The organism is Streptomyces sp. SM11, from assembly GCF_002910905.1.
Taxonomy (GTDB): domain Bacteria; phylum Actinomycetota; class Actinomycetes; order Streptomycetales; family Streptomycetaceae; genus Streptomyces.
This window is the reverse complement of sequence record NZ_NEUE01000288.1, coordinates 1-49,117: the sequence shown is the minus strand read 5'-3', so window position 1 is coordinate 49,117 and position 49,117 is coordinate 1. Positions and strand designations below refer to the sequence as shown.

Here is a 49,117-nt window from a genome sequence, read left to right as displayed (position 1 = left end):
GGCCCGATCTGGAGTGCCTCGCGTACTTCGTCGGGGGTGTAGGGCTGGTGTCCGTCGAAGCCGTTGAGGGCGATGACGAAGGGCAGTCCGCTGTTCTCGAAGTAGTCGACGGCGGGGAAGCAGTCGGCGAGACGGCGGGTGTCGACGAGGACGACGGCGCCGATGGCGCCGCGGACCAGGTCGTCCCACATGAACCAGAAGCGGTCCTGGCCCGGCGTACCGAAGAGGTACAGGATCAGGTCCTGGTCCAGGGTGATACGCCCGAAGTCCATGGCCACCGTCGTGGTGGTCTTGTCCCCGGTGTGGGTCAGATCGTCGATGCCCGCCGAGGCGGACGTCATCACGGCTTCGGTGCGCAGCGGATTGATCTCCGAAACGGCACCGACAAACGTGGTCTTACCCACGCCGAAGCCCCCTGCCACCACGATCTTCGCCGAGGTAGTGGAGCGGGCCGCTCCGCCGCTAGAGCTTGCGAAGTCCACTGAGCACCCTTTCGAGCAGTGTCACATCCGGCGCGCCGCCGGCCTCTCCGTTGCCCGGCTGGTGGATGGCCACCATGCCGGCTTCCGCCAGGTCCGCCACCAGGATCCGGGCGACGCCGAGCGGCATCGACAGCAGTGCCGACACCTCCGCCACCGACTTGACCTCACGGCAGAGGTGGCAGATCCGCTGATGCTCGGGGAGCAGGGTCCCCAGGTGCGCCGGGTCTGCCGTTGTGCTGACCAGAGCCTCTATCGCGAGCTGGTAGCGCGGCCGGGTCCGGCCGCCGGTCATGGCGTAGGGACGAACCAGCGGCTGGTCGCCTTCCCCGTCGTACGACGCGTGGTGCAGTGCGCCGTACGGATCGGGTGAGGCGGGTGGCGGGGTCATGAATCCTCCGGGCGTGACAGCAGGTTCTCGGCTTGCCGTCTGCAAGGGGCCGGTGAGGGGACTAAAACGGCCTGACGGGTGAGGGTTGTGGGCATTACCTGGGGGGACCGTGTCGTGAATCCGCTGGATGGCCGCCTAGTGGAGCAGACTGCCTTGGAGCTCGGCGCGGAGGTCGGGCGTGAGGACGGTGCCCGCACGGTCGACCAGGAGGGCCATTTCGTACCCGACCAGACCGATATCGGCGTCCGGATGGGCCAGAACGGCCAGTGACGAACCGTCGGAGATGGACATGAGGAAGAGGAATCCCCGCTCCATCTCCACAACCGTCTGACTGACGGCGCCGCCCTCGAAGATCCGGGACGCACCCGCGGTCAGTGAGGTGAGACCGGAGGCGACAGCGGCGAGCTGGTCGGCGCGGTCGCGCGGGAAACCTTCGGACATCGCCAGCAGCAGGCCATCCGCGGAGACCACCACCGTGTGGGACACCCCTGGGGTGTTGTCCACGAAGTTGGTGATCAGCCAGTTCAGATTCTGCGCGGCCTGACTCATGGGGCTCAACTAACGCTCCTGCTGGTGAGTGGGGCCGAGATGGATACTGCCGGTCTGCGGGCCGTTGTTGGCCTGCCGACCCTGCTGGATGCCCCGGCGGAGATTGGTCAGACGACCGCGCACGTCATCGGGCGCGCGCGAAACCTGAGGTCCGGACTGGTGATTCTGCTGCTGAGCGGTCCCCGGAACCAAATTGGCGCGGGGAACACGGCGGGGCAGCCCGGAAGTGGTGACACCGCCGGCCGCGGGCTTCTTGACCCGCTCGGCCTGGCGTACGAGTTCGTCGTTGGGCGAGGCCCGCCAGGAACTGGTGGCCGAGGTGTCGGACGCACCACGCTGAGGCATGGGCGGGACCGGCACACCGGCGGCCTCGGGAGCGGCCGGCGCCTGCGGTTCGGCGGGCGGCTGCTGGCCGCCCTGGCCCGGACCGTGGAACCAGTTCGTCTCCAGGGTGTCGTACAGCGGCGTACGGCCGTCCCCGGGACCGGCCGGGGGCAGGGCCTCCGGCTGCTGGGGCTGCTGCGGCAGCGCCGGACGCGGCGCACCGAAGTCGCTGCCGTCCAGGCCGCGCTGACGCGGCGCGGGCGGCTGCTGGCCCTGGTCGTACGGGCCCTGGCCCTGCTGGTTCTGGTTCGGCTGCTGCGGGACACCGAAGTCGGGCCGGGCGAACTGCGAGGTGCTCGCCGGGTCCTGGCCCTGCGGAGCCTGCTGCTGGTACGAACGGTCCTGGGGAGCCTCCGGCGCCGAGAAGTCGGGCCGGGCGAACTCGGAGGTCGCGCCGGGACCCTGGCGGTCGTCCGACGGCCGCTGGTCCAGCGGGGCGTTGAACGACGGGTCCTGACCGGGGGCCGCCGGACGGGCGAACTGCCCGGTCGCGTCGTGCTCCTCATGACCGCGCGGGGTGTCGGCGCCCCAGCTGGTGGCCGCGGGCCGCTGCGGCTGCGGGTTGCCCCCGGGCAGCTCGGCACGCGGTCCACCGGTCGGCGGCAGCTGACGGCCGGGGCCGCCGGGCTGCTGGAAACCGCCCTGGGCGGGGCCGCTCTGTTCCTGGCGGCCCTGGGGCTGCTGCGCCCCGGGATCCTGCTGGTTGGACGGGCCCTGCTGGTTCTGCCAGCCGGACGGGCCCTGCTGGTTCGGCGGTGCGAACTGGCCCGGACGGCCGTTCTGCCCGGGGGAGGGCGGAGCGCCGTGCCCGAACAGGTTGGGCTGCCCCGAGTCACCACGTCCGGGCGCATCGCCCTGGGCGCCGTGGGCACCGAGCCGGGCACTGTTGCCGAAGGCGCCGGAGAGACCGCCGCTGCCCTGGCGCTGGGGGGCCTGACCCTGACCCTGGCCCTGTGCCGGGAAGTCCTGGCCCGGGCCGCCGTTGCCCGGCTGGCCGCCGGTCCCCGGGCCCTGCGGACGGCCCGGTGTGCTGTCCCGGGCCGGCAGTGCCGCCCGGGGACCCGCGCCGGCACCGACCTGGCCGCGCTGTGCGCCGGGTCCACCGCCGAGGCTCTTGGCACCCGGTCCGCCGGGACCGCTGCCGAGACCCGAGCGCTGGCCGTTGCCCGCGCCGTTCCCACCGCCCGCGAGCAGACCGCCCGGGGCGCCGGGCTGCTGCTGCCCGGGGCCCTGCTTGGACGGCGGCTGCTTGCCGCCGTGCGCGACGTCGACGGGCAGCATGACCAGCGCGGTCGTACCGCCGGAGTCGGAGGGGCGCAGCTGGATCCGGATGCCGTGACGCAGCGACAGCCGGCCGACCACGAACAGACCCATGCGGCGGGAGACGGAGACGTCCACCGTCGGCGGCTGCGCGAGCCGCTCGTTGATCGCGGCGAGGTCCTCGGGGGAGAGGCCGATGCCGGTGTCGTGGATCTCGACGAGCACCCGCCCGTCGGGCAGCGCGTGACCGGTGACCCGGACCTTCGTCTGCGGCGAGGAGAACGACGTCGCGTTCTCCAGCAGCTCGGCGAGCAGGTGCACGAGGTCGTTGACGACCCGGCCCGCGACCTCGGTGGCGGGCACCGCGGACAGCTCGATGCGCTCGTACTGCTCCACCTCGGAGGCGGCGGCACGGAGTACGTCGACCAGCGGGACGGGCCGGGTCCACCGGCGTCCCGGCTCCTCGCCCGCGAGGACGAGGAGGTTCTCGCCGTTACGGCGCATACGGGTCGCGAGGTGGTCGAGCTTGAAGAGCGAGGACAGCTGGTCCGGGTCGGCCTCGCGGGACTCCAGCTCGGAGATGAGCGAGAGCTGGCGCTGGATGAGGCCCTGGGAGCGGCGCGACAGGTTGGTGAACATCGCGTTGACGTTGCCCCGGAGGAGGGCCTGCTCGGCGGCGAGGCGGACGGCCTCGCGGTGCACGTCGTCGAAGGCCGCGGCCACCTGGCCGATCTCGTCCCGGGAGTGCACGCCGACGGACTCGACGGAGGTGTCGACGTCCTGCGGGTCGGTCTCGGAGAGCTGCTTGACGAGCTCGGGCAGCCGGTCCTGGGCGACCCGGGTGGCGGTGTCCTGGAGGCGCCGCAGCGAACGGATCATGGAGCGGGCCACCACGAAGGCGCCGACGAGCGAGACGCCGAGCACGATGAAGATGACCGCACCGTTGATGATCGCGTCGCGCTGGGAGGCCTGGCGCAGTTCGCGGGCCTTGGCCTCCATGTCGCTGAGGAGGGTGGCCTCGATCGTCTCCATGGCCTTGATCTTGATGGTGCTCTGGTCGTACCAGTCCAGGTACGACCGGACCTGCTTGCCCTCGATCCCGTTCGTGGTGTCCAGGACCCGCTTGGCGTACATGTTCCCGGCGTTGATCTCCGGGTTGCCGTTGTCCAGGGAGGACAGGAGCTCCTCGGCGCTCTCCCCGGTCGTCCCGTAGATCGTCTTGAACGAGGTGAGGGCCCGGGACTCCTTGGCGAGCGCGTTGGAGCCGAACTGCCGGTCGTTCGGGTTGAGGTGCGACTTCTTGACCGAACCGCCGGGCAGCGCCGCGGCGATGATCGCACGCTGGACCGAGGCGTACTCCTTGGCGGAGGAGAACGCCGCCAGGGCCCGGGTCCGCTTGATCATGTCCGGGTTGTTGGTCGCCTGCGCCATGTCCTGCGAGAGGCTCAGCAGCGAGGTGATCAGCTGGTTGTACTGGTCGACCGTGTTGAGACTCGGTGCGTCCGCTGCGTACGCCGTCTTGCGGATCGTACGGATGGTGCCGAGCTGGGAGGCGATCTGCGAGATGCTCGCGTGGATGCTGTCGAGCGCCTCGTCGCCCTCGGAGTCGCCGATCGAGTCGGTCTCGTCGAGGAAGGCGTCCTTGGCCCGGTCGGTCTTGTCCCGGGGCCCGGTGACCTTGTAGTCGGTGGGCTTGGACTTGTTCGACAGCGGACCGGCCGACTGGTCGCGCTCCACCTGGAGCGCCTGGGCGAGCGAGGTCGCCTGCTTGGTCATCTTCGTCAGTAGCTGCATGTGCTCCAGCTGCTGCATGTCGGTCATGGACTCGTTGATCCTCAGACCGCCCAGGCTGGTCGCGGCGACCACGGGGAGGGCGAGGAGAGAGACCAGCCGCGTGCTGATGCGCCAGTTACGGAGCGCTATTCGCGAACCCGTGTCGACCGGGTCGCGCGGCTGTGCGGGCGGGTTCGGCTCCGCGCCGCTGCTCGTCGTGGAGCCCGGGCGCTGCGCGCGGTCGCTGTTGTCGCCGGCGCCGGCCGGCCCGGGGTTCTGGGCGTGCTGGGGCGAGGAACCGCGGTCGGTCCCGCCGTGCGGCTCCTGTTCCGCCGGAGCGCTGCCATCCCTCTTGAAACGTCCCTGCACTAGCGTCGCAACCTCTGGACCAGGCGTCCCGCCCGCGCGTGCGGACAAGAACGGTGTCGGCTTCGTGGGGCGCTGGACGCGCCCCATGGTGGTCGTATGAGTGACCGGCGAACTTCCCCCTCCCGCCGCCACTCGGCGCTGCGTTGCGCCCTGCGCGCCGGCCTTGTTGAAACCCGCGGCGGTGCGTGGAATTCCAGCACAGTGCAGGATCTCCAACAAGGCCCATGTACCGGGCTGTGACCTGAGTGACACGTTGTGATGGATGAGTAACAAGTAGTGGAGAGTGATCGTAAGTAAAGCGGACTATTGGGGAGGAGTCACCTAGGGGTGGGGGGTGTCCCAGTCGCGATGATCAGGAGCGGAATGGTGGATTCAGTGATGCAATGTCTGTTTTATGGACCAGAAGCAAGTGTCCGTATTGAGTTAATTGTCGATTAGTTCGTGAGCAAACTCACATGATGATCGTCGCCTCATCCCGGCTCCGGCGGGGAATCGGATGTTTAGCCTGACGCTTTACAGGGATGGCGAATCCGACAAGTCGGCGCCGCGACGAGCGACGCCCACACCGACAAGGATCCTGACGGCAGATGAAGACGACGACGATGTTTCGCAACATTGCCAACCCCCGGCGCACCACGCTGGCGCACCTCAAGGACGCCGAAGCGCTGCAGACGCCCCTCCAGCCGGAGCACGCCGCCGACCTGCCGACCGTGACGGCCAACCCGCGCCGCACCATCCTGATGGAAGCCCCGGTCGCGGCCGCCCAGTAGCGTCCCCGCGATGCGCGCGGCTGTCCCCCTCATCGGCGTTAGCCTGGAGCGTCAGTCTTCAGTCAGCCAGCAAGTGAGGGGCGACAGCATCCCGTGCGCATCGCCAGGTTCTCCATCGACGGCAATGTCGCCTTCGGCGCCGTCGAGGGACAGGGCACCGTGGAATCCGGTGACCTCGTCCTCGACATCATCAAGGGCATTCCGTACGCCGACTTCGAGCTCTCGGGTACCAAGGTCCCGCTGAACAAGGTGCGGCTGCTGCCCCCCGTGCTCCCCAACAAGGTCGTGGCCATCGGCCGCAACTACGCGGAGCACGTCGCCGAACTCGGCCACGAGGTCCCCGACGCGCCGATCACCTTCTTCAAGCCCACCACCTCGGTGATCGGCTCCGGCGACGCGATCGAGTACCCCTCCTTCTCCGACGAGCTGCACCACGAGGCCGAGCTGGCCGTGGTCATCGGCCGCATGTGCCGCGAGGTCCCCCGCGAGCGCGTCAAGGACGTCATCCTCGGCTACACCTGCGCCAACGACGTCACCGCCCGCGATGTGCAGCAGCGCGAGAAGCAGTGGGCCCGCGCCAAGGGTTTCGACACCTCCTGCCCGCTGGGTCCCTGGGTGGAGACCGACGTGGACCCCCACGACCTCACCATCCAGGCGACGGTCAACGGCGAGCAGCGACAGCTCGGCCGCACGAGCGACATGGTCCGCTCCATCGAGGACCTGATCGTCCACATCACGGAGGCCATGACCCTCCTCCCGGGCGACGTGATCCTCACGGGCACCCCCGCAGGGGTCGGACCCCTGCACGTCGGCGACGAGGTCGCCGTCACCATCGAAGGCATCGGCACTCTCACCAACAAGGTGATCAAGCGTGGCTAACGCACCTTTCCCCAAGCTCTCGGCTCCGCTCGACCAGGCGAGGCCCCACCGCGTCCGCTTCTGTCCCTCCCCGACCGGCAACCCCCATGTGGGCCTGGTCCGGACGGCGCTCTTCAACTGGGCCTTCGCCCGGCACCACCAGGGCACCCTGGTCTTCCGGATCGAGGACACCGACGCGGCGCGCGACTCGGAGGAGTCCTACCAGCAGCTGCTCGACTCGATGCGCTGGCTGGGCCTGGACTGGGACGAGGGCCCCGAGATCGGCGGCCCGCACGCGCCGTACCGCCAGTCGCAGCGGATGGACCTGTACAAGGACGTCGCCGGGAAGCTGCTCGCCGCCGGGTACGCCTACCCCTGCTACTGCACCACCGAGGAGCTGGACACCCGCCGCGACGCCGCCCGCGCCGCGGGGAAGCCGTCCGGCTACGACGGCCACTGCCGCGACCTCACGGACGCGCGGAAGACCGCGTACGAGGCCGAGGGCCGCAGCTCGATCGTGCGCTTCCGGATGCCCGACGAGGCCATTACCTTCACCGACCTGGTCCGCGGCGACATCACCGTCCAGCCGGAGAACGTCCCGGACTACGGCATCGTCCGCGCCAACGGGGCCCCGCTCTACACGCTGGTCAACCCGGTCGACGACGCGCTGATGGAAATCACCCACGTCCTGCGCGGCGAGGACCTGCTCTCCTCCACCCCGCGCCAGATCGCCCTCTACCGGGCGCTCATCGAGCTGGGCATCGCCAAGGACACCCCCGCCTTCGGTCACCTGCCGTACGTCATGGGCGAGGGCAACAAGAAGCTCTCCAAGCGCGACCCGCAGGCCTCCCTCAACCTCTACCGGGAGCGCGGCTTCCTCCCCGAGGGCCTGCTGAACTACCTCTCCCTGCTCGGCTGGTCGATCGCCGAGGACCGCGACATCTTCTCGATGGACGAGCTGGTCGCGGCGTTCGACATCAAGGACGTCAACGCCAACCCGGCCCGCTTCGACCTCAAGAAGTGCGAGCACATCAACGCCGAGCACATCCGCAAGCTGGACGTGAAGGCCTTCACCGAGGCCTGCGGCCCCTGGCTGCGGGCCCCCTTCGCGCCCTGGGCCCCGGAGGCCTTCGACGCGGAGAAGTGGGCGGAGATCGCCCCGTACGCCCAGACCCGGGTCACGGTGCTCTCCGACATCACCGACAACGTCGACTTCCTCTTCCTCGACGAGCCGGTCGAGGACGAGGCGTCGTGGTCCAAGGCGATGAAGGGCGACCCGGCCGCCCTGCTGACCACGGCCCGCGCCAACCTGGAAGCGGCCGACTGGAGCGACCCGGAGTCCCTGAAGAACGCCGTCCTCACCGCCGGCGAGACCCACGGCCTCAAGCTCGGCAAGGCGCAGGCTCCGGTCCGCGTCGCCGTCACCGGCCGCACCGTCGGCCTGCCGCTCTTCGAGTCCCTCCAGATCCTGGGCCGCGACAGGAGTCTGGCCCGCGTGGACGCGGCACTGGTGAAGCTGACCGCGTAGCGAAGCGACCGGACACCCCCGAGGAGGGCCGCAGCCGACCGGCTGCGGCCCTCCTCGGCTTTACGCCCCCACGGCCACCGGCATGCGGCTACCGTGAGATCCATGCCGATCCGCGCCGTGCTCTGGGACATCGACGACACGATCTTCGATTACACGGGCGCCGCCCGCACCGGTATGCGCCGGCACCTGGAGAGCGAGGGCCTGCCCGAGGCGTACGCCTCGGTGGACGTGGCCCTCGACGCCTGGGGGGCGCTGAGCGTCCGGCACTGGGCGCGCATGACCGCCGGTGAGACGGACTTCCCCGGGCAGCGGCGGGACCGGGTGCGGGAGTTCCTGGCGCAGGAGCTGGAGGACGCCGAGGCCGAGGCCTGGTTCGGGCGCCACGCCGTTCACTACGAGGCCGCCTGGGCGCTCTTCCCGGACGTGCTGCCCGTGCTCGACCTGCTGGGCCCCGGCTATCGGCACGGGATCCTCTCCAATGCCAACACCCACCACCAGCACCACAAGCTCACCGCGCTCGGCGTCCGGGACCGGTTCGAGTCGATGGTCTGCGCCGTGGAGCTCGGGATCTCCAAGCCGGAGGCCGGCGCCTTCCACGCGGCCTGCGAGGCGCTCGCGCTGGAGCCGCACGAGGTGGCGTACGTGGGCAACGAACCCGACATCGACGCGAGCGCGGCCGTGGCCGCCGGGCTGACGGGGATCTGGCTCGACCGGCGAGGGAGGGGCGGGAGGCCGGATCTCGTGTCGATCACCGGGCTCGACCAGCTGCCCGGCCTGCTGGCGGGTAATACCCGTTTTGGAGCGCCGGACACCTTCGGGTAATGTTCTTTCTGCGCCGCCCGAGCGGGCCGAAAGATCCGGCCGGGAGCGTAGACAGAAGTGAAGCCCCCACCAGGGGTTGCATTTCAGTGGGCTATGGTGTAATTGGCAACACTACGGTTTCTGGTACCGTCATTCTAGGTTCGAGTCCTGGTAGCCCAGCGCAAGACCAAGCAGTACGAGCATGATCAGCAGGACAAGCCCCCGTTGTGTAGCGGCCTAGCACGCTGCCCTCTCACGGCAGTAGCGCCGGTTCGAATCCGGTCGGGGGTACAGATCCTTCCCGCGAGAACATCTGGGTCGCACCCACGTTCTTGATGCAGGATCGCTAGGGCCCCCGTTGTGTAGCGGCCTAGCACGCTGCCCTCTCACGGCAGTAGCGCCGGTTCGAATCCGGTCGGGGGTACTTGTCTCACCATGGGCTATGGTGTAATTGGCAACACTACGGTTTCTGGTACCGTCATTCTAGGTTCGAGTCCTGGTAGCCCAGCGCAAGACCAAGCAGTACGAGCATGATCAGCAGGACAAGCCCCCGTTGTGTAGCGGCCTAGCACGCTGCCCTCTCACGGCAGTAGCGCCGGTTCGAATCCGGTCGGGGGTACAACAGAGCGGTACGGGAAGGCCCTCCACCGAGGTGGAGGGCCTTCCCGTTTCCGCCCCCCCGTCACAGGCCGTACCGTCGGGCCGACTCCTCGCTCTGCGCGAGCCGCCGCAGGGACATCAGCAACGGTTCGTACAGCACCGCCGACGCCACGGCCTTCTCGACCTGCTCGGCCTCGGAGGCGTACGTCTCCATCTCGTCCAGATCGTGCACCGCCGTCTGCTCCATGATCCGGGCCTGCCGGGTCAAGTAGTCGATGTCACACGGATATCCGAGCCGGACCAGTGTGGCCACCGAGGCGACCAAGGACCGGTAGACGGGAGAGAGCTCGCCGAGCTCCAGCGTGGTCGACCAATCCAACTCCGTGAGCAGCAAGGTGACCTGGGCCCGTGCCGTCGCCGTCTCGGGGGCGTCCTCATCAGGGGTGGGACCGTGCGGCAGTGCCCAAAGGGCCGCTCCCAGGCGGATCGTGCGGCCGAGCGACTCGTCATCCACGTGCGCCAGCACCTCGCGGGCCGTCGCCACCGGCAGCCGTCCGACCTGGATCAGGGCGCGCACCAGCCGCAGCCGTCGCAGGTGGCTCTCGTCGTACTCCGCCTGTGTCGCGCTGATCCGCCGACCGTGCGGCAGCAGCCCCTCACGCAGGTAGTACTTGACCGTCGCCGTCGGGACGCCGCTCTGCTCGCTCAGTTCTGCCAGTCGCAATCTCCGCGCCTTCCCTTGCGCCCACTGTTGGGTGGTGCCACTATCCAATCATTGGATAGTGGCACTCTCCAACAGAATCGGGGGTACACCATGTTCGCGAAGCCGATACCGGGCCGGATGACGGCGGGAGCCGAGGGGGACGTCGTCGTCCTGCTGATCGGGATGCGCATCAACCACTTCCGGGGCATCCACCACTGGCTGCCCGTCCTCGCCGCGATGCCGCGCATGCTGCGGGAGTTGACCAAGGACAAGAGCCGAGGGCTGCTCGGCTACACGCTGCTCACGGGCTCGCCGCGGACGTACTACGTCGTCCAGTACTGGGAGTCGAAGGAGAAGCTGTACGCGTACGCCGCCGCTCCCGACATGTTCCACCGCAAGGCCTGGGCGATCGTCAACCGCAAGGAGAAGAAGTCCCGGCAGCACGTGGGGCTCTGGCACGAGAGCTACATCGTGCCCGAGGGCGGCTACGAGTCGATCTACGCCGACATGCCGGCGTACGGGCTGGCCGCGGCGACCGAGGCGCTGCCGGTCCGGGCGCGGGGCCGCAGGGCGGCGGACCGTCTCGCCCACCGGTCGTCCGGCGGTTGAGCGGACGGGTGAGTGAAGGGGGCCGGGAAGAGAAAAGGGCCGCCACGGCGCTGGGGCGGCCTTCCGGAAGATGGAGAGGAGTCGTGCGGGCCGGTCGTCAGCCGGTGCGGCGCAGGGCCTCGCTCAGCCGCGCTGCCGAGTCGATGACGGCCTGGGCGTGCATCCGGCCCGGGTGACGGGTCAGGCGCTCGATCGGCCCGGAGACCGAGACCGCGGCGACCACCCGGTTCGAGGGGCCGCGCACCGGGGCGGAGACCGAGGCGACGCCCGGTTCCCGCTCGCCGATCGACTGGGCCCAGCCCCGTCGCCGTACGCCGGAGAGTGCCGTCGCCGTGAACCTGGCACCCTGGAGGCCCCGGTGCAGGCGCTCCGGCTCCTCCCAGGCCATCAGGATCTGGGCGGAGGAGCCCGCCTTCATCGTGAGCGTGGAGCCGACCGGCACCGTGTCCCGGAGCCCGGACAGCCGTTCCGCCGCTGCCACACAGATGCGCATGTCGCCCTGCCGACGGTAGAGCTGCGCGCTCTCGCCGGTGATGTCGCGCAGGTGGGTGAGCACCGGTCCGGCCGTGGCCAGCAGGCGGTCCTCGCCCGCCGCGGCTGCCAGTTCCGACAGTCGGGGGCCGAGAATGAACCGACCCTGCATGTCCCTCGCCACCATCCGGTGGTGTTCCAGTGCCACGGCCAGTCGATGGGCCGTGGGCCGTGCGAGCCCTGTCGCCGCGACCAGCCCGGCGAGGGTGGCCGGGCCGGACTCCAGGGCGCTCAATACCAGAGCTGCCTTGTCGAGAACGCCGACGCCGCTAGAGTTGTCCATACGACGATACTCCCGTCTCACTCTGTGAAACGCAAGTTCAATTTTCGGCGGAAGTTGCGAACCTGTGGAGGCGGCCGCACAACGGCTCGTAGCCACCGCCCCGCACGGAGGTCCGGACGGAGGCGCACCGAATCTCTAGTTGGGCCGGCGAAGACGCCGGCCGGAGGGACAGCGATGGGTAGGACACTCGCGGAGAAGGTCTGGGACGACCATGTCGTCCGACGCGCGGAGGGCGAGCCCGACCTCCTCTTCATCGATCTGCACCTGCTGCACGAGGTGACCAGCCCGCAGGCCTTCGACGGTCTGCGCCGGGCCGGGCGTCCGGTGCGACGGCTCGACCTCACCATCGCGACCGAGGACCACAACACCCCGACCCTCGACATCGACAAGCCGATCGCGGACCCGGTCTCGCGCGTCCAGCTGGAGACCCTGCGCAAGAACTGCGCGGACTTCGGCGTACGGCTGCACCCGCTGGGCGATGTCGAGCAGGGCGTCGTCCACGTGGTCGGCCCGCAGCTGGGGCTGACCCAGCCGGGCACCACCGTGGTCTGCGGCGACTCCCACACCTCCACGCACGGCGCGTTCGGCGCGCTGGCGTTCGGCATCGGCACCAGCCAGGTGGAGCACGTCCTGGCCACCCAGACGCTGCCGCTGGCCCGCCCGAAGACCATGGCCATCACGGTCGACGGTGAACTGCCCGACGAGGTCACCGCGAAGGACCTGATCCTGGCGATCATCACCCGGATCGGCACCGGCGGTGGCCAGGGCTACATCCTCGAATACCGCGGCTCCGCCATCGAGAAGCTCTCGATGGAGGCCCGGATGACCATCTGCAACATGTCGATCGAGGCGGGCGCCCGCGCGGGCATGATCGCCCCGGACGCCACCACCTTCGACTACCTCAAGGGCCGTGACCACGCCCCCGAGGGCGAGGACTGGGACGCCGCGGTCGCGTACTGGAAGACGCTGCGCTCCGACGACGACGCGGTGTTCGACGCCGAGGTCGTCATCGACGCCACCGAGCTGGCCCCGTTCGTCACCTGGGGCACCAACCCCGGTCAGGGCGCGCCCCTGTCGGCCAACGTCCCCGACCCTGCTTCGTACGAGGACGCCTCGGAGCGCTTCGCCGCCGAAAAGGCCCTGGAGTACATGGGGTTGACCGCCGGGCAGCCGCTGCGTGACATCAACGTCGACACCGTCTTCGTAGGTTCGTGCACCAACGGCCGCATCGAGGACCTGCGCAACGCGGCCTCGATCCTGGACGGCCGCAGAATCGCGGAAGGCGTACGGATGCTGGTCGTCCCCGGCTCCGTCCGGGTCGCCCTCCAGGCGGTCTCCGAGGGCCTGGACAAGGTCTTCACCGGGGCCGGCGCCGAATGGCGGCACGCGGGCTGCTCGATGTGCCTCGGTATGAACCCCGACCAGCTGGCCCCCGGCGAGCGCTCCGCCTCCACCTCGAACCGCAACTTCGAGGGCCGGCAGGGCAAGGGCGGCCGCACCCACCTGGTCTCGCCTCAGGTCGCCGCCGCCACCGCCGTGCTGGGCCATCTGGCCTCGCCCGCCGACCTGTCCGACGCCCGTACCCCCGCCGGAGTCCGATAGCCATGGAAGCATTCACCACCCACACCGGCCGGGCCGTCCCGCTGCGCCGCAGCAACGTCGACACCGACCAGATCATCCCCGCCCACTGGCTGAAGAAGGTCACCCGCGACGGGTTCGAGGACGGCCTCTTCGAAGCCTGGCGCAAGGACGAGAACTTCGTCCTCAACCGCCCCGAGCGCCAGGGCGCCTCGGTCCTGGTCGCCGGTCCCGACTTCGGTACGGGCTCTTCCCGCGAACACGCGGTCTGGGCCCTGCAGAACTTCGGTTTCAAGGCCGTCGTCTCCTCCCGCTTCGCCGACATCTTCCGGGGTAACTCGCTGAAGAACGGCCTGCTCACGGTGGTCCTGGAGCAGCAGGTCGTCGACGCCCTCTGGGAGCTCACCGAGGCCGACCCGACCGCCGAGGTGACCGTAGACCTGGAGGCGCGCCAGGTCCGCGCCGAGGGCATCATCGCCGACTTCGAACTCGACGAGAACGCCCGCTGGCGCCTGCTGAACGGCCTCGACGACATCAGCCTCACCCTTCAGAACGAAGCGGACATCGCCGCGTACGAGGCGGCGAGGCCGGCCTTCAAGCCGCGTACCATTGCCGCCTGAGCAGCACTTTCCCAGGACTGCGCCCCCTGCCTCCCGGCAGGGGGCGCAGTCGCTTGTTGAGACCCCGTCGGGCGACAACTCGCCCCAGATGGCACAATCGGTGCATGGAACGCGACAGCCAACTCAAGCTCTATGGCCAAGTCGCCGACCAATTGAAGGAAGCGCACGCGAAGGTGCGTGCACTGCAAGTCCCGGAGGGCGTACGGATGGCGCTGACCCGGAAGCTGCTGGTCGTCACGGCCGCGGCGAAGCACGATCTCCCGGACGCGGCAAGGCGTCTGGACCGGATGATGAAGGACCTCGATGAGGGCCGATTCCCCGAAGGTGACTGACACGTGGAACTGCGCATCGGTCGACTTCGTTGCGGCACTAGGGTGATTAGCCCGTTTCGTGTTTGATTTGCGGTATATATCTGCCTAACGTGCGAAAAAGCTTGAACACTTTCGTTCTGGCAATGTCTCCGAAGGGGAAGACGTGAACAAGGCGCAGCTCGTAGAAGCGATTGCCGACAAGGTCGGCGGCCGTCAGCAGGCCGCAGACGCTGTCGACGCGGTACTCGACGCGATCGTCCGTGCCGTTGTCGCCGGGGACCGTGTCTCGGTCACCGGCTTCGGCTCGTTCGAGAAGGTCGACCGCCCCGCCCGGTACGCCCGCAACCCGCAGACGGGTGAGCGCGTCCGGGTCAAGAAGACCTCGGTGCCCCGCTTCCGCGCGGGCCAGGGCTTCAAGGACCTGGTGAGCGGCTCGAAGAAGCTCCCCAAGAACGACGTGGCCGTCAAGAAGGCCCCCAAGGGCAGCCTCTCGGGCGGATCTTCCGCCGCCCGTACGACGGTGAAGGCCGCGGCCGCCAAGAAGTCGGCCGCCAAGAAGGCCACCGCGAAGAAGACCACCGCCAAGAAGACCACCGCCAAGAAGGCGACTCCGGCGAAGAAGACCACCGCCGCAGCCAAGAAGGTCACCGCGAAGAAGACCACCGCGACGGCCAAGAAGGCCTCCGCGGCCGCGAAGAAGGCGACCCCGGCGAAGAAGGCCGCGACGACCGCCAAGAAGGCCTCTCCCAGCAAGACCGCGCCCGCCAAGAAGACCACGGCGAAGAAGGCGCCCGCGAAGAAGACCACGGCACGCACCACCACGGCCAAGAAGGCCACCGCACGCAAGAAGTGAGACCGGGCACCCGCTCGCTCCTCACAACGCGCCGGGCCGGGCTCCCCTCCGGGGGAGCCCGGCCCGCGGGCTGTCCGGGCCCCGTTCGGCCCAGCGAACACGTACCGGAACATCGGGAGTCGCGTCAGGCCATCGACGAAGGCGGGTCAGAACGTCTGCAGCGTCACCAGCGTGATCCGCAGGGCCGCCCCCGTGCCCTCACCCTCGATCCGCACCCGCTGCCCCGGACGCAGCAGCAGCAGGCCGCCCGCGTCGAAGGCCGGGGCGTCGAACTCCACCGGGGTGCCGTCGTCCAGCAGCACGCTGCCGCACCGGGTCTCGGGGTCGTACGTGTACGAGGTCGCCTGCATGGGCGGCAGCCTATCGGTCGGGCACCGGGGCGGGCACGGCCGCGATCCGCGCCGTGTGCGGCCCCACCCCCAGGGCCAGCGCGACCCGCAGATCCTCGGCCGTATCCACGTCCCGGCGCACCGAGTCGACACCGGACAGCGCTATTTCCACCGCCCCCGATGCCAGGTGACGCGACCCGGACGGGCCACCGAAAGACGGACGGAATTCCGCACCGCTCACCGCGGCCAGAAATGTCGTCCCGATTCCCGTCGCGTCCCGGAGAAATGCGCTGGGAAAACCGGAAGCAAAATCGAGCACCCGCGCCAATTCGCCGGTGCGCAGCGCGGGCAGATCCGCGTTGAGCGCGGCCACGGCGGCGGGCCGCACCGCCCGCACGGAGCGGGCGCCGTGTGCGAGCGCCGCGTTGAGACCGGCCCCGGGGGCGTCCGGCACGATCCGCGCCCCGAGCGCGGAAAGAGCCGCCGCGGCCACGGCGTCGTCCGTGACGACCACCACATCCCGCACCCGGGCACAGGCCAGCGCCGCGGCCACCGTGTCCTGGGCGAACGCCAGGGCCAGTCGGGGCCGCGCAGCCTCGCCGGCCGCCTGCCCCAGGCGGCTCTTGGCCCGTGCGAGCGGCTTCAGCGGAACGACCAGGGACCAGGGCCCGGCCGGATCGGTGTTCGTGGCGATCTCCCCCTCCGTACGTATCAGCGCTTATTCTCGCCTGCCGGTACGACAACCCGGGGGACCGCTACGCAACGTGAGGCGTACGGTGTTCTCGACAGAGCAGGGTCCTGGGGCGAGACTTGACCGCCGGTAGCCAGGCCGCAGGTCGAAGTCCTTAAGGAAGGTGTCCGAGTGTCCCGCCGCAGAATCGGCTTTTGGTACCGCCTGGCGGCGGTCATCGCCAAACCGCCATTGGTGGTTCTGTTCAAGCGCGACTGGCGGGGGACGGAACACATTCCGGCCGACGGTGGATTCATCACCGCTGTCAACCACAACTCCTATCTGGATCCGCTCTCCTACGGCCACTTCCAGTACAACACCGGGCGGGTGCCGCGATTCCTGGCGAAGGCCGGGCTCTTCCGCACCCCGTTCATCGGGATGATGCTGCGCGGCACCGGACAGATCCCCGTCTACCGCGAGACCACCAACGCCCTGGACGCCTTCCGGGCCGCCGTGGAGGCCATCGAGCGCGGCGAGTGCGTCGCCTTCTATCCCGAGGGCACCCTCACCCGGGACCCCGACATGTGGCCGATGGCCGGCAAGACCGGGGCCGCCCGGGTCGCCCTGATGACCAAGGTGCCCGTCATCCCCGTCGCCCAGTGGGGCGCCAACCTCGCGATGCCGCCCTACGCCAAGGAGAACAAGTTCCGGCTTTTCCCCCGAAAGACGCTCCGGGCACAGGCCGGACCGCCCGTCGACCTCAGCCGCTTCTACGGTCTGGAGCCGACCCCCGAGGTGCTGCGCGAGGCGACCGAGGTCATCATGGCGGCGGTCACCCGCGAGCTGGAGGACCTGCGCGGCGAGAAAGCGCCCGCCGAACTCTACGATCACCGTAAAGCCCGTGCTGAACAGCGGCGCAGGGCCCAGGGAAAGGGACCCACGTGACGCACCCCGTAAAAGCGGCCGTCTTCGGAACCGGCTCATGGGGTACGGCCTTCGCCGTGATCCTCGCCGACGCGGGCTGCGAGGTCACCCTGTGGGGCCGCCGTGCCGAGGTCGCCGAGACCATCAACACCACCCGCACCAACCCGGACTACCTCCCGGGCATCGCGCTCCCCGACTCCATCCGCGCCACCACCGACGCCGCCGAGGCCCTGCGCGGCGCGGAGTTCGCCTTCCTCGTCGTGCCCTCACAGACGCTGCGTGCCAACCTCGCCGACTGGGCTCCGCACCTGGAGCCGGACACCGTCCTGGTCTCCCTCATGAAGGGCGTCGAGCTGGGCACCGCCGAGCTGATGAGCGAGGTGATCGCGGACGTCACCAAGGTCTCCGCCGACCGCATCGCCGTCGTCTCCGGACCCAACCTGGCCAAGGAGATCGCCGAGCGCCGCCCCGCCGCGGCCGTCGTCGCCTGCGCCGACGAGTCCGTCGCCCAGCGCCTGCAGGCCGCCTGCCACACCTCGTACTTCCGGCCGTACACCAACACCGACGTGGTCGGCTGCGAGCTCGGCGGCGCCGTGAAGAACGTCATCGGCCTCGCCGTCGGCATCGCGGACGGCATGGGCCTCGGCGACAACACCAAGGGCTCCCTCATCACCCGGGGCCTCGCCGAGACCACCCGTCTGGGTCTGGCCATGGGCGCGGACCCGTTGACGTTCTCCGGACTCGCGGGCCTGGGCGACCTGGTGGCGACCTGCTCCTCGCCGCTCTCGCGCAACCACACCTTCGGCACCAACCTCGGCCGCGGCATGACGCTCCAGGAGACGATCGCCGTCACCAAGCAGACCGCCGAGGGCGTCAAGTCCTGCGAATCGGTCCTCGACCTGGCGCGCAGGCACGGCGTCGACATGCCCATCACCGAGACCGTCGTCTCCATCGTCCACGAGGGCAAGTCACCGGTCGTCGCGGTCAAGGAGCTGATGTCGCGGAGCGCCAAGGCCGAGCGACGCTGACGTCTCCCTTACCAGCAGGTACGCTCATCGCGATATGAGCAGCGAGAACCTCCCCCAGAGCCCTGAGCGCCGCGAGAGCCCTGAGCAGCAGCGTCGCAAGCCCCGTGTGGCTGTCGTGTTCGGCGGCCGCAGCTCCGAACACGGCATCTCGGTCGTCACGGCCGGCGCCGTCATGAAGGCCATCGACCGGACCGCGTACGACGTCCTGCCGATCGGCATCACGACGGACGGCCGCTGGGCGCTCACCGCGGACGAGCCCGAACGCATGGCCATCACCGACCGCAAGGTCCCCGAGGTGGACGCCCTCGCCGAGTCCGCCGAGGGCAGCGTCACGCTCTCCGTGGACCCCGGCAGCCGCGAGGTCCTCTACAGCGAACCCGGCTCGGTGCCCAAGGCGCTGGGCGAGGTCGATGTCGTCTTCCCCGTACTGCACGGCCCGTACGGGGAAGACGGCACCCTCCAGGGACTCCTCGAACTCTCCGGTGTGCCCTACGTCGGCGCGGGTGTCCTGGCCTCCGCCGTCGGCCAGGACAAGGAGTACATGAAGCGGGTCTTCACCTCCTTCGGGTTGCCGGTCGGACCGTACGAGGTCGTCCGCCCCCGCGAGTGGGACAACGACCCCGCCGCCGCCCGCAAGCGGATCGTGGACTTCGCCGGCGAGCACGGCTGGCCGCTGTTCATCAAGCCCGCCCGCGGCGGCTCCTCGATGGGCATCACCAAGGTCGACGGCATCGAAGGGCTCGACGCGGCGATCGAGGAGGCCCGCCGCCACGACCCGAAGTTCCTCGTAGAGTCGCTGCTGCGCGGCCGGGAGATCGAGTGCGGGGTGCTGGAGTTCGAGGACGGCCCGCGCGCCAGCGTGCCCGCCGAGATCCCGCCGGTCACCGCGCACGACTTCTACGACTTCGAGGCCAAGTACATCGACTCGGCCGCAGGTCTGGTGCCCGCACCGCTCACCGCGGAGCAGACCGCCGAGGTGCAGCGGCTCGCCGTCGCCGCCTTCGACGCCGTCTCCTGCGAGGGCCTGGTGCGCGCCGACTTCTTCCTCACCGAGGACGGCGGCTTCGTCATCAACGAGATCAACACCCTGCCGGGCTTCACCCCGATCTCCATGTACCCGCGCATGTGGCAGGAGAGCGGCGTCGACTACCCGGAGCTGGTCGACCGGCTGATCCAGGCTGCGCTGAACCGCCCCACCGGACTGCGCTGACGGAAAAGCTCCGGCAGGTCCCGCGACCGAGTCAGAACCGGCTCGGGACCGTCTTCGAGACCGGACCGGCGAACGAGGCCAGCGGCGTGATGTCGTGGGCGTACGCCGAGGAGAGCGTGACCTCGACGTACGCCTTGCGGTACGTGGTGGTGAACCGCGGACCGGAGTCCTCGTGCTCCTCCAGCATCCACTGCACACCGTCCGCCTCGACACCCTGCGACTGGGGGTCGTCCATCTTCGCGGGCCGGGGGACCCCGCAGCGCAGTACGATCGCCCCGTCCCCCCAGCCGGCGGTCAGCTCCGAATCCGGTGAGGGGTCGCTGCGTTCCAGTTCGAGGACGGCCTTCGGCAGTTCCTCGTGCAGGGCCGCGCAGTACGCGGCGGCCTCCGAGGACGGCGCGGGAACCGTGATCGAGGGCTGTGCGTCGCTGAGGGAACAGCCCGCCGCGGCCAGCACGAGCACGGCAGCGGACGGACCGAGGAATATCGAGCGGGGGGAACGGCGGGCGGATGACGTCACCGACCCAGCCTAGACGGGGGTCAGAGGTGGACGACCGGGCAGGTCAGGGTCCGAGTGATGCCGTCCACCTGCTGCACCTTGGCGACCACCATGCGGCCGAGTTCATCGACCGTGTCTGCCTGGGCCCGCACGATCACGTCGTACGGACCGGTGACGTCCTCTGCCTGGATGACTCCCGGAATCTTGGAAATGGTCTCGGCGACGATCGACGCCTTGCCCACCTCGGTCTGGATGAGGATGTACGCCTGTACCACGGAACCTCCAGGGCGGCCACGAGGATCATGTGGGGGAAAGGGACGCCACGTTATCGCGTTGCCGCGGGCCACGGGGAGACCTATGGGCCGGATGACGTCCACAGCGTGGCGTGCAGAGCGCAGAAGTTGACGTATCTCTTGACGGTACCGACAGCACAGACGGCTCGCGACCGGGGGCCCGGACGGGTGTCCGGGGCGATAAAGGAGAGGTGAGACTCGGTGAAGGGAACCGTGGGCGAGTTGGGGGAGTTCGGGCTCATCAGAGAGCTCACGTCCCGGCTCACCACCACTCCGGCGGTACGGCTGGGACCCGGCGACGACGCCGCGGTCGTGGCAGCCCCCGACCGCAGGGTCGTGGCCAGTACGGACATCCTGCTGGAAGGACGGCATTTCCGCCGCGACTGGTCGACGGCGTACGACGTCGGCCGCAAGGCCGCCGCCCAGAACCTCGCCGACATCGCGGCGATGGGCGCCGTGCCCACCGCACTGCTCCTCGGCCTCGTCGTCCCCGCCGACCTCCCCGTCACCTGGGCCGCCGAGCTGATGGACGGGCTGCGTGACGAGTGCCAGGTGGCGGGCGCGGCCGTGGTCGGCGGTGATGTGGTCGGCGGCGACACGATCACCGTCGCGATCACCGCGCTCGGTGATCTGCGCAACCACGAGCCGGTCACCCGGGGCGGTGCCCGCCCCGGTGACGTCGTCGCGGTCACCGGCTGGCTCGGCTGGTCCGCCGCCGGATTCGCCGTGCTCTCCCGCGGCTTCCGCTCGCCCCGCGCCTTCGTCGAGGCCCACCGCCGCCCCGAACCCCCGTACCACGCGGGTCCCGCGGCCGCCGGACTCGGCGCCACCGCGATGACCGACGTCAGCGACGGCCTCGTCGCGGATCTCGGGCACATCGCGGAGTCCAGCAAGGTCCGCATCGACCTGCGCTCCGGCCTCATCGACATCCCCTCGCAGATGTCCGACATCGGCCAGGCCGTCGGCGTCGACCCGCTCCAGTGGGTGCTGACCGGGGGAGAGGACCACGCGATCGTGGCGACCTTCCCATCGGACGTGAAACTGCCCGCCCGCTGGAAGGTGATCGGAGAGGTCCTCAACCCCTCCGCCCTGCCCCAGGTCACCGTCGACGGCGCGCCCTGGACAAGCAAGGGCGGCTGGGACCACTTCGGCTCCATCGAGGACACCCAGCCGCGCGCGTGAGCGTTAGATTGCTGCGTATGCCCATACGTACCGCTGTCCCGCCCCGTGTGCTCACCGTCGCCGGATCCGACTCCGGCGGCGGTGCGGGGATCCAGGCCGACCTGAAGACGATGCTCGCTCTCGGCGTGCACGGCATGAGCGTGCTCACCGCCGTCACCGCACAGAACTCCCTCGGCGTCCAGGGCGCGTGGGAGCTTCCGGTGGACGCCGTACGCGCCCAGTACCGCAGCGTCGTCGACGACATCGGCGTCCAGGCCGTGAAGACCGGGATGCTCGCCTCGGCCGCCCTCGTGGAGACCGTCGCCGAACTCCTCACCGGAACCGACGCCCCCGTCGTCGTCGACCCCGTCGGCGTCTCCAAGCACGGCGACGCGCTGCTCGCCGCCGAGGCCCTCGATTCCGTACGGACGAAGCTGCTGCCCGTCGCCACCGTCGCCACCCCGAACCTCGACGAAGTGGCCCAGCTCACCGGCGTCCGGGTCACCGACGAGAGCGGCATGCGCCGGGCCGCCGAGGAGATCCTCGCCTTCGGGCCGCGCTGGGTCGTGATCAAGGGCGGCCACCTGCCCGGTGAGGCGGTGGACCTGCTCACCGACGGGAGCGCGGAACACTGGCTGCGCGCCCCCCGGCACGACAACCGCCACACCCACGGCACCGGCTGCACCCTGGCCTCCGCCATCGCCTCCGGGCTCGCGCTCGGGAGGGACGTGCCCACGGCGGTGCGCGACGCGAAGACGTACGTCACCGGCGCCATCGAGGCCGGCTTCCCGCTCGGCGGCGGCATCGGCCCGGTCGACCACGGCTGGCTGACCCGGGCAGCCGTCTGAGCACGGCAAAAAGCCGGTCCACCGAGGTGGACCGGCTTCTTGGGCAACCGGAAGGCTGCGCTACGACGGGGACGTCAGCGCGCGACCTTGCCGGCCTTGATGCACGAGGTGCAGACGTTGAGCCGCTTCGGCGTCCGACCGACCACGGCACGCACGCGCTGGATGTTGGGATTCCAGCGACGGGACGTACGGCGGTGCGAGTGCGAAATGCTGTTGCCGAAGCTCGGCCCCTTGCCGCAAACGTCGCAGTTGGCAGCCACGGGTCACTCCAAAGACTTCAGATGCACTTACAGTGAATTCCGGCGCGCCGGATTCATTTGACTGAAGTGGCGGTACCGGAGGAATGGGCCCGACTCTCATCGGGCAACCGGAGCAGCATACAACGCCTGCTTCGGAGATACGAAACTACCACGGGTTGGCCGCCCGCCCTCCCGCCCCCTGTCCGGGCCGGGACCCCGGCAACCGGGCCAACGGCCTCCCCCGCGACAGGGAGCGGGCTCCCGACGCCCTGGGACTCCACTTGCGGCGTTGTCGTCGGTCAACGACGCTCCGCGTCGCTTCCCTCCTCCGCCTTGCAATCGAAGCCCCATGACGCCGCTCGCTGATCCACTCCCTATCGTGGGGGAGGCCGTACCCTGCGGTGCAGCCCGTTGCCACGGCCGATCGAGGAGGACCATCGGTGCCGCAGCTCCCCGACGATCTGGACGCCGTCGCGGTGCGCACGTGGTGCTCACTGGCCCTGGAGGCGCTGGGCCGGGAGCGCGCGGAGATCGACGCGATCAACGTCTACCCCATCGCCGACGGGGACACCGGCACCAACCTCTACCTGACCGTCGAGTCCGCCGCGGCGGCCGTCGAGGCGGTGTTCGCCGCGCACGAGACCGCCGCCACCGCGCCCGCCACCGCCGACGCCGTACGCGCCATGGCGCACGGCGCCCTGATCGGCGCCCGCGGCAACTCCGGCACGATCCTGGCCCAGCTGCTGCGCGGCATGGCCGGGGTACTCGCCGACGGCGGCGACGCGGCCCATCTGCGCCTCGCCCTCACGAGCGCCGCCGACGCCGCCCGGCAGGCCGTCGCCCACCCCGTCGAGGGCACCGTGCTCACCGTCGCCGCCGAGGCCGCCGAGGCCGCCCGGGGGGAGGACCCCGATCTGCGGGCCGTCGTGAACGCCGCGTACGAGGGGGCCCTCGCGGCCCTCGCCAGTACCCCGGAGCAGCTCGCCGTCCTCGGCCGGGCGGGCGTGGTCGACGCCGGGGGCCGGGGACTGGTGGCGGTCCTGGGCGCGCTGGTGGAGACCGTGACCGGGCAGGCTCCGGTACGGGGTCCCCGCACCGGCCCCGGAAAGGCGCCCGCGCCCGTGGACGGCGGATCGGTGGTGGGACCGCCGGTGGGCGGCACGCCGGTCGAGGGCGGTCCGGAGGGAGGCTTCCCGGCGGGCGGCGTCGACGTGGGAGGTGTTCCGGTGGGCGGCGGGCCCGCCGCCCAGGGCCCGCTCGACTGCCCCGAGGACGGCGGCGCCGGGCCCTCGTTCGAGGTGATCTACCTCCTGGAGGCCCGCGACGAGCAGGTGGCCCGGCTGCGCACCCGGCTCGACGCCCTCGGCGACTCCCTGGTCGTGGTCGGCGGCGACGGGCTCTGGCACGTCCACGTGCACGTCGACGACGCCGGGGCCGCCGTGGAGGCGGGCGTCGAGGCCGGGCGGCCGTACCGGATCCGGATCACCCACTTCGCCACCGAGAGCGGCCACGACCGCCGCGTCCAGGCCGAACCCGCCCAGCGCGCCGTCGTCGTCGTGGTCCCCGGCGACGGACTGGCCGGGCTCTGCACCGAGGCCGGCGCCACCACCGTGATCGCCCGCCCCGGCGAACCGCCCGCCAGCGGCGAACTGGTCGACGCCATCCGCCGCGCCCACGCCCGCGAGGTGGTGCTGCTGCCCAACGACGCCGCCCTGCGCCACACCGCGGCCGCCGCCGCCGAACAGGCCAGGACCGAGGGGGTCCGGGTCGCCCTCGTCCCCACCCGGGCCGCCGTCCAGGGCATCGCGGCCCTCGCCGTCCACGAGCCCGACCGGGGCTTCGACGAGGACGTGGTCGCCATGACCGCCGCCGCCGGCGCCACCCGCTACGCCGAACTGGCCGTCGCGGAACGCCAGTCCTGGACCATGGCCGGGATCTGCCAGGCCGGGGACATCCTCGGCCTGATCGACGGCGATGTGGCCGTGATCGGCGCCGACGTCCCGGCCACCGCGCGCACCGTGCTCGACCGGATGCTGGCCGCCGGCGGCGAACTGGTCACCCTCGTCCTCGGCGAGGACGTCCCCGACTCGCTGGCCGACGAGCTGGAGGCGCACGTGCGCGAGGGGCACCTCGCCGTGGACACCGTGGTCTACCGGGGCGGGCACCAGCGTGCACCCCTGCTGATCGGCGTCGAGTAACCGCGTCGCGGCCGCGCCCGGCGGACAGCTGTCAGTGTCGTGGTGTGCAATGGATCGCGTGTCCTCGTTCGATGAACCTCTCAAGAAGCTGCTCGGCGGAGCCACCGCGAAGGTGATGGCCGAACACCTCGACCTGCACACGGTCGGTGATCTGCTGCATCACTACCCGCGGCGGTACGAGGAGCGCGGCAAGCTGACCGCGCTGGCCGACCTCCCGCTGGACGAGCACGTCACGGTCGTCGCCCAGGTCGCCGATGCCCGGATCCTGATGTTCAACAACGGCCGGGGCAAGCGCCTTGAGGTCACCCTGACCGACGGCCGAGGCCGCCTCCAGCTCGTCTTCTTCGGCCACGGCGTCCACAAACCGCACAAGGAGCTGCTCCCGGGCCGCCAGGCGATGTTCGCGGGCAAGGTCTCCGTCTTCAACCGCAAGATGCAGCTGGCCCACCCCACGTACCAACTGCTCGACGCCTCCGACGCCGACGAGGCCACCGAGGCCGTGGACGCCTTCGCCGGACGGCTGCTGCCGATCTACCCCGCCTGCAAGCAGCTCGACTCCTGGCGGATCGCCAAGGCCGTCGACGCCGTCCTGCCCAGCGCGCGGGACGGCGTCGACCCGCTGCCCGCCTCCCTGCGCGAGGGCCGGGGCTTCACCCCGCTGCCCGAGGCCCTGCTGAAGGTGCACCGCCCGCAGACGAAGGCGGACGTCGAGGACGCCAGGGCCCGGCTCAAGTGGGACGAGGCGTTCGTCCTCCAGGTCGCCCTGGCCCGTCGCCGGTACGCCGACGCCCAGCTCCCCGCCGTCGCCCGTCGCCCCGTCGCGGACGGCCTGCTGGACGCCTTCGACGCCAAACTGCCCTTCACCCTCACCGAGGGCCAGGAGAAGGTCAGCAGGGAGATCTTCGACGACCTGGCCACCGAGCACCCCATGCACCGCCTCCTCCAGGGAGAGGTCGGGTCGGGCAAGACAATGGTGGCGCTGCGCGCCATGCTCACCGTGGTCGACGCGGGCGGCCAGGCCGCGATGCTCGCCCCCACCGAGGTTCTCGCCCAGCAGCACCACCGTTCCATCACCGAGATGATGGGCGAGCTGGCCGAGGGCGGCATGCTCGGGGGTTCGGACCGGGGCACCAAGGTCGTCCTGCTCACCGGCTCCATGGGGGTGGCGGCCCGCCGCCAGGCCCTGCTCGACCTGGTCGCCGGCGAGGCAGGCATCGTCATCGGCACCCACGCCCTCATCGAGGACAAGGTGCGGTTCCACGACCTGGGCCTGGTCGTCGTGGACGAGCAGCACCGCTTCGGCGTGGAACAGCGCGACGCGCTGCGCTCGAAGGGCAGGCAACCGCCCCACCTCCTCGTCATGACCGCCACCCCCATCCCCCGTACGGTCGCGATGACGGTCTTCGGCGACCTGGAGACCTCCGTCCTGGACCAGCTCCCGGCCGGCCGCTCCCCGATCGCCAGCCATGTCGTCCCCGCCAAGGACAAACCGCACTTCCTCGCCCGCGCCTGGGAGCGCGTCCGCGAGGAAGTGGAAAGCGGCCACCAGGCGTACGTGGTCTGCCCCCGCATCGGCGACGACGCGGAGGAGACGGAGGGGAAAGGCACGAAGAAGGGGAAGGCCGGGAAAGCGGCGTCCGAGGAGGACGGGGACAAGCGTCCGCCGCTGGCCGTCCTGGAGATCGCCGACGAGCTGCGCGAGGGCGCGCTGGCCGGAACGAGCGTCGAGGTGCTGCACGGGCGGATGCACCCCGACGAGAAGGACGACGTCATGCGCCGGTTCGCCGCCGGGGACGTGGACGTCCTGGTCGCCACCACCGTCATCGAGGTCGGGGTCAACGTCCCCAACGCCACCGCCATGGTGATCATGGACGCCGACCGCTTCGGCGTCTCCCAGCTCCACCAGCTGCGCGGCCGCGTCGGCCGTGGCTCCGCCCCCGGGCTCTGCCTGCTGGTCAGCGAGGCCCACGAGGCGAGCCCCGCCCGCGCCCGGCTCTCCGCCGTCGCCGCCACCCTCGACGGCTTCGAGCTCTCCCGCATCGACCTCGATCAGCGCCGCGAGGGCGATGTGCTCGGCCAGGCCCAGTCCGGGGTGCGCTCCTCGCTGCGGATGCTCACCGTCATCGACGACGAGGAAGTGATCGTCGCCGCCCGCGAGGAGGCCGTCGCGGTCGTCTCCGCCGACCCGGAGCTGGAGCACCTGCCCGAGCTGCGCACGGTGCTGGCCGCACTCCTGGACAAGGACCGGGAGGAGTATCTCGACAAGGGGTGAGAGCGCAGAGGCGTCCAGGGGGTGTCCGCCGGCCGCACGCCATATCGTGGACGCACGGCACGCGCACAGCGCGCGTACCGACCGCCGACGGCCCCGTGCGCCGTACGTCCACGACCCCGAGGACCCCACACCCATGACCCGCGTGATCGCCGGCTCGGCCGGCGGACGCCGCCTGGCCGTCCCGCCCGGCACCGGCACCCGCCCCACCTCCGACCGTGCGCGTGAGGGCCTCTTCTCCACCTGGGAAGCGCTGCTCGGCACTCTGGAAGGGACCAGGGTCGCCGATCTGTACGCCGGATCCGGCGCAGTCGGCCTCGAAGCGCTCTCCCGCGGCGCGGTCCACGCCCTGCTCGTCGAGGCCGACCCGAAGGCGGTCCGCACCGTCCGCGACAACGTCCGCACCCTCGGCCTCCCCGGCGCCGAAGTCCGAACCGGCAAAGCCGAGCAGATCGTGACAGGACCGGCGCCCTCGGATCCGTACGACATCGTCTTCCTGGACCCGCCGTACGCGGTCACCGACGACGATCTTCGCGAGATCCTGCTCACACTCCGTGCTCAGGGGTGGCTCTCGGCCGATGCGCTCGTCACGGTGGAACGCAGCACCCGGGGCGGAGAATTCGGCTGGCCCGCCGGATTCGAGCCACTGCGGGCCCGTCGCTACGGCGAGGGAACGCTTTGGTACGGTCGCGCCGCCGCTACGTGCGAAGACGCACGATGACCGGACCGGAGAGCGAGGGAATCACAGTGCGCCGCGCCGTCTGTCCGGGGTCGTTCGACCCCATCACCAACGGACATCTCGACATCATTGGCCGAGCCTCGAAGCTGTACGACGTGGTGCACGTGGCGGTGATGATCAACCAGTCCAAGAAGGGGCTGTTCACCGTGGACGAGCGGATCGAGCTGATCCGCGAGGTCACCGCCGACTTCGGCAACGTCGAGGTGGAGTCCTTCCACGGACTGCTGGTCGACTTCTGCAAGCAGCGGGAGATCCCGGCGATCGTGAAGGGCCTGCGGGCCGTCAGCGACTTCGACTACGAGCTGCAGATGGCCCAGATGAACAACGGCCTCTCGGGTGTCGAGACGCTCTTCGTGCCGACCAACCCGACGTACAGCTTCCTGTCGTCCTCGCTGGTCAAGGAGGTGGCGACCTGGGGCGGCGACGTCTCCCACCTGCTGCCGCCGACCGTCCACGCGGTACTCGTGGAGCGCCTCGGTCAACGCTGAGGCGCTGACGGGCCGTCACCAGGTGTCGAGCGGCGGCCGACTGGCCTTACAGTCGTCCCGTCCGTCTCCAACAGAGCAGCAGAGAGTGGCGAGCACACGGTGGACGTGCAGAAGAAGCTCGACGAGATCGTCGAAGCGGTCGGGAGCGCCCGATCCATGCCCATGTCGGCCTCGTGCGTGGTCAACCGCGCCGAGCTGCTCGCCATGCTCGAAGAGGTGCGCCAGGCCCTGCCCGGCTCGCTCGCCCAGGCCCAGGAGCTGATCGGCGGCCATGAGCAGCTCGCCGAGCAGGCCCGGCAGGAGGCCGAGCGGATCATCGAGTCCGCCCACGCCCAGCGCGGCTCGCTGATCTCCGAGACGGAGATCGCCCGGCGGTCGCAGAGCGAGGCCGACCGGATCCTGTCCGAGGCCCGCCGCGAGGCCGAGGAGGTCCGGGCCGAGGCCGACGACTACGTCGACAGCAAGCTCGCGAACTTCGAGGTCGTCCTCACCAAGACCATCGGCTCCGTGGACCGGGGCCGCGAGAAGCTCCTCGGCCGCGGCCAGGGCCTGGACGAGCAGGGCTATCAGGACCCCGAATTCGCCGAGGCCCCCGAGCGCAGCGCCGACCCGGAGGCCCTGCGGCAGCGGGCCGACGCCTATGTCGACGCCAAGTTCGGCGCCTTCGAGGCCGTTCTCGCGGGGACCCTGGAGGCGGTCGGCCGGGGCCGGCAGAAGCTGCACGGCCGGGTTGCCAGCGACGACCTCGGCGCGCACATGGCCGCCCAGGACGCCGCGGGCGGCCAGGGGCACACCAGTGACGCCGACTACCTGGCCGGCCTCGCGGAGCTCGCCCCGGAACCGCAGCAGGCGCCCCAGCAGTCCCAGTACCCGGCCCAGCCGCAGGCCGAGCCGAGCTACGCGCAGGCGACGTACGGCTACCAGGAGCAGCCGCTCCAGCAGGGCGTCCAGGACGCGTACGGCTACCAGCAGCAGTCCGACCCGTACGCGGCGTACCAGCAGCAGGGCAACTACGACCCGAACGGGTACCCGTCCCAGCCGGAGACCCAGCCGGAGACCCAGCCGGACTACGGCTGGCAGCAGGCTCAGGCGCCCGACCAGCAGGGCGGCGGCGCGCTGGACGAGACCAGCCTCTTCGACACCGGCATGATCGACCTGGAGCAGCTGCGCCGGTACGAACAGGGCCGCTGACCCCGGGACGGGCCGCCCCGATTGGGTGCTGGGCGGTCCGTCCAGTATCCTGAATCCTCGGTCGCACATAGGTCCGCGATCTCGGCTGCCCGTTTCGTCCGCGGACCGCAGACGGCCCTCCTTCGGCAGTACGACATCCATGATTCGAAAGCAGGAAAAGCCCTGAACGGCCACCTCGACCACCGAAACCCTCTCGTGTTCGATACGCACGAGCTGGGTCGGCGTCCCGGTGCCCTGAAGCGGCTGACCCGCTCGGTGGACGCACCCGGTTCACCGATCCTGGGCATCGACGGCGTCATCGGCGTGCCGGAAGGCGCACCCGTGGAGCTGGACCTCCGCCTCGAATCGGTCATGGAAGGGGTGCTTGTCACAGGCACCGCCCGTGCAACCGCCGAGGGGGAGTGCGTAAGGTGTCTGGAGCCGCTGACCGTTGAGGTCGACGCGGACTTCCAGGAAATGTTCTCGTACCCTGACGCCGATGACCGGGGCCGCAGCAGTGCTGCGGAACCGGCCGACGACGCCGAGGACGACGAGGACAGGTTCTTCCTTGAGGACGGCTTGTTCGACCTCGAGTCAATGCTGCGTGACGCGGTAGTGCTCGCACTGCCCATGCAGCCGGTGTGCAAGGAGACCTGCGCCGGTCTGTGTTCCGAATGCGGAATCAGGCTGGACGAGAATCCGGACCACCACCACGATGCCCTCGACATTCGTTGGGCGGCACTGCAAGGACTCGCCGATACCGTTCAGGACGGCGAGAAGGACAACATGGGCGGCGCCGAACCGGGCGTCGACGAGAAGCAGGAGAAGTAGCCGTGGCTGTTCCGAAGCGGAAGATGTCGCGCAGCAACACGCGCCACCGCCGGTCGCAGTGGAAGGCTGCGGTCCCCACCCTGGTTTCGTGCGAGCGTTGCCAGGAGCCCAAGCTCCAGCACATTGCGTGCCCGAGCTGCGGCACCTACAACAAGCGCCAGGTCCTCGAGGTCTGAGCGGCTGGTGAGAGGCCCGATGTCTGAGTTGTCCAGCGCCAAGAAGCAGGCAGACAACGTCAACACAGCCTCGTCCCACACGCTTCTGGAAGGGCGGCTCGGGTATCACCTCGAGTCCGCCCTTCTGGTGCGTGCGCTGACCCACCGTTCGTACGCATACGAGAACGGCGGTCTGCCCACCAACGAGCGGCTCGAATTCCTCGGGGATTCGGTGCTCGGCCTGGTGGTCACGGATACGCTGTACCGCACCCACCCCGACCTGCCCGAAGGCCAGCTGGCCAAGTTGCGGGCCGCGGTGGTCAACTCACGTGCACTTGCGGAAGTGGGCCGCGGCCTCGAACTCGGCTCCTTCATCCGGCTCGGCCGCGGTGAAGAGGGCACGGGTGGCCGGGACAAGGCTTCCATCCTCGCCGACACACTGGAAGCAGTGATCGGCGCGGTCTATCTCGACCAGGGCCTCAGCGCGGCCTCGGAGCTGGTCCACCGGCTCTTCGACCCGCTGATCGACAGGTCCTCGAACCTCGGTGCCGGCCTGGACTGGAAGACCAGCCTCCAGGAGCTCACCGCGAGCGAGAGCCTCGGGGTCCCCGAGTACCTCGTCACGGAGACCGGCCCGGATCACGAGAAGACCTTCACTGCTGCCGCTCGCGTCGGTGGTGTCTCGTACGGCACCGGCACCGGCCGTAGCAAGAAGGAAGCGGAGCAGCAGGCGGCCGAGTCCGCCTGGCGTGAGATCAGCGCCGCCGCAGAGGCACGGCAGGCCGCGGAGAAGTCCGCGGCCGACGGAGGGGCCGCCGACACCCCTGCCGTTCCGTCGCCGAACACGGACGCCGCTCCGGCCTGAAGCGAAACGGGAACCCCTCGGTGCCATGCGCACCGGGGGGTTTTCCCTGTCCCCGGGGAGCGGTTTCCGGAAGGACCCGCTCCCGTACCACCGTCGTCGTGTCTGGAGTAGTGCAACGTGCCTGAGCTGCCCGAGGTCGAAGTCGTACGCCGGGGCCTCGAACGCTGGGTCAGCGGCCGCACCGTCACCGAGGTCGAGGTCCTGCACCCGCGCTCGGTCCGGCGGCACCTCGCGGGTGGCGCCGACTTCGCCGCCCGGCTGCGCGGAGTCCGCTTCGGTACGGCGATGCGCCGCGGCAAGTACCTCTGGGTGCCGATCGACGAGGCCGCCGCCTCGCTGCTGGGCCACCTCGGCATGAGCGGACAGCTGCTGGTGCAGCCCGCGGACGCGCCCGACGAGAAGCACCTGCGGGTCCGGATGCGGTTCGACGACGCGCTCGGCACCGAGCTGCGCTTCGTCGACCAGCGCACCTTCGGCGGGCTCTCGCTGCACGACAACACCCCCGACGGCCTGCCGGACACCATCGCGCACATCGCCCGGGACCCCCTCGACCCGCTCTTCGACGACGCCGCGTTCCACTCCGCGTTGCGCCTGCGCCGTACGACGGTCAAGCGCGCCCTGCTCGACCAGTCGCTGATCAGCGGCGTCGGCAACATCTACGCGGACGAGGCGCTCTGGCGCGCCAGGCTGCACTACGACCGGCCGACCGCGACCCTGACCCGCCCCAGGTCCGCCGAGCTGCTCGGCCACGCCCGCGACGTCATGAACGCGGCGCTCGCCCAGGGCGGCACCAGCTTCGACAGCCTGTACGTCAACGTGAACGGGGAGTCCGGTTACTTCAGCAGAGAACTGAACGTGTATGGGCGCTCTGACCAGGCATGTAACCGGTGTGGAACGAGGATCAGAAGAGCCCCGTTCATGAACCGCTCCTCCTACTTCTGCCCGAAGTGTCAGCCCATTCCGAAGCGCAGCAGAGGGCGTTCTCCCAGGTGAGAAGCGGTTCTACTTCGCTGGTGGCGTGGGGTCGACGTCGGCGGAGTTCAATGTAGAGGTTGTGCCTGCACTGTCGCGGTGAGTCGGCCAGTTGGGAGGCCGGAGCGGGCTGTCGGCTCTGGTTAGCGAGGACGACGTCTGCGGCAAGCACCTCTGACGGACTGGGTCTGCGCACTAACCGCCGTTGCTGACAGCGCGAGCTCTACGGCACATATCAGACGTATGGGACCCCTGCGGTCGGCCTATGTCCCGGTCGATCCGATTCTCGCGCACGACGTATCGGCCGGGTGAGCTGGCCCGGTGCGACCTGTGGATTCCGAAGGCGGACAGTCGGCAGCTGGGAGGTGAGGTTGGGGTGTCAGGTCTCCCGGTGCCTGCTCAGAACAGTGCCAGGCCCTCGCCGCTGGTGTCCGTGATGACGGACCGGGGTTGGGCGGGGAGGCCGTCCAAGCAATCCGGACCGGCCGCGGCGGCCACGTCGGGGGCGGTCCCGGCCAGCCAGGTGCCGAACCGCTCGGCGGCTTCGCGGTAGGAGACTTGCGCCAGGATGCGGTGCTCGCCGGAGGGGCAGAAGTCGACGGTGACGGTGAGCAGGCAGGAGCGGGGCGCCTGCTGGCTGCCCGTCCAGGACACGCGCAGGACGCCGCAGGGCTTGCGTCCGCGGGGGACTTGGTGGGTCGGGCGCAGTGATCGGCAGGCTGTGTGGGCGGTCCATGCGGCGAGGTGTGGCAGGGGCAGGGTGGTGCGTGCGCGGCAGCCGGGGCAGCGGTGCCAGTGACGGAGCCAGTCGTCGGTGTCGGTGTGGAAGAGGCGTGTGTAGCGGTTCGCCACGCGGATGTCGTTGCTGTACAGGTGGTCGGGGCGTTCTTGTGTGTTGCAGGACTGGCAGACGGGGGCGCGGACGTAGCCGTGTTCGTGGCAGTGATCGAGCACGGTGGCGGGCGTGGTGCGGCAGACGGCGCACGCCCACCCGGTCACCTTGCGGGATGTGCCGGGCTTCTTGCTGAGTACCGAGTACAGCTGGCCTTCCAGTTCATTGTTGTACGGGCGCGGTGAGGCGGGGCGACCTTGGGGGCTTGTCGCCTCTCGGGTTTCGGCATCTCGGGGCCGCCGGGGGTGGGAGGGCGGCTCGGGGGCGGCCGCGCCGCCCTGGCGCCTTCGCGCGGCGCGCACCCACTGCGTTTCGGCGTGCTCGGCCGCATCCAGCAGTTTGACCACAGCGCGCGGCAGCCACCACGTTCGCCGCGTCCCGTCGCGGGTCTGCTCCACGAGTGTCTGTCGCCAGTCGATGCCCGCCAGATGGTGGGGCCGGCCGACGTCATGTCGTGCTGCCCGCTTGGGGCCGTCCGGTTCCTGCAGCAGTTCCTCCGTGATGCGCTGGCGCCAGCGCAGCGGCGTTTCCTCGTTGGGCTCCTGCCTCGGTGCCGTACGGAACGGGCCGATGCGGATCAGGTCGTGGCGGTCCATCTCAACCGTGTTCAGTTCCGCGGCTGCCTGGCGCACCGCAGTCTCCGGAACACTCCACTGACCGCCGCTTGGCTGCACCGTCGTCGCCAGATAGCCGCCGAGCAGGACGTAGCCCGCCCGGGCGTGGGCAGGGGGGCGGGTGAATGCATCAGGAGCCGTCGGCACAGCGCTGTCGGCCGTCAGATCAACCCACAGGGCGTCCGCGGTACCCAGGGTGATCAGGCCGTCCGCGCGACCGGGCATGACACGCTCTGACATGCCGACAGGTTAACGGCCCGCACTGCGGCAACTGGCCCTCCAGCACCTCGGTCAGCCGTGGACACGGCCCAACTCCGCTAGGCGCGCGGGGCTGCCGCTGGCCGCTCTCAGGGGAGGCTGCGCCGACGCGGTCTTCATGGTGCATCTGTTGGGCTTCGCGGGACTGAACGAGGGCGTCGGCCTCGTCGACGACGAAGACCATGGCCGAGTTGACGCGGGCCGACTCGGTGGTTCCCGCGTGCCGTCCGAGGCCTTTGTGGCGAGTGTGAGGCATCTCTGTCCCGATGTGATGCATGCGCTGTTTGGGGAGGTTGGCCAAGAGTCACCCAGTCGCCGTTTGGCGCCCCGTTCATGATCATTCGTTGAGTGCGGTCTGCCTAAACGTGCTGATAGTCATAGACCGAGGTGGGAACTGGTACCAGAATGTCCGTTTCGCGGGTCTGGACCGTGGGTTCCCCTCGTGTTTGAGTCGAGCGTTCGTTTCTTTGACAGGTATTCATGCTGTGGGTGGGGTGTGACGGATGGGGACGCGTATGCGTATGCGTATGCGTGGCGTCGGGGGAGCTTGTGCTTTGGCGTTGAGTGCCGTGCTGATGGCGGGACTACTGCCCTGGGCCGGTGTCGCTTCGGCCGCGGCCGGTTGCTCGGGCGCGGAGTCTGATTACAACGGCGATGGCGTGCGGGATACGGCGATTGCAGATCCGGAAGCGACCGTGGGCGGTAGGGCGGACGCGGGAAGCGTAACCGTGGTGTACGGCGGTGGCGCGGGCACGGTTCAGGTGCACCAGGACCGTGCCTGGGTGTCGGGTACGGCGGAGGCGGGCGACCGGTTCGGCCACGCGCTGGCTCAGGCAGACCTCAATGGTGACGGTTGCAGTGACTTGATCGTAGGAGCGCCGTACGAGGCCGTGGGCGAGGTGCGGGACGCGGGGGCGGTGTATGTCGTCCACGGCTCGCCTGAGGGGCTTGGAGGAGGCGCTGCTCCGACTAACTACAACCAGGGTCAGAGTCGCGTCGCGGGCTCGGCGGAGGCGGGCGATCTCTTCGGGTACGCCGTGGCCGCAGGCCGTACGAGTTCCGGTACGCCGTATTTCGCCATGGGGGTGCCGGGCGAGGACCTCGGCACCGTACGTGACGCCGGAGGGTTCTTCTACGTTCGGGGCAGCTCGGTCGCCTGGGTCGATCAGGCCTCGCCCGGTGTGCCCGGGGTGGCTGAGCAGGACGACCGCTATGGCGCGTCGCTCGCCGCGACACCGGTCCACCTTGCCGTGGGTTCCCCGGGCGAGGCCATCGGTGCGAACACCTTCGCGGGAGGCGCTGCGGTCTTCAGCCACACCACGGACACCTCGGGCAGACCGACGCCGTTGACAGGCCTGGACCAGGCGGCCCCGAAGGTGGGTGCGGCGGAGTCGGGCGACCGGTTCGGCACGTCACTGGCGATGGCCCCCATTCCGGACACGTCGGGAACTTACAAGGACGGCTCGTATCTGGTGATCGGCGCTCCTGGGGAAGACCTGGGCACGGCGGCGGACGCGGGCAGTGCCTCGGTCTACCGGGTCACCGCGTCGGGAACTGTGGCGGTGCTGGTCGCCGGTCTGAACCAGAGCGCGCCGGGCACCCAGGAAGACGCCCAGCCGGGCGATTTCTTCGGCCAGGAGCTGGCTGCCACGGTGCAGGGCGGCACGCTGAAGGTGGCCGTGGGTGTGCCGGGTGAGGAGTCGTCGGACGAGCACCTGGACAAGGGCGGGGTGCAGATCTTCGAGATCGCCGCTGACGGAACCCTCACGGACGCGTGGCTGGACCCCGGCTGGGGGATTCCGGGCATGCCTCAGCAGCAGATGTTCGTGGGAACCAGCCTCGCGGCGACGCCGGACACGCTTCTGGTGGGAGTGGCGTACGGGCCCGGTGAGGTGCCAGGTGCGGTCCATGGCTACGAGTGGACGGTGGAGAGCGGCGGTGCGCCATCGCTGACTCATAGGCCTGGCGAGGGTGGTCTTCCGGCGGGCGGCAAGGCGTTCGGGGCTGAAGTCCGGTGAGCCAGCGACTGCGTACGAGGTGGAGACCAGGAGTGGGGATGACAGCGGCAGGCGTGGTCGGACGGGTATGGCGTCCCGCCGTGGTGGTCAGTGCGTTGACGGCGTTGCTGGCGACCAGCACGGCCGCACTGCCGGGGACGGCTGAGAATGCCGCTGCTGCGGGGTTTGACGCGGCGGTGGCGAAGGCCCAGGAGAGCGGCGAAGCGCCGACGGAGGCTCTGGCCCGCGCAGCTGCAGCCAAGGCCGACCAGCCGGTCGAGGTCACCAGGTTGCGGGAGGAGCGCCGGGAGGTGTTCGCCAACCCGGACGGTTCGTTCACCGCGCAGGAGTACACGCAGCCGGTGCGGACGCGGCGTGGTGATAGGTGGGTCGCGGTCGATGACACGCTCGCCCCGCGTGAGGGCGGCGGCTTGTCGCCCAGGGCTGCGGTGGTGGAGCTGGAGTTCTCCGGCGGCGGGGACGGCCCGTTCGCACGCATGCGCAAGGCCGGCCGCGAGTACGCGCTGACCTGGCCGGCGGGCAAGCTGCCGAAGCCACAGGTCGAGGGGAACACCGCGCGCTATGCGGAGGTCCTGCCGGATGTGGATCTCGCCGTGCGCGCCGAGGTCGAGGGCTTCAGTCACTATCTGATCGTCAAGAGCGCCGAGGGCGCGGCCGGCGCGGAGCTGCAGGAGATCGAGTTCGGTCTGTCGACCAAGGGACTGGTGGTCGAGCGAACCGCGCAAGGGGTACTGCGGGCTGCGGACACGGCGGCGGGCGGCACGGTGTTCGAGTCGTCGCAGCCGGCGATGTGGGATTCCTCCGGAACGGACGGAGCGGAGCCGGCGACCGGGTCTCGGACGGGGGCATCGGCACCAGGACCGCAGGCGGTTTCAGCGGCCGGAGAGGTTCCGCTGGACGCCTCGGACGGTGGCCGGGTAACGCCGGTGGGGTTGTCCGTGACCAACGAAAAGATCACCTTGAGACCGGACATGGAGCTGCTGCGGGCCGACGACGCGGCGTATCCGGTGGTGATCGACCCGACACCGAAGACGACGTCACGTACGGCGTGGTCCTCGGTGATGTCGGGTATGCCGACGCACAAGGAGTGGAAGTACTCGGGTCACGCAGGGGTGGGCAAGTGCCCGTCGAACTACAACCCCACGCAGTGCGCGAACATCGGCGTACGACGGCTGCTGTTCACCTTCCCGATGGCGTTCTACCAGGGAAAGCAGATCCTGGGCACGCAGTTCTCCGCGAGGGTGGGCAGTGTGTACTGGGCGGACGCGAGTGCCGAGCCCATTGACCTGTACCGGATCGGTGGCAAGAACTACAAGGTCACGTCGTCCAGCAACTGGTCGAACACCAAGGACGACTGGTCGGACTACCTGGCGACGGTGGATAGGAAGATCTCACCCACGTCCTGTTCCAGCCAGGCGAATCTGCACTTCAGCAACGGCGAGTTGCTGGACGAGGCGAAGGCGGCGGCATCCGGGAACTGGTCGAGCATGTCGCTCGGCCTGAAGGCCAAGAACGAGAGCACGTACGCGGGTTGGAAACGCATCTGCGGTAATTCCTACCTGAAGATCACCTACAACTCTCCGCCCAAGCAGGTCGACTACCGGCTCATGTCCTCCAACCCGGGCGGCAAGTGCACGTGGGGCAGTGGGCGGCCCTACACCGATGTGCTGCCGCAGCTGCGGGCCGAGGCGCGCGATCCGGATCACAATTCCTCGGGCACGGACCGGGTGAAGATGCAGTTCAAGGTGGATTGGACAGACAAGAACGGTGTAGCGCGGTCGTACACCGCCGATACGGGCTACAAGTCTCCGAATCCGGGCACGTCGTTCGTTCATGCGGTGAAGCAGCGCCCCGCGGGAGAGCCGCAGATTCCGCAGAGCACGGTGATCTACTGGTCCTCCAGGGCGTACGACGGTGACGCCTGGGGACCGTGGAGCTACGACGGCAGCCCACAGCGGTGCGAGTTCATGTGGGACAGCACACGCCCGAAGGCGCCGGCGGTCGGCTCCACGCAATACCCCGCCGACGAGGCCTGGCATCACGGGGTTGGCACGGCCGGTGACTTCACCTTCACCGCGTCCGACAAGGATGTGCAGGAGTTCCGGTACGCCTTCGACGGCCAGCCGCTGAAGACCCTTCCAGCAGGCAGCGGAGGATCGGCAACCGTGACGTGGACGCCGCAGGCGGCGGGGCGCCACTGGGTCACGGTCGAGGCGTATGACAACGCGAACAACGCCAGTGTTCCGGCGCAGTACGAGTTCCTGGTGACGGACGGCAAGCAGGCCGCGGGCCAGTGGAATCTGGCCGATGAGGTCGGCAGTGAGCTGGCGCACGACGAGACCGGACGGCATCCGGGAAGGCCCGGTACCGGGGTGCTCTTCGGGGTTCCGGGGCCCGGTGGTGCGGCGGACAGCGCGGCCCGCTTCGACGGCAGTGCGAATGCGTATCTGGACGCGTGGGGCACGGTGATGGACACCGGTGAGAGCTTCACGGTCAGCGCGTGGGTGCGGCCCACGGCGCTGGACCGGGACATGGCGGTGGTGAGCCAGGACAGCACGGGCGAGCCGGGCTTCGTCCTGGGCTATGACGCCACCGAGAGGGCCTGGGCGTTCTCAGCCCCGGACATGGACGTGGACGCCATGGTCCGCTGGCAGGCCACGGCCTCGGGCGTTCCGGTGGTCAAGGACAAGTGGACGCAGCTGACCGGGGTCTTCGACGCCCATGCGGCCTCCGGGCCTGAGCTGCGGATCTACGTCAACGGCAACCAGGCGGGCAAGGCGGCCCGCCACACGGTGTGGTCGTCGCTGCGCAGCTTCCAGATCGGCCAGGTGCTGGCCAAGTCCGGCTACCGCGATCACTTCGAGGGCGACCTGGCGGAGGTGCGCGCCTTCGACCGGGTGCTGCCCGCCGCGCAGGTGGCCGGGCTCCTTGACATCAAGCCGCAGCGCAAGGGCTACTGGCCGCTGGATGTGGTGACGGACGGCGCCTCGGCGAACGTCCAGTCGGGTGGACAGCCGCTGACCCTTCAGGGCGGCGCGGCGGTCTACCAGCCTCAGGACCCGTTCTTCGATGAGGCGGCGCTGGTGGGCGACGGCCATCTGGTCCTGGACGGCGCGGGTGACTGGGCGGCGACCACGGACCCGGCGGTGAGTGCGGCCGACAGCTACACCGTCGCCGTGCGCGCGCAGTTGACCGCGCTGGATTCCACCGAGTCGCAGACCGTGCTGTCGCTTCCGGGGCAGAACGCGGACCGGGTGGCGGTGCGCTACCAGGCCGCCACCGGCCAGTGGGAGTTGGCGGTGACCGCCGCCGACAGCGCCACGGCGGAGGTGACCACGGTCGCCAATGATCAGCTGCTGCCGAGCAATGAGGGCTCGGGACAGCATCTGGCCGTGGCGTTCGACTCCTTCACCCACGAGGTGCGGTTGTACGTCGACGGGCAGCTGACCGCGACGGCCGTGGGCTCTGACCACAGCACCTGGCCTTCCAGCGGTGGCCTGCAGGTCGGCCGCTCCGCACAAGGCGGTGGCAGCGAGTACTTCGCCGGGGCCCTGGACGAGGTCCGGGTCTACGCCGGTGTGGTTGATCCGACCGGGGTCAGCCGGATGAACCAACTGACCGGCGACACGGACCTGTAGCCCCACTTCTCACCGGGTGACCGGGAGCGCCCCGCACGGGGCGCTCCCGGCCCCGCTCCCTGGTGCTCTACCCCTGACCTGAGCTCATTCGAACTTCTGTCTTCACGGAGCTGTCTCTGATGCCCTTCCGTGGCCGTTTGCTCGCCTCTCGCATGCCCCGGTACGCGGTGGGAGCCACCGTGCTCGGCGTACTGCTGTCGCTGTCCGCGGGTACTGTCCAGGCGCTGCCCGCCAAGCCCGAGCCGGCTAAACCACCGGGGGTGCAGGACAGCCCGGACCCGGCACGTGGAAAGAACGCCAAGCCCGAACCCAGACCGGTCGATGAGGCGGCGAAGGCCGCGGTCAAGAAGCTGGATGCGGCTGTGCTGCCCGAACGCGGCGTCGCCGAGATGGCGGTCGCGGCGAAGGGCGCGAAGCCGGTGAGGGTCGGCGGGCTGCCTGTCACGGTCACCGAACCGGCCAAGGCCGCCACGGAGAAGGCGACCGAGGCGAAGGCGACCACGGCGAAGGCAGCCAAGGACGACAAGCCTCAGGCGCGCTCGGCCGCCACCCCGGAGAAGGTCCGGGTCGAGGTGCTGGATCAGAAGCGCGCCGACAAGGCGGGCGCTGGCGCGCTGCTGCGGGTCCGGCCCGCCGACGGGGCCAAGAGCGCCGGCAAGGTCCGTATCTCTGTGGACTACTCGGCGTTCGAGGAGGCCTACGGCGGAAGCTACGGTGCACGGCTGCGGCTGGTGGAACTGCCTGCCTGCGCGGCCATCCGCGACCTGGGCAGCAAGAACTGCTCCGGCAGGCCGAAGGTTCTCGCCTCCGTCAACGACACCGACGCCGAGACCGTGACCGCCGATGTCACCCTCGCCGCCCCGGCCACCGCCGAGCCGGTCAAGACGCAGGCGACAGCCTCCGCCGCGCGTCAGTCGGAGGCCAGTACCGCGGGCTCCACGGTGCTGGCCCTGCAGGCCGGGGACTCCTCGGACAAGGGCGACTACAAGGCCACCCCGCTGGCTCCGTCGGCCAGTTGGAACGTGTCGAACTCCTCCGGTGGGTTCTCCTGGGACTATCCGCTGCGCACGGTGCCCACACCGGGCGGCCTGACGCCGTCGATCGGCCTGGGCTACTCCTCGCAGTCCGCGGACGGCCGCACCTCGGCCACCAACAACCAGGGCTCCTGGCTGGGTGACGGCTTCGGCTACGAGCCTGGCTATGTCGAGCGGTCCTACAAGTCGTGCGCGGAGGACGGGCACAAGACCTCCGCCGAGCAGTGCTGGGCGTTCGACAACGCCACGATCATGCTGAACGGCAGCGCCGCCCAGCTCATCAAGGACGACAAGAGCGGCAAGTGGCACTTCGCCTCCGAGTCCGGTGCCAGGGTCGAGCAGCTCACCGGGGCGAGCAACGGCGACAACAACGGAGAGCACTGGAAGGTCACCACCACCGAGGGCACCGAGTACTACTTCGGCCTGAACCGGCTGCCCGGCTGGACCTCCGGCAAGGAGACCACCGGCTCCGCCTGGACCACCCCGGTCTTCGGCGACGACGCCGGTGAGCCCTGCTACAACTCCACGTTCAGCGCGGCGCACTGCAAGCAGGCCTGGCGGTGGAACCTCGACTACGTCAAGGACACCCACGGCAATGTCATGTCGTACTACTACGGGGCGGAGACCAACCACTACGCCCTGAACGGCAAGACCGACGTCAACGGCACCGCCTACCACCGTGGCGGCTACCTCAAGCGCATCGACTACGGCCAGCGCGACGGCGCGGTGTACGACGCCAAAGCCCCGGCCCGCGTCATCTTCCGGACCGCCGAGCGCTGTCTGCCCACCGCCGGCTTCGACTGCGCCCCGTCGAAGATGACCAAGGCCAACGCCGCGCACTGGCCGGACACCCCGGTGGACCGTCACTGCAAGACGGGCACCAAGTGCGACGCGAGCCAGTCCTCCGCGACGTTCTGGACCACCAAGCGGCTGACCGGCATCACCACCCGGATGCGCACCGGTGCCGACACCTACGCGGACGTCGACGCCTGGACCCTCACCCACCAGTTCACCGACAACGGCGACGACACCAAGACCCTGTGGCTGAACAAGATCGACCACGAGGGCAAGGTGGGCGGCAGCAGCAAGCTGCCCTCCCTGGAACTGCAGGGCGCGCACCTCGTCAACCGTGTCGACAGCGACGACGACAACATCGACGCCTTCCACCGGCTGCGCCTCGTCACCGTCCTGAGCGAGACCGGCGCCCAACTCGATGTCACCTACGCACCCACCGAGTGCACCGCCACCGCGCTGCCCAAGCCGGGTGAGTCGACCAAGCGCTGCTACCCGGTCGTATGGTCGCCGCCGGGCAGCATCGAGCCGAAGACCGACTGGTTCCACAAGTACGTCGTCCAGGAGATCCGGGAAAGCGACCGCACCGGCGGCGGCGACGACCTGGTCACCCGCTACGACCACCAGGGCAACGCCGGCTGGCGGCACGCGGAGCCGGACGGCATCACCGACGCCAAGTACCTGACCTGGGGCCAGTGGCAGGGCTACGGCAGGACCACCGTCACCAGCGGCAACGGCGAAGAGACCGCGACCCGGGTCGACTACACGTATCTGCAGGGCCTCAACGGCGACAAGCTACCCGGCGGCGGCACCCGCACCGAGACCGTCAAGGACTCCACCGGCACCTCCTACACCGGACACAAGGAGTACACCGGCTTCGAGATCGAGTCCAAGACCTACGACCAGCCCACCGGCGGCAAGGTCATCGCCAAGACCATCTCCGAGCCGTGGAAGCACGACACGGCCACCCAGACCAAGTCCTGGGCCACCTCGAAGGCGACCGTCGTCCAGGAGAAGACCTCCCGCGGCTACGAACTTCTCTCCGACGGCACCTGGCGCGAGACGAATTCCGTCTCGCACTACGACACCGACAGCCCCAACGTCCGGCTGGCACGCACCGAGGACTTCGGCGACGTCGCCACCGCCGAGGACGACAGCTGCACCCGCCTGTGGTACGCGGACAACCCGTCCAAGAACATCTACGAACTGCCCTCCCGCAGCGAAGCCGTAGCGGTCGGCTGCAGCGCGACTCCCGACCGCAAGACCCAGGTCATCGCGGACGAACGCACCTCCTACGACGGCGGCGCCTTTGACGCCGCGCCCACCAAGGGCGACGCGACCAGAACCGAGCGCCTGACCAAGCACGACGGCACCAACGCCACCTACCAGACCACCGGCACCACCACCTACGACAAGTTCGCCCGCCCCACCGCACAGACCGACGCGGACGGCGCGAAGACCACCACCGCCTACACCGACGACAACGGCCTGATCTCTCAGACCAAGAGCACCAACGCGCTCGGCCACGTCACCACCACCGACTACGCACCCGCCTGGGGCCAGTCATCGGGCCAGAGCGACCCCAACGGCAAGCGCACCGACTTCGCCCACGACCCGCTCGGCCGCCTGACCAAGGTCTGGCTGCCCGACCGCGCCAAGACCACCAACCCGAGCATCAAGTACACCTACGACGTCCGCCGCGACAAGCCCGTCGCCGTCAAGACCGAGAAGATCGAGAACGGCGCCACGACCTACGGCACCGAGTACCAGCTCTACGACGCCCTGCTGCGCCCGCGCCAGAAGCAGACCGAGGGCCCCGACGGCACCCGCATGGTCGCCGACGTCTTCTACGACGGCACCGGCAAACCGAAGAAGACCAACGCCACCTACAACGCGACCGGAGCCCCCTCCAACGAGCTCCTCCTGGTCGCCAACGGCGAAGTCGGCGCCCAGACCGTCTCCGAGTACGACGGCCTGGGACGCCCCACCGCCTCGATCTTCCAGGTCGCGGGAGTCGAGCAGTGGCGCACCACGACCACGTACGACGGTGAGCGCACCCATGTGAACCCGCCCGATGGCGGCACACCGACCACCGCTTTCACTGACGCCCACGGCAACACCACCGAGCTGCGCCACTACAACGGCCCGGACACGGGCCCGTCCACGGGCTACGACAGCACCAAGTACACCTACGACGCCGTCGGCCGGATGCAGGCCGTCACGGACAGCAAGGGCAACTCCTGGGGCTTCGAGTACGACCAGCTCGGCCGCCGGACGAAGACCGTCGACCCGGATGCGGGCGCCACAACCACCACCTACGACGGCCTGGACCGCCCGGTGGTCGTGACCGACGCCCGCGGTGAGAAGACCTCCACGGTCTACGACAAGCTCAGCCGCCCGCTGACCACCTGGAAGGGCGAGCCGGACACCGGCACCAAGCTCACCGAGACCCGCTACGACAAGGCCGGCTGGCTCGGCCACGCGTACATGTCGCTGCGCTACACCAACGGCGCCGAGTTCTTCGGCTCGGTCGTTCAGTCCATGGACGCCTTCTACCAGCCGCTCAAGACGGCGTACGCGGTACCCAAGTCCGAGGGCGCACTCGCAGGCCTCTACACCTTCACCACCACCTACAACACCGACGGCAGCGTCAACGGCATCGGTATGCCCGCGGCCGGGGGCCTGACCTCCGAGTCGATCGCCTTCGGTTACGACGAACTGCAGCGCCCTACGTCGATGACCGGGAAGACCTCCTACGTCACCGGCGCCGTCTACTCCTCCACGAGCCAGCTCAAGCAGCTGCAACTGTCCACCGGAACAGGCAGGAAGACCTGGCAGACCTTCTCCCACGAGAAGGGCACCGACCGGCTGACCCGCTCCACCACCGATGTCGAGGGGGAAGTGGGCCAGCGCGCGGCTGTCAAGCGCAGCCACTACTCCTACGACCAGGCCGGGAACATCCAGTCCCTGTCCGACACCGCGGGCGCCGCCCCGGATGTGCAGTGCTTCGACTACGACGGTCGCCAGCGCCTCACCGAGGCCTGGACCCCAGCGGCCACCGAAGCTCAGGCCACCGGCTCCGGCACGGTCGGCAGCACACTGAACGGCTCCGAGCCCCAGGCATGTTCCACGGCTCCGGGCAGCGCCCCGCTGGGCGGACCCGCCGCGTACTGGACCTCGCACACGGTCGACGCGATCGGCAACCGCACCAAGGAAGTCGTTCACGACACCGGCCTGGACGCGTCCAAGGACACCACTCGCACCTACATCTACGGCGAGGGCGACGCCGGCCCGCACGCGGTCACCAAGGTCACCGAGAGGACCCCCACCGGCGACCGTCAGTCCACCTACGCCTACGACGCCACCGGCAACACCACCCAGCGGGTCCTGAGCGGCGACACCCAGACCCTGGACTGGAACGCCGAGGGCAAACTCACCAAGACCACCGAGGCGGACGGCAAGGAGACCACCTACGTCTACGACGCCGGCGGCAACCGTGTCATCCGCCGCGACGCCACCGCCACCACGGTCTACCTGCCCGGCATGGAACTGAGCCTGGCCAAGGGCTCCAGCACCGTGAAGGCCACCCGCTACTACTCCTTCGCCGGCGAGACCATCGCCGTCCGCCAGAACAACGGCGATATGGCCTTCCTGGCCTCCGACCACCAGGGCACCAGCAGCCTCGCCATCAACGCCGTCACCGGAGCCGTCGCGCAGCGCCGCTTCGACCCCTACGGCGGCCCCCGCGGCACGCCGAGCGGCACCTGGCCCGGCGAGAAGGGTTTCGTCGGCGGAACACTCGACAAGCAGAGCGGCCTCACCCACATCGGCGCCCGCCAATACGACCCGGGCCTGGGGAAGTTCCTCTCCCTCGACCCGCTCATCGACTACACCAGCCCACAGCAGATGAACGGCTACGGGTACGCCGACAACAGCCCCGTCACCCTGTCCGACCCCAGCGGCCTGGCCATCCCCGAATGCATGCAAGGCCTGATCGCCTGCCAGGGCGGCATCCCGATCTCCAGCAAGAAGGCACAGAACGAACACGAGGCGAAGCAGGCCAAACACGCGGAAGAGCAAGCCCACGGGAAGGTCGCGGCCGCCAAGTCGAACCTCAATACGTCAAAGCAGCAGGTCAAGCGGTCCGTCAAGGCCCTTATCAAGATCATCAAGCGTGAGATCGGCGTCGACGCGGCACTCGACTGCTTCTCCAGCGGCGACATCGGAGCCTGTGGCGAAACCCTCCTCAACGTCGCAGGCAGCTTCGCCGGCGGCCTCGCCGGAAAATTCCTCGCCAAGTACGCGAACCCCTTCAAGTGGAAGAAGGGCTACGATCTCGCCAAACGCGTCACGGGTCTGGTCGGAGACCTCATCGGCGGCATCAAGGGCTGGTTCAAGAACTCCAAGGCGCTCGGAAAGGCCAGAGACAAGCTCGACGAAGCACGAGCGAAAACCAAGGCAGCCGTCGCCAAGGCCAAGAAGAGCGAGTGCCACAGCTTCCAACCAGGCACCAGAGTCCTCCTGGACGACGGCACGACCAAGCCGATCGAGGACGTAGCGCTCGGCGACAAGGTCACCGTCACCGACCCTGAAACCGGCAAAACCACCACCCGCGAGGTCGTCGGCACCATCGTCACCGAGGATGACAAGCACTTCGTCGACCTCACCATCAAGACACAGAACGCCGACGCCTCCGCACTGATCTCCACCACCACCCACCCCTTCTGGGTGGAGTCCGAGAACAAGTGGATCAACGCCGGCGACCTCAAGCCCGGCATGACCCTCCACACCCCGGTCGGCACCACCGCCACGGTCGAACACGTCCGCCACTTCGACCAGCGCCAACGCACCCACGACCTCACGATCAACGACACCCACACGTACTATGTGCTGGCGGGGGCTACGCCGGTCCTGGTTCACAATTGCGGCGGCGGCGCTCTCGATCTTGACAACCTGCAAGACCGAGCAGACACCCTGCACGCGCTCATCCCGGCGGGGAAGGCGAACGACAGGGCGACCACTGGAGTCATGCACGCGGTAGGCGGTGGACCGGAATCTCTCGACGTTGTGGCCGTTGGAGCACGGAAGAATATCTCTCAGATTCAACGTGCACAGCTCCTCCCTCACGAGCTCGGGATATCGCGCACTGGCGTGGACGCATCAGGTAACTTCCCGCATGCAGAGGTCAAGCTCTGGGAGACAGCAGTCCATCTTGACCTAACGCCGACAGGCCTGGCAGTGAATAGACCGTTCTGCCCAGCATGTCGGGGTTTCCTGCAGGGCAAGGGTGCGACCCTGGTCAGCGATACACAGGCGATTTGGACTCCGTGAGGTGAATTGAGATGGGATTTCTCGAAGACGTCGAAGTCGTCCGTGTGGAGTGCGCACGGCTGACCCCACGCAAACGGCTGGCCGTCACGGCTCTGTGTGCGACGAAGGTGCGATCGATATCCATGGCGTTCCTTCATGATTCAGGAGAGGGAGACTCCTTTTACCGGATCAACAACGGACTGGATGCGGTGTGGCTGGACCTGCGCGGTATCCAGCAGGCCTCGGCGTCGGATCTCACGCGGGTCCGAGAGGAGGCAGAGTGCTGGATCACTCGCCTTGAGGATGTCGGCGGAGAAGCCGCCGGCTTCGCAGCGGATGCCATCTCCGTATCGGTGTCCGCGATGTCAAGCTTCCTTGAGACAGATCCAGAGTCCGCAGTGAACTCGGCGATCTCGATCGCCGAAATCCGCTCGGAGATCGCCGAATTCCTGGCGGAATATCAGAGTGCCGAAGGGGAGTACTTCCTGAAGGGTGGCGAGGCCGGGGAAGCATCCCTAGCCGAAACCAAGGGCGATGTGGATTTCCTTGGGGAGTTTCCCGCTGACGAGTTTCCCGCGACTCGGTTTATGCGTCGGGCTGGGGCTGCGAACCTTGCTCTCGCAGAGCAGATGAAGTTGGTGCTGAAGGTGGATCGGTTGCGTCTGCCCTGAGAGGTTCCGCCGGACTGCCCCTTGATGCCTACTGGCGGTGCGGCAACTGCCGCCGGGGTGCTGCGTCGGTTGGAGGGCGAGGTGCAACCTCGCCATCCGGGGCGACGCAAACCATGTTGGGTAGCAGTCGCAAATCTGAAGCCCCGCCAGGTATGTCCGACGCTGTTGGCTAATCCGGGGCCTGCCTACTTCGCCCCGTCGATCGTTTGGTCGGCGGGGCGAAGTGCTGCGAAGTGGCTGGTGCGGGTGCGGGCTCGTGGTTGGCCGGTGAGGTGGGCGTCGATGCGGGCGAGGTTGATCGCTGCGCCGGTGAGCTGGTGCTGGAGGCTGGTCTTCGCGAGGCCTCGGTAGCGGGATCTGCGCAGACCGCAGCGTCCGACGGCCTGGGAGATGGTGCCCTCGACACCGGCACGGATCTTGTACCGCTCCTTCCAAGCCTCGGTTCGCTGCTCGGCTCGGGCCGTGCGGACGGTTTCGTGTTCGTCGCGGCCCTGCCGGAGGTTGAGCTCGCGGCGTCGCGGCGAGGGTGAGTTGACGCAGTCGCGCAGGTGAGGGCAGGGGCGGCAGTCGGCCGGGCTGAAGCGGACCCGGATGACGGGCAGGCTCTGCTGGGAACGCCGCTCGGCCCACTGCGTACTGACGACACCGTTCGGGCAGGTCACCTGTTCGCGGTCCCAGTCGATGGTGAAGGCGTCCTGCCCGAAGGGCCCGTCGGCCGACGCGTCGGTGCTGGCAGCCATCGGACCATGCAGGACGACGCCGTGGTCCCTGCGGGCGGTGACGACCTGGCCGGCGGTGGGGTATCCGGCGTCGACCCAGTGCTCACCGGGCAGGCAGTCCCGCCCGGCCAGCGCATCATGGATCTCGGGGATGGTCACGCTGTCGTGGACGGTGGCGAGGGTGGTGGCCACGTTCGTGATCAGGTTCGGCGTCTGCGGCTCGCAGGTCTCGGTGAGGTGGACCTTGTATCCGTCCCATAGAGTGTCCCGCTTGACGCTGCCACGGGCTTCGGTGTCATAGAGGGTGACCAGGCGCAACGCGCCCGGCGTCCGGTCTTTTGGGTCCCGCCGCCTCACCTCGCCCTCCACCCGGTGGAAGTGCTGGACCCACATCTGCCGCAAGGTCTCCACCTCCGCCAGGACACCGAGACCGGCCGGTGCGTCCGCTGCGAAGACCGCTTCCAGCAGACGCGTCCCGTCACGGCCGATCCGCGCTCCCACCTCGTCGCGTCTGGTCCGGGCCTTGGGGAACCGGGAGTCCTCCGCGCGGGTGGCGTAGTGCTTGAACCAGTCCGGCTCCGCGATGTCCGACAGCCAGCCCGGGGCGGCCTGGGCGAGCGCGTTGAGCGCCGAGCGCAGGGTTTCGGCGACCATCTCCAGCCAGGACAGCTCACGGGCGGCCGACAGCACGTGCGTGGCGTCGGTGCGGGCCCGGCCCGCCGTCTTGAGCAGGCCCTTCTCCCGGGCCGCGATCAAGATGCCGTCCAGCACCCGCCGCCCGGCATCCGCCTCCACCAGCCGGTCCCTGAACTCCGACAGCACCGAGAAGTCGAATCCCGGGTCATCCAGTGCAAGGCCGAGGGCGTATTTGAAGTCGATCCTGGCCCGCACCGCCTATGCGGCCTGCCGGTCGGTCAGCCCCTCCACGAACTGGAGCACCAATACCAGCGCCAGCCCGGCCGGGGACCAGGCAGGCCGGCCCCGGACAGGGAAGAGGTCCGCGAACTCCTCGTCCGTGAACAGCGGCCCCAGC

General features: G+C 69.4%; 39 protein-coding genes, 5 tRNA genes and 1 pseudogene. 32 read left to right on the top strand and 13 right to left on the bottom strand.

Translation table 11 applies throughout. From position 1 onward, the window contains the following. The 4 genes from B9S58_RS31765 to B9S58_RS31750 all read right to left on the bottom strand — a co-directional run. The coding region (locus tag B9S58_RS31765; protein WP_098899855.1) for an ATP/GTP-binding protein at nucleotides 1-482 on the bottom strand (482 nt) is incomplete at its 3' end. Further along, entirely contained in the window at nucleotides 463-870 is a 408-nt protein-coding gene (locus B9S58_RS31760) for a DUF742 domain-containing protein (RefSeq protein ID WP_003966010.1), read from the bottom strand. The genes B9S58_RS31765 and B9S58_RS31760, both read right to left, overlap by 20 nt. A 135-nt stretch (nucleotides 871-1,005) precedes the next feature. Continuing rightward, entirely contained in the window at nucleotides 1,006-1,419 is a 414-nt protein-coding gene (locus tag B9S58_RS31755) for a roadblock/LC7 domain-containing protein (RefSeq protein WP_006127850.1), read from the bottom strand. A gap of 9 nt (nucleotides 1,420-1,428) precedes the next feature. Beyond that, nucleotides 1,429-5,205: a nitrate- and nitrite sensing domain-containing protein gene (locus tag B9S58_RS31750; RefSeq protein WP_103535369.1), complete on the bottom strand. Its 3,777-nt coding sequence runs from the start codon at nucleotides 5,203-5,205 to the stop codon at nucleotides 1,429-1,431. Between the two features lie 587 nt (nucleotides 5,206-5,792). On the opposite strand from B9S58_RS31750, the gene B9S58_RS31745 reads away from it, so the two are divergent. From B9S58_RS31745 to B9S58_RS31705, 9 genes are all read left to right on the top strand, one after another. Continuing rightward, the gene (locus B9S58_RS31745; protein WP_103535368.1) at nucleotides 5,793-5,975 is read left to right on the top strand and encodes a hypothetical protein; all 183 of its coding nucleotides are present in this window, start codon (nucleotides 5,793-5,795) and stop codon (nucleotides 5,973-5,975) included. A gap of 93 nt (nucleotides 5,976-6,068) precedes the next feature. After that, entirely contained in the window at nucleotides 6,069-6,854 is a 786-nt protein-coding gene (locus B9S58_RS31740; RefSeq protein ID WP_103535367.1) for a fumarylacetoacetate hydrolase family protein, read from the top strand. Continuing rightward, complete coding sequence (gene gltX / locus B9S58_RS31735) at nucleotides 6,847-8,361, top strand: glutamate--tRNA ligase (RefSeq protein WP_103535366.1); 1,515 nt, start codon at nucleotides 6,847-6,849, stop codon at nucleotides 8,359-8,361. Before B9S58_RS31740 ends, gltX begins: the two co-directional genes overlap by 8 nt. Nucleotides 8,362-8,463: 102 nt before the next feature. Further along, the gene (locus B9S58_RS31730; protein WP_103535365.1) at nucleotides 8,464-9,183 is read left to right on the top strand and encodes an HAD family hydrolase; all 720 of its coding nucleotides are present in this window, start codon (nucleotides 8,464-8,466) and stop codon (nucleotides 9,181-9,183) included. An 87-nt stretch (nucleotides 9,184-9,270) separates the two neighbouring features. Next, nucleotides 9,271-9,342 (top strand) — tRNA-Gln (locus tag B9S58_RS31725). Nucleotides 9,343-9,380: 38 nt separating this feature from the next. Continuing rightward, a tRNA-Glu gene (locus tag B9S58_RS31720) sits at nucleotides 9,381-9,453 on the top strand. A 60-nt stretch (nucleotides 9,454-9,513) separates the two neighbouring features. Further along, nucleotides 9,514-9,586, top strand: a tRNA-Glu gene (locus tag B9S58_RS31715). Between the two features lie 12 nt (nucleotides 9,587-9,598). Next, nucleotides 9,599-9,670, top strand: a tRNA-Gln gene (locus B9S58_RS31710). A 38-nt stretch (nucleotides 9,671-9,708) separates the two neighbouring features. Then, nucleotides 9,709-9,781: transfer RNA gene (locus B9S58_RS31705), tRNA-Glu, on the top strand. A gap of 63 nt (nucleotides 9,782-9,844) precedes the next feature. On the opposite strand, the gene B9S58_RS31700 is transcribed toward B9S58_RS31705, so the two are convergent. Beyond that, nucleotides 9,845-10,486 carry a MerR family transcriptional regulator gene (locus tag B9S58_RS31700; RefSeq protein WP_103535364.1) on the bottom strand — a complete coding sequence of 214 codons (642 nt, stop codon included), beginning with the start codon at nucleotides 10,484-10,486 and terminating at the stop codon, nucleotides 9,845-9,847. 90 nt (nucleotides 10,487-10,576) lie between these two features. Between B9S58_RS31700 and B9S58_RS31695 the strand changes: the two genes are divergently transcribed. Then, a complete protein-coding gene (locus B9S58_RS31695) occupies nucleotides 10,577-11,074 on the top strand; it encodes a DUF4188 domain-containing protein (RefSeq protein WP_103535363.1) in 498 nt (165 codons plus the stop codon). A 97-nt stretch (nucleotides 11,075-11,171) separates the two neighbouring features. On the opposite strand, the gene ndgR is transcribed toward B9S58_RS31695, so the two are convergent. Next, complete coding sequence (gene ndgR, locus B9S58_RS31690; RefSeq protein ID WP_003966003.1) at nucleotides 11,172-11,888, bottom strand: IclR family transcriptional regulator NdgR; 717 nt, start codon at nucleotides 11,886-11,888, stop codon at nucleotides 11,172-11,174. 174 nt (nucleotides 11,889-12,062) lie between these two features. Here ndgR and leuC point away from each other — a divergent pair, with 174 nt between their 5' ends. The 4 genes from leuC (at nucleotide 12,063) to B9S58_RS31670 (ending at nucleotide 15,250) form a co-directional block, all read left to right on the top strand. Next, nucleotides 12,063-13,490 carry a 3-isopropylmalate dehydratase large subunit gene (leuC, locus tag B9S58_RS31685; RefSeq protein WP_103535362.1) on the top strand — a complete coding sequence of 476 codons (1,428 nt, stop codon included), beginning with the start codon at nucleotides 12,063-12,065 and terminating at the stop codon, nucleotides 13,488-13,490. 2 nt (nucleotides 13,491-13,492) lie between these two features. Beyond that, nucleotides 13,493-14,086, top strand: a complete 594-nt coding sequence (leuD, locus tag B9S58_RS31680) for a 3-isopropylmalate dehydratase small subunit (RefSeq protein WP_103535361.1) — start codon at nucleotides 13,493-13,495, stop codon at nucleotides 14,084-14,086. A gap of 104 nt (nucleotides 14,087-14,190) precedes the next feature. Beyond that, entirely contained in the window at nucleotides 14,191-14,418 is a 228-nt protein-coding gene (locus B9S58_RS31675) for a hypothetical protein (protein WP_069740131.1), read from the top strand. A 142-nt stretch (nucleotides 14,419-14,560) separates the two neighbouring features. Continuing rightward, nucleotides 14,561-15,250: an HU family DNA-binding protein gene (locus B9S58_RS31670; RefSeq protein ID WP_103535360.1), complete on the top strand. Its 690-nt coding sequence runs from the start codon at nucleotides 14,561-14,563 to the stop codon at nucleotides 15,248-15,250. Nucleotides 15,251-15,396: 146 nt separating this feature from the next. Here B9S58_RS31670 and B9S58_RS31665 read toward each other — a convergent pair whose 3' ends face one another. Further along, complete coding sequence (locus tag B9S58_RS31665) at nucleotides 15,397-15,600, bottom strand: hypothetical protein (protein ID WP_103535359.1); 204 nt, start codon at nucleotides 15,598-15,600, stop codon at nucleotides 15,397-15,399. 10 nt (nucleotides 15,601-15,610) lie between these two features. Next, nucleotides 15,611-16,291, bottom strand: coding sequence for a 2-phospho-L-lactate guanylyltransferase (gene cofC, locus B9S58_RS31660; protein WP_103535358.1), 681 nt, complete (start codon nucleotides 16,289-16,291; stop codon nucleotides 15,611-15,613). A 150-nt stretch (nucleotides 16,292-16,441) separates the two neighbouring features. Here cofC and B9S58_RS31655 point away from each other — a divergent pair, with 150 nt between their 5' ends. The 3 genes from B9S58_RS31655 to B9S58_RS31645 are packed head-to-tail and all read left to right on the top strand — an operon-like array spanning nucleotide 16,442 to nucleotide 19,411. Then, on the top strand, nucleotides 16,442-17,194 hold the full coding sequence (locus B9S58_RS31655; protein WP_103535357.1) for a 1-acyl-sn-glycerol-3-phosphate acyltransferase: 753 nt from the start codon (nucleotides 16,442-16,444) through the stop codon (nucleotides 17,192-17,194). Next, on the top strand, nucleotides 17,191-18,201 hold the full coding sequence (locus tag B9S58_RS31650; protein WP_097867896.1) for an NAD(P)H-dependent glycerol-3-phosphate dehydrogenase: 1,011 nt from the start codon (nucleotides 17,191-17,193) through the stop codon (nucleotides 18,199-18,201). Before B9S58_RS31655 ends, B9S58_RS31650 begins: the two co-directional genes overlap by 4 nt. Before the next feature lie 34 nt (nucleotides 18,202-18,235). After that, complete coding sequence (locus tag B9S58_RS31645; protein WP_103535356.1) at nucleotides 18,236-19,411, top strand: D-alanine--D-alanine ligase family protein; 1,176 nt, start codon at nucleotides 18,236-18,238, stop codon at nucleotides 19,409-19,411. Between the two features lie 31 nt (nucleotides 19,412-19,442). On the opposite strand, the gene B9S58_RS31640 is transcribed toward B9S58_RS31645, so the two are convergent. Continuing rightward, on the bottom strand, nucleotides 19,443-19,931 hold the full coding sequence (locus B9S58_RS31640; protein WP_103535355.1) for a DUF3515 domain-containing protein: 489 nt from the start codon (nucleotides 19,929-19,931) through the stop codon (nucleotides 19,443-19,445). 20 nt (nucleotides 19,932-19,951) lie between these two features. Beyond that, nucleotides 19,952-20,185, bottom strand: a complete 234-nt coding sequence (locus B9S58_RS31635) for an Lrp/AsnC family transcriptional regulator (RefSeq protein WP_006127869.1) — start codon at nucleotides 20,183-20,185, stop codon at nucleotides 19,952-19,954. 219 nt (nucleotides 20,186-20,404) lie between these two features. Here B9S58_RS31635 and B9S58_RS31630 point away from each other — a divergent pair, with 219 nt between their 5' ends. Beyond that, a complete protein-coding gene (locus B9S58_RS31630; protein WP_103535354.1) occupies nucleotides 20,405-21,385 on the top strand; it encodes a thiamine-phosphate kinase in 981 nt (326 codons plus the stop codon). 17 nt (nucleotides 21,386-21,402) lie between these two features. Beyond that, nucleotides 21,403-22,212, top strand: coding sequence for a bifunctional hydroxymethylpyrimidine kinase/phosphomethylpyrimidine kinase (thiD, locus tag B9S58_RS31625; protein WP_103535353.1), 810 nt, complete (start codon nucleotides 21,403-21,405; stop codon nucleotides 22,210-22,212). 74 nt (nucleotides 22,213-22,286) lie between these two features. Here the strand turns inward: thiD and rpmB are convergent, their stop codons facing one another. Then, nucleotides 22,287-22,472: a 50S ribosomal protein L28 gene (rpmB, locus tag B9S58_RS31620; protein WP_003965989.1), complete on the bottom strand. Its 186-nt coding sequence runs from the start codon at nucleotides 22,470-22,472 to the stop codon at nucleotides 22,287-22,289. Nucleotides 22,473-22,891: 419 nt separating this feature from the next. Between rpmB and B9S58_RS31615 the strand changes: the two genes are divergently transcribed. From B9S58_RS31615 to mutM, 9 genes are all read left to right on the top strand, one after another. Continuing rightward, a complete protein-coding gene (locus tag B9S58_RS31615) occupies nucleotides 22,892-24,649 on the top strand; it encodes a DAK2 domain-containing protein (RefSeq protein WP_103535352.1) in 1,758 nt (585 codons plus the stop codon). Nucleotides 24,650-24,698: 49 nt separating this feature from the next. Then, the gene (recG, locus tag B9S58_RS31610; protein ID WP_181009525.1) at nucleotides 24,699-26,921 is read left to right on the top strand and encodes an ATP-dependent DNA helicase RecG; all 2,223 of its coding nucleotides are present in this window, start codon (nucleotides 24,699-24,701) and stop codon (nucleotides 26,919-26,921) included. Nucleotides 26,922-27,054: 133 nt separating this feature from the next. Continuing rightward, the gene (rsmD, locus tag B9S58_RS31605) at nucleotides 27,055-27,639 is read left to right on the top strand and encodes a 16S rRNA (guanine(966)-N(2))-methyltransferase RsmD (protein WP_103535350.1); all 585 of its coding nucleotides are present in this window, start codon (nucleotides 27,055-27,057) and stop codon (nucleotides 27,637-27,639) included. Nucleotides 27,640-27,665: 26 nt separating this feature from the next. Continuing rightward, a complete protein-coding gene (gene coaD, locus B9S58_RS31600) occupies nucleotides 27,666-28,145 on the top strand; it encodes a pantetheine-phosphate adenylyltransferase (protein WP_181009526.1) in 480 nt (159 codons plus the stop codon). A 99-nt stretch (nucleotides 28,146-28,244) separates the two neighbouring features. Continuing rightward, on the top strand, nucleotides 28,245-29,336 hold the full coding sequence (locus B9S58_RS31595; protein WP_103535348.1) for a cell division initiation protein: 1,092 nt from the start codon (nucleotides 28,245-28,247) through the stop codon (nucleotides 29,334-29,336). A 195-nt stretch (nucleotides 29,337-29,531) separates the two neighbouring features. Then, the gene (locus B9S58_RS31590; protein ID WP_103535347.1) at nucleotides 29,532-30,146 is read left to right on the top strand and encodes a DUF177 domain-containing protein; all 615 of its coding nucleotides are present in this window, start codon (nucleotides 29,532-29,534) and stop codon (nucleotides 30,144-30,146) included. A gap of 2 nt (nucleotides 30,147-30,148) precedes the next feature. Then, nucleotides 30,149-30,322: a 50S ribosomal protein L32 gene (gene rpmF / locus B9S58_RS31585; protein ID WP_003965982.1), complete on the top strand. Its 174-nt coding sequence runs from the start codon at nucleotides 30,149-30,151 to the stop codon at nucleotides 30,320-30,322. Nucleotides 30,323-30,341: 19 nt separating this feature from the next. Continuing rightward, nucleotides 30,342-31,166, top strand: coding sequence for a ribonuclease III (gene rnc, locus B9S58_RS31580; RefSeq protein ID WP_103535346.1), 825 nt, complete (start codon nucleotides 30,342-30,344; stop codon nucleotides 31,164-31,166). Between the two features lie 117 nt (nucleotides 31,167-31,283). Beyond that, a complete protein-coding gene (gene mutM / locus B9S58_RS31575) occupies nucleotides 31,284-32,159 on the top strand; it encodes a bifunctional DNA-formamidopyrimidine glycosylase/DNA-(apurinic or apyrimidinic site) lyase (RefSeq protein WP_103535345.1) in 876 nt (291 codons plus the stop codon). Nucleotides 32,160-32,537: 378 nt separating this feature from the next. Here the strand turns inward: mutM and B9S58_RS31570 are convergent, their stop codons facing one another. After that, nucleotides 32,538-33,884, bottom strand: coding sequence for an endonuclease domain-containing protein (locus B9S58_RS31570; RefSeq protein WP_103535344.1), 1,347 nt, complete (start codon nucleotides 33,882-33,884; stop codon nucleotides 32,538-32,540). 587 nt (nucleotides 33,885-34,471) lie between these two features. On the opposite strand from B9S58_RS31570, the gene B9S58_RS31565 reads away from it, so the two are divergent. The 4 genes from B9S58_RS31565 to B9S58_RS31550 all read left to right on the top strand — a co-directional run bounded on the left by B9S58_RS31565 (nucleotide 34,472) and on the right by B9S58_RS31550 (nucleotide 47,365). Further along, nucleotides 34,472-35,920, top strand: a complete 1,449-nt coding sequence (locus tag B9S58_RS31565) for a VCBS repeat-containing protein (protein ID WP_258045160.1) — start codon at nucleotides 34,472-34,474, stop codon at nucleotides 35,918-35,920. Nucleotides 35,921-35,958: 38 nt separating this feature from the next. Continuing rightward, the gene (locus B9S58_RS31560; protein WP_103535343.1) at nucleotides 35,959-39,558 is read left to right on the top strand and encodes a LamG domain-containing protein; all 3,600 of its coding nucleotides are present in this window, start codon (nucleotides 35,959-35,961) and stop codon (nucleotides 39,556-39,558) included. A 137-nt stretch (nucleotides 39,559-39,695) separates the two neighbouring features. Then, complete coding sequence (locus B9S58_RS40080; RefSeq protein ID WP_308457939.1) at nucleotides 39,696-46,715, top strand: polymorphic toxin-type HINT domain-containing protein; 7,020 nt, start codon at nucleotides 39,696-39,698, stop codon at nucleotides 46,713-46,715. Between the two features lie 11 nt (nucleotides 46,716-46,726). Then, nucleotides 46,727-47,365, top strand: a complete 639-nt coding sequence (locus B9S58_RS31550; RefSeq protein ID WP_146063592.1) for a hypothetical protein — start codon at nucleotides 46,727-46,729, stop codon at nucleotides 47,363-47,365. Nucleotides 47,366-47,550: 185 nt separating this feature from the next. On the opposite strand, the pseudogene B9S58_RS31545 reads toward B9S58_RS31550, so the two are convergent. Then, nucleotides 47,551-49,117, bottom strand: a pseudogene (locus B9S58_RS31545) (IS1182 family transposase); the annotation flags it as partial.

Bases quoted from the DNA above. Each gene is read 5' to 3' on its own strand.
- leuC (WP_103535362.1), top strand. From the start codon at position 12,063: ATGGGTAGGACACTCGCGGAGAAGGTCTGGGACGACCATGTCGTCCGA.
- B9S58_RS31675 (WP_069740131.1), top strand. From the start codon at position 14,191: ATGGAACGCGACAGCCAACTCAAGCTCTATGGCCAAGTCGCCGACCAA.
- B9S58_RS31570 (WP_103535344.1), bottom strand. From the start codon at position 33,884: ATGTCAGAGCGTGTCATGCCCGGTCGCGCGGACGGCCTGATCACCCTG.
- rsmD (WP_103535350.1), top strand. From the start codon at position 27,055: ATGACCCGCGTGATCGCCGGCTCGGCCGGCGGACGCCGCCTGGCCGTC.
- recG (WP_181009525.1), top strand. From the start codon at position 24,699: ATGGATCGCGTGTCCTCGTTCGATGAACCTCTCAAGAAGCTGCTCGGC.
- B9S58_RS31760 (WP_003966010.1), bottom strand. From the start codon at position 870: ATGACCCCGCCACCCGCCTCACCCGATCCGTACGGCGCACTGCACCAC.
- rnc (WP_103535346.1), top strand. From the start codon at position 30,342: ATGTCTGAGTTGTCCAGCGCCAAGAAGCAGGCAGACAACGTCAACACA.
- leuD (WP_103535361.1), top strand. From the start codon at position 13,493: ATGGAAGCATTCACCACCCACACCGGCCGGGCCGTCCCGCTGCGCCGC.
- B9S58_RS31645 (WP_103535356.1), top strand. From the start codon at position 18,236: ATGAGCAGCGAGAACCTCCCCCAGAGCCCTGAGCGCCGCGAGAGCCCT.
- B9S58_RS31745 (WP_103535368.1), top strand. From the start codon at position 5,793: ATGAAGACGACGACGATGTTTCGCAACATTGCCAACCCCCGGCGCACC.
- B9S58_RS31560 (WP_103535343.1), top strand. From the start codon at position 35,959: ATGACAGCGGCAGGCGTGGTCGGACGGGTATGGCGTCCCGCCGTGGTG.
- thiD (WP_103535353.1), top strand. From the start codon at position 21,403: ATGCCCATACGTACCGCTGTCCCGCCCCGTGTGCTCACCGTCGCCGGA.
- ndgR (WP_003966003.1), bottom strand. From the start codon at position 11,888: ATGGACAACTCTAGCGGCGTCGGCGTTCTCGACAAGGCAGCTCTGGTA.
- B9S58_RS31665 (WP_103535359.1), bottom strand. From the start codon at position 15,600: ATGCAGGCGACCTCGTACACGTACGACCCCGAGACCCGGTGCGGCAGC.
- B9S58_RS31730 (WP_103535365.1), top strand. From the start codon at position 8,464: ATGCCGATCCGCGCCGTGCTCTGGGACATCGACGACACGATCTTCGAT.
- B9S58_RS31755 (WP_006127850.1), bottom strand. From the start codon at position 1,419: ATGAGTCAGGCCGCGCAGAATCTGAACTGGCTGATCACCAACTTCGTG.
- B9S58_RS31695 (WP_103535363.1), top strand. From the start codon at position 10,577: ATGTTCGCGAAGCCGATACCGGGCCGGATGACGGCGGGAGCCGAGGGG.
- B9S58_RS31550 (WP_146063592.1), top strand. From the start codon at position 46,727: ATGGGATTTCTCGAAGACGTCGAAGTCGTCCGTGTGGAGTGCGCACGG.